This window comes from Streptomyces sp. NPDC058864 (assembly GCF_042742985.1).
GTDB lineage: Bacteria > Actinomycetota > Actinomycetes > Streptomycetales > Streptomycetaceae > Actinacidiphila.
Genome location: NZ_JBHYMQ010000050.1, coordinates 1 through 57,671, shown reverse-complemented (window position 1 = coordinate 57,671; position 57,671 = coordinate 1). Strand labels below are relative to the sequence as shown.

The window sequence follows — 57,671 nt, the reverse complement described above, 5'->3', positions numbered from 1 at the left end:
GCTCACTGCCCGCGCTGCCGGCGGCGCGCCGCCGAGATGGCCCGGTCCGCCTCGCGGCGGTCCTGCTGCTCGCGCAGGGTCTGCCGCTTGTCGTACTCCTTCTTGCCCCTGGCCAGCGCGATCTCGACCTTCGCCCGGCCGTCCTTGAAGTACAGGGCGAGCGGCACGATGGTGTGGCCGGTCTCCTGCGACTTCTGGAAGAGCTTCTCGATCTCCGCACGGTGCAGCAGCAGCTTGCGCTTGCGCCGCGCCGAGTGGTTCGTCCACGTCCCCTGGGTGTACTCGGGGATGTGCACGTTGTGCAGCCACGCCTCGCCACCGTCGAGCTGGCCGAAGCCGTCGACCAGGGACGCGCGTCCCTGGCGCAGCGACTTCACCTCGGTGCCGGTGAGCACCAGGCCCGCCTCGTAGGTGTCGAGGATGTGGTAGTCGTGCCGCGCCTTCTTGTTCTGCGCGATCAGCTTGCGACCCGTTTCCTTTGCCATAGCGCGGCCATTCTCGCACCTCGGCCGGGTCGGGGGTACCGGTTTGCGCGCCGGTCAGCGGGTTGGCGCGCCCAGGCCGTCCAGCACCTCGAGGGCCTGGGCCTCGGCGTCCGCGCCGCCGGTGACCGCCAGGTCGGGTCCGACCCCGCGGCCGTCCACCCGGCGGCCCGCGGGCAGCCGGTAGTGGCCGACGGTGAGTTCCGCGACCGAGCCGTCCGACAGCCGGCTGGGCATCTGCACCGAGCCCTTGCCGAAGGTGCGGGAGCCCACGACGACGGCGCGGCCGCGGTCCTGGAGGGCGCCGGCGAGCAGTTCGGCCGCACTCATCGTGCCGCCGTCGACGAGCACGACGAGCGGGGTGTCGGTGTCACCGGCGTCGGCGGCGTAGAGCGCCTGCTGCCTGCCGTGGACGTCGTACGTGGCGACCAGGCCGCCGTCCAGGAGCGCGGAGGCGACACCGACGGCCTCGGTGACCAGGCCGCCGGAGTTTCCGCGCAGGTCCAGGAGTATGCCCTCGCGCCCCGGGCGGTCGGCCAGGGCACGGCGGACCTGCCCGGCGACGCCCTTGGTGAAGGCGTCCACCTTGACGACGGTGATGCCGCCGGGGACGTACCGGACGCGGACGGACTCCGTCGGCAGCAGGGCACGCCGCGGGGAGACCTCCCAGGAGCGAGTGCCGCGCCTCAGGCCCAGCACGACGGCCGTGCCGGCGGCGTCGGAACCGCGCAGCCGGGCGACCACCGCGGTGACGGGACGCCCGGTGACCTCGGTGCCGTCGATGCTCGTCAGCCGGTCACCGGCGTGCACACCGGCCCGGGCGGCGGGGCTGCCGGACTGGACCCGGTCGATCCCGATCCGGCCGTCCTCGGTGCGCCGCACCCACAGGCCGACCCCCACGTACCTGCCGTCCAGGGACTGCTGGAAGCCCTCGTACTCCTGAGCCGTGTAGAAGGAGGACCAGCGGTCGCCGCTCCGGCTGACCAGGGCCTCCGCGGCCTGCGGTCCGACCTTGCCCGCCGCGATCGCCTCGGCGATCTCGTCGGTGTTCGCGACCGGGCCGGCCGGGATGCGGGAGTGAGCCGGTGTCCGCCGCTCGCCGCCGAGGTCCCCGAAGGAGCCCGCCGCGGCGCCGGTCGCCAGGACCGCGCCGAAGACCAGCGTCAGCGCCGCGGCGCGGCGCAGCCGGCGTGGTCTCCCGGGCGGACAGTGGCTCAGCACGTCGGGCAGTCTAGGCGAGAAGCGGGCGCTGTACGGAAAGTTGGCCGTACAGCGCCCTTGGCGCGCGTCAGACCTTGAGGTATTTGCGCAGCGCGATCAGGGCCGCCAGCGCGGGCATCAGCATGCCCACCACCAGCACCAGCGGCAGCACCTGGGCCACCTCGCCCCAGCCGAGGAAGTTGATCAGCGGCACCTTGGTCTGCAGCGACAGGCCGTGGTCGATCAGGAAGTAGCGGCCGACGAGGAGCATCAGACACGCCAGGCCACCGCCGACCAGACCGGCGAACGCGGCCTCCATGATGAACGGCATCTGGATGTAGAAGCTGGACGCGCCGACCAGCCGCATGATCCCGGTCTCACGGCGCCGGCTGAAGGCCGACACGCGCACCGTGTTGACGATCAGCATCATCGCCACCGCGAGCATGAACGCCAGCACCACCAGCGCCGCGAGCGTCATGCCGTTGAGCAGCCCGAACAGGTTGTCCAGCAGAGCCTTCTGGTCCTGCACCTCCTGGACGCCGGGACGGCCCTGGAAGGCGCTCGCGACCACCTGGAACTTCGTCGGGTCCTTGAGCTTGACCCGGAACGACTCCTGCATCTGGTCCGGGGTGAGCGAGTCGGCCAGCGGGGAGTCGGAGAACTGCTCCTTGTAGTGCTTGTAGGCGTCCTCCGCGCTCTCGTGGAAGTACTTGTCCACCAGCGGCAGCGCCTTGAGCTGCTTCTCGACGTCCTGCTTCTGCTCCTCGGTGACGGCGCCCTTGGTGCAGTTGGGGTCGGTCTTGGCGTCGTTCTTGTTGCAGAGGAAGATCGAAACCTGGACCTTGTCGTACCAGTAGCCCTTCATCGAGTCGACCTGCTCGCGGGCGAGCCACGAGCCGCCGGCGAGCGCGAGCGAGAGGGCCACGGAGACGATGACCGCGAAGGTCATGGTGAGGTTGCGCCGGAGGCCGACGCCGATCTCCGAGAGCACGAACTGGGCGCGCATGTTGTCCTTTCAGAAGGCTGCGGTGTGCAGGGCGGGGCCCAGGCTCAGTGCTGGTAGCCGTAGACGCCGCGGGACTGGTCGCGGACCAGTCGCCCCTTCTCGAGCTCGATGACGCGCTTGCGCATCTGGTCGACGATGTTCTGGTCGTGGGTGGCCATCACCACGGTGGTGCCGGTCCGGTTGATGCGGTCCAGCAGCCGCATGATGCCCACGGAGGTCTGCGGGTCGAGGTTTCCCGTGGGCTCGTCCGCGATCAGCAGCATCGGGCGGTTGACGAACGCCCGGGCGATCGCCACGCGCTGCTGCTCACCGCCGGACAGCTCGCCCGGCATGCGGTCCTCCTTGCCGCCGAGGCCGACGAGGTCAAGCACCTCGGGGACCGTCTTGCGGATGGTGCCGCGCGGCTTGCCGATCACCTCGAGGGCGAACGCCACGTTCTCCGCGACCGTCTTGTTGGGCAGCAGTCGGAAGTCCTGGAAGACGGTGCCCAGTTGGCGGCGCATCTGCGGCACCTTCCAGTTGGACAGCCGCGCCAGGTCCTTGCCGAGCACGTGCACCATGCCGGTGTCGGTCCGCTCCTCGCGCAGGATCAGCCGCAGGAAGGTCGACTTCCCGGAGCCGGAGGAGCCCACCAGGAAGACGAACTCACCCTTCTCGATTTCCAGCGACACGTCCCGAAGTGCAGGACGGTTCTGCCGGGGGTAGGTCTTGGTGACGTTGTCGAATCGGATCACGGTCGCACTCCGGATACAGGGGATCGGAGGCGACCTTACGCGAACGGCCGCGGCCCGCGCAGTCCGCGGTCCGGGATGACGGGTTTATTCACAGACCACCGGGGGACAAAGCAGGCATTGGCCACATGCGTCACTCTTCGGAGTCGCAGGAATCGCGCGGGACGCGCCGAGCGTCCCGGAAACTGGCACAGTGGTCGGGGGGGCTCGGGAACGTACCGTCCCTGTCGCGCGTTGTTCATGGTGCGGCCGCCAGGCCGCCTGGGAGGAGGCGACCGCATGACAGTCGACCGACTGGTGTGCGCCAACTGCGCCGGCCCCGTCAGCGAGGGCCGCTGTGCGGTCTGCCGCGCCCACCGTGCCCGCATGCAGCAGGAGAACCCCTTCGCGGCCATCTCCCCGGCGGCCCTGATCGCCCTGCTGGTCGCCCTGCTCGCGGTGGCATGGGTGGTGCACGAGGCCGCGGTGTAGCGCGGCGCACACATACGGCGAACACAGGGGCCCGCGGCGCTCGGCGCTACGGGCCCCTGTGGCGTTCCCGGGCCCTCCCGGGACGCACGGAGGCCCGCACCGCATGTGGCGCATGCGGTGCGGGCCCCTGCAGGTGTTCTCGTCCGGGCCCGGCCTCAGACGGCCGCGTTGCGGCCGCCGCCGACCAGGCGCGGCATCAGGCGGAAGCCGACACCGCCCGCGATCATCGTGGCGGCACCGATCAGCAGGAACAGGGTCTCGCCGGCACCGGTCTCGGCCAGCTCCTCCTTGGTGTCACCCTGGGTGACGACCTCGCTGCTGCCGGCGTTGTCGGTGTTGGTGTTGTCGGCGCAGGTCACGCTGTCCCCGTCGAGGGTGCAGGTGGTGCCGTCGCCGTCGGAACCGCCGGTCTCCGAACCGCCGTTCCCGTTGCCACCGCCGTTCCCGTTCCCGCCGCTGTTGCCATTGCCGCCGCTGTTGCCGTTGCCACCGCTGCTGGTGGTCTCACCGGACGTCGTGGTCTCACCGGAAGCCGTGGTCTCGCCCGAGGCCGTCGTCTCACCGGAAGCCGTGGTCTCACCCGAGGCCGTCGTCTCACCAGAGGCGGTGGTCTCACCGGAAGCCGTGGTCTCACCAGAGGCCGTCGTCTCACCGGAAGCCGTGGTCTCACCCGAGGCCGTGGTCTCACCAGAGGCGGTGGTCTCACCCGAGGCCGTCGTCTCACCGGAAGCCGTGGTCTCACCCGAGGCCGTCGTCTCACCAGAGGCGGTGGTCTCGCCCGAGGCCGTCGTCTCACCGGTCGTCTCGCCCGAGGCCGTCGTCTCGCCCGTGGCGCCCTCGCTGACACCCAGCGTGGCACCCTCGGTGTCCTCGTCGCCGAGGTTGACGCTGACGCCGACCTCGGTCTCGCCGGCGCTCAGGCCGATGTCCAGGCCGACGGCCTGCGCGGCGCCGGCGGCCGTCAGCGAGGCGCCGGCCGCGATCACCGCGGCAGCGGCTATGCGGGCCACCCGCACTCGCGTGTTCTTCTTGCTCATCTGGCAACTACCCCCAGTAGCTTCTCGTCAATGGAGCAGCGTCACAGGGGGAGCGTCCTGCGGGGCGGTTCACGTTCAAGGCCGGGGCCTGAGCCACCGGCCGCGCTCGCCCCCGTTCGCTCGCGCCCCAGTCATACGCATGCCGCGCATCACGATTCCCAGATTTCACAGCGTCGTCAAGGGCGTTCCAAGCTCAATGCCGGAATTGGCTGACTATGACACCCACTTGCTTATGGGGCTGTGACCCAGAACGCACAACTGCCGCCCATCGGACGGCAGTTGTGAGGGTTCTGCGGAGACGGCGACGCGTCAGACGCGGGCGCTCTGCTCCTGCTGCTTGCGCCAGCGGATGCCCGCCTCGAGGAATCCGTCGATGTCGCCGTCGAGCACGCCCTGGGGGTTGCCGACCTCGAACTCCGTCCGCAGGTCCTTGACCATCTGGTACGGGTGGAGCACGTAGGAACGCATCTGGTTGCCCCAGGAGTTGCCGCCGTCGCCCTTGAGGGCGTCCATCTTGGCCTGCTCCTCCTGGCGGCGCCGCTCCAGCAGCTTGGCCTGCAGGACGTTCATCGCGCTCGCCTTGTTCTGGATCTGGGAGCGCTCGTTCTGGCAGGAGACCACGATGCCGGTCGGGATGTGCGTGATCCGGACCGCGGAGTCGGTGGTGTTGACGCCCTGGCCGCCGGGGCCGGAGGCGCGGTACACGTCGATGCGCAGCTCGGTCTCGTCGATCTCGACGTGGTCGCTCTGCTCGACGACCGGCAGCACCTCGACGCCCGCGAAGGAGGTCTGGCGCCGGCCCTGGTTGTCGAAGGGCGAGATGCGCACCAGCCGGTGGGTGCCCTGCTCGACCGAGAGGGTGCCGTAGGCGTACGGCGCCTTCACCACGAAGGTCGTGGACTTGATGCCGGCCTCTTCCGCGAACGAGGTCTCGTAGATCTCCGTCGGGTAGCCGTGCCGCTCGGACCAGCGCAGGTACATGCGCTGCAGCTGCTCCGCGAAGTCGGCGGCGTCGACGCCGCCCGCCTCGGCGCGGATGTTGACCAGCGCCTCACGGGCGTCGTACTCGCCGGACAGGAGGGTGCGGACCTCCATCTCGTCCAGCGCCTTGCGCACCGACTCCAGCTCGCTCTCGGCCTCGGCGCGGGTGTCCGCGTCGTCCTCGGCCTCGGCGAGCTCGAAGAGCACTCCGAGGTCGTCGATGCGGCCGCGCAGCCCCTCGGCCTTGCGGACCTCGGCCTGCAGGTGCGACAGCTTGCTGGTGATCTTCTGCGCCGCCTCCGGGTCGTCCCACAGCGACGGCGCCGCCGCCTGCTCCTCGAGCACGGCGATGTCGGCCCTCAGCTTGTCGAGGTCCAGAACGGCCTCGATCGAGGCCATGGTCGACGAGAGGGACTTGAGCTCTTCGGATACATCCAGGACTGCCACGTCCCCCAGGGTACCGGCACGCCGCGGATTGCCGCTCCGGTGAGCCGGAGCGGGCCCGCCGGCGGCCGGCGGACCCCGTGCCGCTCAGGCCGGGACGGGGGCCGAGGTGTGGGCGAGCGTGCCGTCGGCGCGCCGGAGATAGAGGGTCAGGGTGTCGTCCGCCGTGGTCAGGCCGGGGTGGGAGGGAGTGCTGGCGGACAGCGGCACCGGAGCCCACGTGCCGCCGTCGGAGACGGCGGCGGACAGGGCCCCGTCGTCGGCGGGAGCGAGGACGAAGAGCCGGCCGCCGGAGACGGCGGGTTCGGGGCGGCCCGTGGCGTCGAGGCCGGTGACGATCTCGGAGGGGCGCCAGGCGCCGTTCACGTACGGCAGGCGGAGCACCGCGCCGTCGGCCTTGCGGACGGCGAAGGCGTCGAGGGTGCCGGGCGCCGCCGAGACCAGGCCGGGGGCGGCGGTGACCCGGCCCGCGGTGGGGACCAGCGCCCAGGCGTTCCAGCGGCCGTCGACCCAGGAGGAGGTGACGAGGTCGCCGCCGGAGCAGCCGACGAGGTCGATCCGGCCGGGCGCGGAGGACGCGGCGGCGGGGGTCGTGGTGAACCGGGCGGGCTGGTCGACCTGGTACCAGTCGCCCCACGCGCCCCCGCTCAGCGTGCGGCGGTAGACCCTGTGGTCGGTACCGAGGGCGAAGACGTCCAGCTGCCCGGCGCGCGAGGAGACGACCGAGGGGTCGTCGGCGACGCTTATCCCGGTGAGCCGGTGCCAGGTGCCGGAGACCAGGTACCAGACGTTCTTGTCGCTGCCCCGGGTGAAGACGTACGTCGTCCCGGAGACGGAGATCGCGCGGGGGCCGCCGGCCGGGTGGACGTCGCGGTCCGGGAAGCGGGGCAGCGCCGTGTAGCCCGACCAGCGCAGCGCGGCCTCCTCGGCGGTGCCCGCCGGGGTGCTCACCGCGCCCTGCGGGGAGGCGGCGGCGCCGGTGGGGGCGGTCGGGGTGGTCGAGGCCTGCCCGGACGGCTTGTCCTCGCGGCTGGTGGAGCCGCCGTCGTCGTCGGAGCCGGAGGCCGCGATCGCCCAGCCGCCGAGGCCGACGACCAGCGCGGCGGCCGCCGCGGCGCCGATCTTGACGCGGCGGCGCTGGAGGGCGTCGGGGACGGCGCGGTGGCGGTGCCGGGCGCGCGGGCCGGGCACCGCGGCGGGCCCGCCGCCGGCCAGTTCCTCCGCGGTGGGCAGCTTGATGCTGGTGTGCGTGTCGCGTGTCGAGTCGGGGGCGGAGCCGCGGACCAGGGGCACGGCACCGCGTTGCTGTCCGGCCGGCGGGTCGTACGGTTCGGCGAGGGAACCGGGGTCCCGGTCGTACGCCTCCTCGCCGTGGTGGTCGCCGGGCGCGTCCACCTCCAGCGGGGGAAGCCCGGCGAGGGCGGGCAGCAGCTCGCGCAACCGGGTGCCGACCTCGGCCGCCCGCAGCCGGGACGCGGGGGCCTTGGCGAGGCACTGGGAGAGCAGCTGCCACAGCTCGTCGGGCAGGTCGGGCAGCGGCGCGACCGATTCGGTGACGTGCCGGCGCAGCACCGCGCCCGGGTGGCCGCCGCCGAACGGGGTGAAGCCGGCGAGCAGTTCGTACAGGACGGTGGCGAGGGCGTAGATGTCGACGGAGGCGCGCGGGGGCAGGCCCTCGATGATCTCCGGGGCCAGGTAGTCGGGGGTGCCGATGATGCGGGTGGCCCGGGTGCGGCGCGGGGAGTCGACCAGCCGCGCGATGCCGAAGTCGGTGAGGAGCGCCGGGGGCGCACCGCCCGGTCCGGGCGGTGCGGCCGAGTCCAGCAGGACGTTCTCCGGCTTGACGTCGCGATGGACGACGCCCGCGGCGTGGGCGGCGGCCAGGCCGTCTGCGACGTCCGCGGTGATGGAGACGGCCGCCTCGGGGCTGAGCCTCCGTTCGCGCTCCAGCCGGGAGCGCAGGTCCGTGCCGCGGACCAGGTCCATGACGAGCGCGAGGTCGCTGCCGTCGACCACCAGGTCGCGGATGCCGACGATATGGGGGTGGTGCAGCGCCAGCAGGGCCGTGCGCTCCTGGACGAAGCGGCCGACGAGGTCCTGGTCGGAGGCGAGGTCCTCGCGCAGCAGCTTGATGGCGACCGGGCCGTCGGGGCCCTCGCCCAGCCACACCGTGCCCGCGGAACCCCGCCCCAGCACCTGGTGCGCGGTGTACCGGCTGCCGATCTTCCGTCCCAAGGCTGCTCCGACTCCTCCGACGTGCCGTCGTGTTGGCGACAAAGCTACGCGGATGCGAGCCGGTTGGGGGAACCTGTCGGGGGTGAGTGCGGCTTCTCCGGGAGAAATCACCCTCCAGAAGTCGACAAATCACCAACACCGGCCCCACGGGGAGGTGACGGTGGGCCAGTCGACGCCGGCGCAGCGGCCGGCACGGCGCGGGCGGTGCCCGGCGCCGTGCCCGACGGGATGCGTCGTGGTGCTACTGGGTACCGCCGGAGGCGCCCGAGCCGCCCGAGGAGCCGCCGAGCTCCGAGACCCAGTCCCAGAAGTTCGCGACGCCGTCGCTGACGGTCCCCCACAGGCTCTTGCCGGTGTCCAGCCACTCCGGGACCGGGGTGAGGTACCAGACCAGCACGACGATGACGATCAGCACGATGATCATCGTGAAGCAGCCCTTGAGGCACCCCAGGCCCGGGATCTTCATGGGGTTGGCGCTGCGCTGCCGCGGCTCGCGGTGCGGGGCCGGCTCGGGCGCGGACGGACGCTGGGGCTCGTACCGCTGGTGCTGCGGCTGCTCGTAGCGCGGCGCGGGCTGCTGCGGCCGCGGCGCGTACTGCTGGGGCTGCTGCTGCGGCTGCTGCGGCTGCTGGGCGTACTGCTGAGGATGCGGCTGCGGCGCGTAGGCGGGCTGCGCCGGCTGCCGGTACTGGGGCTGCTGGGGCTGCTGCCGGTACCCCTGCGGGGGCTGCTGGGGCTGCTGGGGCTGCTGCGGGCCGGACTGCCGGCGCGGCCTGCGGCGCAGCGGGTCCTGCTCAGGGTCCAGGTACTGGATCTCGGTCTGCTCGGCGCGCGCACGGGCGCGGTTGAGCTGCGACTCCCACGGGTGGGGACCCTGCGGGGCACCGGGCTCCTGCGCCCCGCCCGGCACGGGCGGCATCACGCGGGTGCCGTCGCCGGGCCCGGCCGGCGCCGAGCCGCCCGGGATCACCCGGGTCGCGTCGGCCGCGCCGCCCGCGGAGGCGGGCAGCACGCTGGTGGCGGCATTGGGGTCGTACGCGTCGTACGCGCCGACGGGCGACCGGGTCGGCAGCACCTGCGTGGGGTCGGCGGTGCCCGGCGGGACGAGCGGGGTGTCCGGGACGGTGGCCGGGGCCGGGTCCGGCGCGAGCAGCGCGGCGACGCCGAGCGCCGCCTCGGACTGCGCCGGGGAGGAGTGCACGCCCACGCCCGCCGCGACCACGCGCAGGGCGCGCGCCAGGTTCTCCGCGCTGGGGCGCTCGCCGGGTTCCTTGCGCAGGCAGCGCTCGATGACCGTCCACAGCGGCTCGGGCACGGTGGAGGGCCGGCGGGGCTCCTCGCTCAGGTGCTGGTGAAGCACCTCGAGCGCGCTCTCGCCCCGGAAGGGCGGGCGGCCGGTGACCAGTTCGTACAGCAGGATGCCGGCGCCGTAGATGTCCACCGCCGAGGTCTGCGGACGGCCCTGGGCCGACTCCGGCGCTATGTAGGCGGGGGTGCCGACGAACTCGTGGGTGCGGGTGACGCCGGGTGAGTCCGCCAGCCGCGCGATGCCGAAGTCGGTCAGCATCGGGTGCATCTGCTGGGTGCCGTCGGGGCCCGCGACGGTGGCGAGCAGGACGTTGGCGGGCTTCAGGTCACGGTGGACCACGCCGTCGGCGTGGCTGGCCGCCAGCGCGTCGGCCACGGCGGCGGTCAGCAGGGCGGCGCCGACCGGCGAGAACGGGCCGTTCTCGCGCAGGTGGCGGTAGAGGTCGGGGCCCTCGACCAGGTCCATCACCAGGGCGAGCAGCTCACCCTCCACGACCAGGTCACGGACCCGGACGATGTGCGGGTGGCGCAGCCGCAGCAGGACCGAGCGCTCCCGCAGGAAGCGCATGACGATGTCGGGGTCGCTCGCCAGCTCCTCCTTGAGCACCTTGATCGCGACGGTCTCGCCGGTGTCCCGCACCTGGGACCGCCACACGGTGCCCGTGGCGCCGCGCCCGAGCGGCTCCACCAGTTCGTATTTGCTGCCTACCGGCCGCACGTTCGCGCTCCCTGGATCTTGGCCTGGTCCGTGGCCTGTTTCGCCCACTGTAGTGCCGCCACGTGGCAGCGGGGCTGCGTTCCGGTACGGGGCGGGTGTGGGGTTAGGACGCGGAGAACGGTCGTTTGGTTGCTTTTTCCGCCCAATGCTGACCATTCAAGATCGCAAAGGTGGGCACCGGCGGCGAGCTGTCGGCGGCGAGTGGGAGGATGCCTGTCGCGGATCGCGCATCCCCGGGCAGGCTGGGCCAGCCGGGCACGGGGAGGCCACCGGTCCGCTTCTGTACGTGTCGACGTCCCGGGCGGGGCGGGGTGGGGCCGGGGGCCCGCGCCGCGGTGATCCGGGCAGAAGGGACCGTGGACGGAGATGCAGATCCGGCTGACCGTTCTCGGGCCGCGCGGCGGCCGCGCGGCGCGCTCCTGCGACGTGCTCGTCACCGCGCCCGCGGGCACACCTCTCAGCGCCGTGGCGGGCGCCCTCGCGTCCGGTTCGGGCGGCTCGGGCCAGCCCGCGCGGGCCGGCAAGTCCACGCCACCGCTCTACGCGGGCACCGAGCGGCTGGACCCGGCGACGGCCGTCCTCGGGGTGCCGCCGCTGCTCGACGGCGCCGTCCTGTCGCTGCACGCCCCCGCCGACGGGCACGAGGGCGGCCGCCCCACGGCCGCCGCCCGGCTGCACGTCGTCGGCGGGCCCGACGCGGGTGGCGTCCACCTGCTGCAGGGCGGCCGCGTCCGGGTCGGCCGGTCCGCGGACGCCGACGTGCCGCTGGACGACCCCGACGTCTCACGCCTGCACTGCGTCGTCACGGTGGACGGCGAGGGCCGGGTCACCGTCGCCGACCTCGGCTCCACCAACGGCACCTCCCTCGACGGCGCTCCCGTGGGCGAGCGCGCGGTCCCGTTCCCCGCGGGTGCGCTGCTGCGGATCGGCGAGTCGACCCTCCGGCTGGAGCCGGCGCCGCCGGGCTCGACCGTCCCTCCGCCGCCCGCCTCCGTCCCGGCCATCCCCGACGCCGAGGGGCACCTCCAGGTGACCCTCCCCCCGACCTCCTGGCCGGACACCGGCCGCGTGGCGACCTGGAGTCCCGCCCGGCCCGCCGACGGCACCGCGGAGCGCCCCGGCGCGCGTGGAACGGCACCCGCCGACGGCCCCACGACCACCGGCACCGGGTCCGGGAACGTCGGCGCGGACGCCCCCGCCCCGCCGGCACCCGGGGAGGGCCCGGCGGAGGCCGCCGCGGGCACCCCGGCCCGCCGGGACACCCCGCAGCGCGGGCTCTCCGAGCAGACCCGCACCGACGCGCTGCCCCAGGGCCGCCGCGGCAGCGGACGGGCCGCGGAGGCCGGCAGCCGGATGGCCGGTGCGATAGGGGACTGGGCCAGGCGCCTGACCACCGGACGCGGCGCCCCGGGCGCCGACGGCCCCGAGGGCGGCGGGAGGACGTACGACCGGGCCGACGCCGCCGCGCTGCGCGAGCGCTGGCCCGATCCCGCCGCCGTCCTGCTCACCGCGCTCGGGCCGGGACCGCGGCTGTGGGAGCGCGCCCTCGGCCATCCCGACCTGCTCACGGTCCGGCTCGGCACCGCCGACCTGACCGCCGAGGACGGCTTCAGGACGCTGCCCGCCGTGCCGTTCACCGTCGACCTGCGCGACCCGCACACCCATGTGCTGGGCCTCGCCGGACCGCGCCCCCGGCTGTCCGGGCTGGCCCGGGCGGTGATCGCCCAGCTGTGCGCCCTGCATCCGCCCGGCGTGCTGGAGGTCGCCCTGATCAGCGCCGACCGCTCCCGTCCCGCCGAGCAGCGGGCCGAGGAGTGGGGGTGGCTGTACTGGCTGCCGCATCTGCGCCCGGCACACGGCCAGGACTGCCGGCTGCTCACGGCCTCCGACCGCGAGCAGGCCGAGGCCCGCGTCGCCGAGGTGGTCCGGCGCATCGAGGAGGGGCCGCTCGGCGCGGGCTGGGCGACCGCCTCCCCGGAGGAGGTCGCCGAGGCCGCGGCACGCCGTGAGGGCCCGTACACCCTGCTGGTGATCGACGGCGACCCTGGCTCCGCCTATCTGCGCGAGGCCGCCGACCGCATCGCGGCCGCCGGGCCGTCGGTCGGGGTGCACCTGCTGTGCCTGGCCGAGAGCCCGGAGCGGCTGGCCACCCGCTGCGGCGCCGTCGCCGTACTGGAGGGCGACGTCGCGACGACGCTGCGGATGGAGCCGCACGGCCCGGAGCACATGACGATGGAGGCGGTATCGGCGGCCTGGGCCGAGCGTTTCGCACGGGCCCTCGCCCCGCTGCGCGAGGGCGACTGCCCGCCGCGCCGTACGCGTTCCGCGCTGCCGCCCACGGCCCGGCTCCTGGACGAGCTGGACCTGGCGCTCGCCACCCCGGCGAAGATCGCCACCCGCTGGGCCGAACCGGCGCCCTCCGGCGGTGCCGCAGCCGCCGTACTGGGCGCCGGGCCGGACGGCCGGGTCCTGGTCGACCTGGTCGCCGAGGGGCCGCACCTGCTGGTCGGCGGCGCGGCGGGCTCCGGCAAGACCGAGCTGCTGCGTTCGGTGGCGGCCGCCCTGTCCGCCGGGGAGCGGCCGGACCGGCTCGCCCTCGTCCTCGTCGACGGCGCCGGGGCGGAGCGCGGCGAGGGGCTGCGCGCCTGCACCGACCTGCCGCACGTCTCCACCTACCTGTCCGCCTCCGACCCGGTGCGGATGCGCGAGTTCGCGCAGGCGCTCGCGGCGGAGCTGAAGCGCCGTGACGAGCTGCTGGACGGGGCCGACTTCGCGCAGTGGCACGAGCGCCGCCGGCTGCCCGTGGTGCCCCGGCAGGCCGAGCCGGGCCACGCCCCGGCCGGAGCCGCGGACCCGCAGGTGCGCGGCGCGGTGCGGGTGCGGACCCGCACCACCGAACCGCTGCCCCGGCTGGTCGTCGTGGTCGACGACTTCGACGTCCTGGTCGCGCCCGCGCTCGGCAGTCCCGGCCGGCCCGCCGCGGGCTCGGTGGTGCGCGCCCTGGAGAGTGTGGCGCGCGACGGCGAGCGGCTCGGCGTCCACCTGGTCGCCGCGACCGGCCGTCCCGAGCGCACCGCGGGCACCGACGCCGACGACGCCGCACGGCTGCGGATCGCGCTGCGCACGCAGGAACCGGAGTCGGCCGCGCTGCTGGTCGCCGTCGAGGAGCCGGCGACCGTCGACGACGCCCTGCCGGGCCGCGGTTACCTGCGCCGGCCGGACGGAGCCGTCACCGCCTTCCAGGCCGGCCGGGTCAGTGGCCGGATCCCGCGGACAGCGACCCTGCGGCCCACGGTGGTCCCGCTGGAGTGGGACCGCATGGGCGACCCGCCGACCCGCCGCCCGGTCCGCGAACTCGGCAACGGCCCCACCGACCTCGCCCTGCTGGCCAGCGCCCTGCAGCGGGCCGCGGAGTCCGCGGCGGCGGATCCGGTGCCGCCGCTGCTCTGAGCCGCCGCGGTCCCGCACGCCGCTCCGAACGGCCGGTCACATGACGGTCACGATCCAACCCCCGTGCGCTGAGGCGCTATTGCGGCGGTTATCAGACAAGGCGTAGGACTGAACGCGGAACAGCGGATGACGCGGGGACGGGACGCCCGGCGCAGCTGCCACGGCCATGCGGCGGGCTGCCACCGCGGCGCGGGTCCGCGCTGAGGGGATGGGCAGGCAGATGCGGACATCCAGCAGGCGCACGCGACGTACACGCCGGACGGTGATCGCCGCCGTGGCGGCGGCCCTGGCACTGACGGCCGCCGGGTGCGGCGGTGGCGACGACGACAAGGGCACGCCCGACGGCGGCGGGAGCAGTTCCGGCGCGAGCGGGAGCGTCCCGCTGCCGGACCTCAAGGGCCAGAAGCTCGAGGTCGCGGCGGTGTGGACCGGGCCCGAGCAGAAGAACTTCCAGAAGGTGCTGGACGAGTTCACCAAGCGCACCGGGGCCGAGGTCGGTTTCGTGCCCACCGGCGACAACGTCTCCACCTTCCTCGGAACGAAGATCGAGGGCGGCCAACCGCCGGACGTGGCCTTCCTCCCGCAGGTCGGTGTCCTGCGGCAGTTCGCGCAGAAGGGCTGGCTGAAGCCGCTCTCCTCCGACGTCCAGGCACAGCTCGACAAGAACTTCACCACCGGCTGGAAGGACCTCGGCGCGTACGAGGGCAAGCAGTACGGCGTGTACGCCAAGGCCGCCAACAAGTCGCTGGTCTGGTACAACACCGCGGCCTTCGAGAACGCGGGGATCTCCGAACCGCCCGGGACCTGGGACGACTTCCTGCAGACCGCCGAGACCCTCTTCGAGTCGGGCACTCCCCCGGTATCGGTCGGCGGCGCGGACGGCTGGACCCTCACCGACTGGTTCGAGAACGTCTACCTCTCCCAGGCCGGTCCGGAGAAGTACGACCAGCTGGCCGAGCACAAGATCAAATGGACCGACCCCTCGGTGAAGGACGCGCTCACCACCCTCGCCCAGCTCTTCGGCAAGAAGGACCTGATCGCCGGCGGGCAGAACGGCGCCCTCAAGACGGACTTCCCCAAGTCCGTGACGCAGACCTTCACCGGCAACCCGCCGAAGGCCGCCATGGTCTACGAGGGCGACTTCGTCGGCGCGTTCATCGGCGACAACACCAAGGCGAAGGTGGGCGAGAACGCCAAGGTCTTCCCCTTCCCCGCGGTGGGCTCGGGCAAGGCGCCGGTGGTCAGCGGCGGTGACGTCGCCGTGGCACTGAAGGACGGCAAGGGCGCGCAGGCGCTGCTGACCTTCCTCGCCTCCACCGACGCGGCGCAGGTGTGGGCCTCCTCGGGCGGCTTCGTCTCGCCGAACAAGTCGCTGGACCTGTCGGCCTACCCGAACGAGGTGTCCCGCTCCATCGCCCAGGGCCTGGTCGCGGCGGGCGACGACTTCCGCTTTGACATGTCCGACCAGGCCCCGGCGGCCTTCGGCGGGACCGCGGGCAAGGGCGAGTGGAAGGGCCTGCAGGACTTCCTGCGCAACCCCTCCGACGTCGCCGGCGCGCAGGCCAGGCTGGAAGCGGACGCCGCCAAGGCGTACGCCGGCTAGGCGGCCGCGATGGCGACGGCGGCCACGGCGAAGGGGCCGGCCGCTCCCGGCGGCGCGCCCTCCGCCCGGGGCAGGAGCGTCATGGGCACCCGGCGCTGGGTGGCGGGACTGTTCCTGCTGCCCGCGCTGGTGTTGCTGGGCGCGCTGGTGGTGTACCCGATCGGGTACACCACCTGGCGCAGCCTCTTCGACAAGGCGGGCTCGGATTTCGTGGGCCTGCACAACTACGCCTCGGTCTTCAGCGACGACAGCACGCTGACGGCGCTGCGCAACACGGCGGTCTGGGTGGTCGTGGCGCCGGTGCTGGCCACGGCGCTCGGGCTGGTCTTCGCGGTGCTGACCGAGCGGGTGAGCTGGGGCACCGCCTTCAAGCTGGTCGTCTTCATGCCGATGGCGATCTCGATGCTGGCGGCCGGGATCATCTTCCGTCTGGTGTACGAGCAGGACCCGGCCCGCGGCGCGGCCAACGCCGTCGTGGTCGGGGTCCACGACACCTTCGCCGCGTCGTCGGCGTACCCGGGGGCCCGGCCGCGGCCCAACGGCTCGCTGGCGGCCTCCGGCGGCGGCTCGTACACCACCCGGGACGCCGCCGGGGAGGGGACGGCGGTCGGGCTGCCGCTGATCGGCGTCCCCGCGGCGAAGCTGCCCGCGGGCACCGCGGACGCCCGGCAGGCCGCCACGGGGCCCGGGGTGACCGGCACCGTGTGGCTGGACTTCAAGCCGGGCGGGGGCGGCAGGCCGGGGGAGATCGACGCCGGTGAGAAGGCGCTGGAGGGCGTGAAGGTCGAGGCCGTGCGGGACGGACGGGTGGTGGCCTCCGCCACCTCCGGCGCGGACGGCACCTTCTCGCTGCCCGCCTCGGCGGACGGGGCCCGGCTGCGCCTGCCGGCGTCCAACTTCGCGGAGCCGTACAGCGGTGTCGACTGGCTCGGCCCCACCCTGGTGACGCCCGCCATCATCGGGGCGTACCTGTGGATGTGGGCGGGCTTCGCCATGGTGCTCATCGCGGCGGGCCTGGCCGGGGTGCCGCGGGAGCTGATGGAGGCGGCGCGCATCGACGGCGCCAACGAGTGGCAGGTCTTCCGCAGGATCACCGTGCCGCTGCTGGCCCCGGTGCTGGTCGTGGTCGTCGTGACGCTGATGATCAACGTGATGAAGATCTTCGACCTGGTCTACATCGTCGCGCCCGACACCTCCAAGGACGAGGCGAACGTGCTGGCCCTGCAGCTGTACCTGTCCTCCTTCGGGGCCGGCAACGACCAGGGCGTGGGCAGCGCGATCGGTGTGATCCTGCTGCTGCTGGTCGTCCCGGTCATGGTCTTCAACATCCGCCGACTGCGCAGGGAGGCCCGACGATGACGACCGTCGCAGGCACAGCGGAACCTGCGGGCCCGGCCGAGGCACCGGCCGGCGCGGCCGCGGCCAGGCAGTCCTTCGCCTCGCGGGTCGCGGCCCGTACCGGCGGCGGGGTGCTGAGGGTGTTCCTCGTGCTGGTCGCCCTGTTCTGGCTGATGCCGACCATAGGGCTGCTGATCTCCTCCTTCCGGGGACCGGTGGAGATCGCCGGCTCCGGCTGGTGGAAGGTGTTCACCGCGCCCTCGCAGCTGACCGTCACCAACTACCGTGAGCTGCTGGGCAACGACACCGTCACCTCCTCGCTGGTCAACACCGCGCTGATCACCGTGCCGGCCACCGTGCTGGTGGTGGTGATCGGGGCGCTGGCCGGCTACGCCTTCGCGTGGATGGAGTTCCCGGGCCGCGACTGGCTGTTCCTCGTGGTGGTGGGGCTGCTGGTGGTGCCGGTGCAGATCGCGCTCATCCCGGTGGCGAAGCTGTTCGGGGAGATCGGGATCTTCGGCGACATCATCGGCGTGGTGCTCTTCCACGTCGGGTTCGGCCTGCCGTTCGCCGTCTTCCTGCTGCGCAACTTCTTCGCGGAGATCCCGCGGGAGCTGCTGGAGGCGGCGCGGCTGGACGGCGCGGGCGAGCTGCGGCTCTTCGTCCGCGTGATCATGCCCCTGGGCGGCCCGGCGATCGCCTCGCTGGGCATCTTCCAGTTCCTGTGGGTGTGGAACGACATGCTGGTGGCGCTGATCTTCTCCAACACCGGCTCGCAGCCGATCACGGTCGCGCTGCAGCAGCAGGTCCGGCAGTTCGGCAACAACATCGACGTCCTGGCGCCGGGGGCCTTCGTGTCGATGGTGGTCCCGCTCGTGGTCTTCTTCGCCTTCCAGCGCCAGTTCGTCTCCGGCGTCATGGCGGGCGCCGTGAAGTAGCCCCGCGCAGCACCGCAGGTCAGGGGGCAACACTCCGTCGCCGGACGGGTCGCCGTACGCGGCGCATGCCCGGGATATAACGGGCATACGCCGCGTAAGCCGACATTACGGATGTGCTGCCTTGCCCCGGTTCAGCGTCATCGTCCCCGCCCACAAGGTGCAGGCCTACCTGCACGAGTGCCTGGAGTCCGTGCTCGGCCAGAGCTTCTCGGACTTCGAGGTGATCGCCGTCGACGACCGCTCCCCCGACGCGAGCGGTGCCATCCTCGACGCCTTCGCGGCCCGCGACCGCCGGGTGACCGTCCTGCACCTGAAGGAGAACGTGGGCCTCGGCCCGGCCCGCAACGCCGGAACCGCCCGCGCCACCGGGGACTACCTGCTCTTCCTCGACAGCGACGACACCCTCGCCCCCGGCTCCCTGCAGGCCCTCGCCGACCGCCTGAAGGAGACCGCGGAGCCGGACGTGCTGGTCTACGACTACGCCCGCACCTACTGGGACGGCCGCGTCGTGCGCAACCAGCGCGCCGCGCTGCTCGCCCAGGACGGCCGCCCCGCCGGGCCCCTCGACGACCGCCCCGAACTGCTGCGGCTGCTGCCGGTCGCCTGGAACAAGGCGTACCGGCGGGAGTTCGTGCAGCGCCGCGACTTCGCCTTCCCGCCCGGCTGGTACGAGGACGTCCCCTGGACCTACCCCGTGCTGCTGGCCGCCCGCAGCATCGCGGTGCTCGACCGGGTCTGCGTGCACTACCGGCAGCGCCGCCGGGGCAGCATCCTGCGCACCACCAGCAGCCGCCACTTCGACGTCTTCGACCAGTACGACCGGGTCTTCGCCTTCCTCGACCGCAACCCCGGCCTCGACGGCTGGCGGCCCGCCCTCTTCGGCCGGATGACCGACCACCTGCTGGCGGTCTACAACACCCCCGGCCGGCTGCCCCGCTCGGCCCGGGGCGTCTACTTCCAGCGCTGCAGCGTCCACTTCCGCCGCTACCGCCCGCAGGAGCCCGGCCCCCGCCCGCACGGTGTCCCCGGCGGCGCGCGCCGGCTGCTCGTACGGCTTGGCGCGCGGCAGGTCTTCGACGCCGTACGCACCGCCAACGCGCTGCGCAGGAGGCTGCGGCGGCTGGCGAAGGACGCCGCCCGGGCGGCCCGGGAGGCGGGCCTGCGGCTGCACTACCGGGTCCAGCGGCACCGCCGCCTCGACCCGGACCTCGCGGTCTTCGCGGCCCGCCGCTACGACGGCTACGGCGGCGACCCCGCCGCCCTGGAGGCCGGCGTCCGCGACCTGGCCCCGCACATCCGCACCGCGTGGATCACCACCCCGGCCCACGCGCACACCCTGCCGCGCGGCGTACGCCGGCTGCAGCCGGGCTCGCCCGCCTACTGGACGGCGCTGGCGCGCGCCACCTACCTGGTCAACGACGTCAACTTCCCGCACGCCTACCGCAAGCGACGCGGCCAGGTGAACCTCCACACCCACCAGGGAACCCCGCTCGGCCGCACGGGCCTGGACGTCCAGGGCCACCCGGCCGCCTCGGCGGGCCGGGACTTCGCCCGGATGCTCGCCCACACCGACCGCTGGGACTTCTGCCTGTCCGCCAACCCGCACTCGACGGTGGTCTGGGAAAGGGCCTACCCCGCCGGCTACACCACCCTTGAGCACGGCCGGCCCGGCAACGACGTCCTGCTGCGCGCCGACGCCGACGACGTGCGGCGGATCCGCGCCGGCCTCGGCGTCCCGGCGGGGTCCACCGCGATCCTGTACGCCCCCGCGCACCGCGACTACCGGCGCGGCTTCCACCCGCCCGTCGACCTGGCCCGGCTGGCCCGCGAACTCGGCCCGGGCCACGTCGTCCTGTACCGCGCGCCGGACGGCGACGCGGGCACGGCCACGCTGCCCGAGGGGCTGCCGGACACCGTGCTGGACGTCTCCGCCCACCCCTCGGTCCAGGAGCTGTGCCTGGCCGCGGACGCCCTGGTGACCGACTACTCCTCCCTGATGTTCGACTACGCGGGCCTGGACCGCCCGATCGTCGTCCACGCCGGGGACTGGACGGCCTACCGGGCCGCCCGCGGCACCTACTTCGACATCACCGCCGAGGCCCCCGGGCCCGTCGCCCGCAGCGAGGACGAACTCCTGTCCATCCTCACCACCGACACCTGGCGCGGCCCGCGTTCGGCCCGGCTGCGCGCCGCGTTCCGGGCCCGCTTCTGCCCGTACGACGACGGCCACGCCGCCGAGCGGGTCGTGCGCCGCGTCTTCCTCGGGGAGGACGGCGGCCAGCCCTCCGCCCTCCCCCCGGAGCGCCGCACCCCCGCCCCGCCGGCCCGCCCGTAGCCCCGCCCGCGTCACTCCCGCGCCCCGGCCGCCGCGGGCTCACCCCGGCGGCGGGGCGGGGGTGCGCTCGTCCGGTTTGAGGACGGGCAGCAGTTCGCGTTCGCCCAGCAGTACGCGGCGTACGGCGCGTTCGGCGGCGCGGCCGTCGTCCCAGGGGCAGAAACGGGCCCGGAAGGCCGCCCGGAGTCCGGCGGCATCGGGCGAGGACCAGGCGCCGGAGCGGAAGGCGGTGGCGATGCCGGCCTCGTCGCGGGCGACGACGCCCGGGGTGTCGCCGGGGCGCCCCGAGACCAGGTCGAAGTAGACCCCGCGGGCGGCCCGGTAGACCTCCCAGTCGGCGGCGTGCACCACGATCGGGCGGTCCAGGCCCGCGTAGTCGAACATCAGGGAGGAGTAGTCGGTGAGCAGGGCGTCGGAGGCCAGGCACAGCTCCTCCAGCGGGGTGTGCGCGGAGACGTCCAGCGCCCCCTCCGGCAGCGCCGCCGGGCCGGCCCCCGGGTAGAAGTAGTGCGCGCGGACCAGCACCAGGTACTCGCGGCCCAGCGCCCGGCACAGCCGGGCGAGGTCCAGCTGCGGGACGAACTCCCGCTGGTAGTCGCGGTGCGTGGGGGCGTACAGGATCGCCCTGACCCCGTCCGGGATGCCCAGCCGGGCCCGGATCCGGCGCACGTCCTCGGCGCCGGCCGTGAAGTAGGCGTCGTTGCGGGGGTAGCCGGTGGGCAGCGTCAGGTAGCCGCCGGGGTAGACCCGTTCCCAGACCTCGCTGGAGTGGGGGTTGGCGGACAGCGAGTAGTCCCACTGGTCGGCGTGGTCCAGCAGGCGGCGGAAGCTCATGCCCTTGGCCACCGCCGGGTGGGCGCGCAGGTCCATGCCCATGTGCTTGAGCGGGGTGCCGTGGTGGGTCTGCAGGTAGACCTGGCCGGGGCGCTTGACGACCTCGCCGGTGAAGTTGGCGTTGTTCACCAGGAAGCGGGCGCGGGCCAGCAGTTCCCAGTAGCGGCGCGAGTTCACCTCCACCCGGTCGACGCCCTCGGGGACCGTCTCCCGCTCCCCGCGCCGGACCACCCACACCCCGTGCAGGTGCGGGGCGAGCTCACGGGCCTTGTGGTAGATCGCGGCGGGGCTGCACAGCACCCCCCGGTTCCAGTACGCCGCGTACACCACCAGGTCGTCGTCGAGCGGGCGGCGGCGTTCCAGGGCGTACCAGCGGCGGTACACCTCGCGGGCGGCCGCGTTGCGGCGGGCGCGCAGCCGCCGGGCCGCGTCGGCGTGCAGCTCCGCCGCGCGGTGGGCGGCGAAGCTGCCGGGCAGCCCGGCGCGGCGGAAGAACGCGGCGCGGTCTCCCGGGCGCAGCCGCCCGGGATCGTCCAGGACGGCCAGCAGCCGCCGGTCCCGCTCGGCGCGCAGCACCGGCAGGTCGTGCCGGGCCAGCAGGGCGTCGTACCGGTCGGCGACGGCGAGGTGCTGTGGGCCCGGCGTGCTGGAGAAGCTGCCGTGGCGGCGCTTGCGCCAGGTGACGCAGACCCGGTCCAGGCAGGCGATGCGCGGGGCGGCGAGCAGCATCTCGTACGCCACCGGGACGTCCTCGTACGGGCCCGTGCCGAACCCGAAACCGGCCCAGTAGTCGCGGCGCACCACCCGGTTCCAGGCGGCGGGCAGGACGGTCAGGCACCCGGGGCGCTCGGTGGCCCGGAAGACGGCGTGCCCGGCGAGGGCGGCGTCGTGCAGGAAAGGGCCGTCGCCGCTCTCCGAGCGGTGCTCCCACACATCGAGCCGGTCGTGGTCGAAGAGCAGCACCTCCGGGTCGCCGGTGGCCCGCAGCCGTGCGTCGAGGGCGGCCAGGGCGCCCGGCGCGAGGAGGTCGTCGGCGTCGAGGAAGAGCAGGTAGTCGCCGCCGGCACGGGCCGCCCCGGCGTCCCGTGCGGGGCCCGCACCGCCGTTGCGGGGCTGCCGCAGCAGGAGCACCCTGGGGTCGTTGGCGGCGACCTCCTCGACGACGGCGGCCGACCCGTCGGGCGAGCAGTCGTCGACCGTGATGACCTCCAGGTCCGCGTACCGCTGCCCGAGCACCGACTCCAGGCACGCACGGACGTAGCCCTGGGCCTTCCACACCGGGACGATCACACTGAACCGAGGCATAGCGCCGAGCGTAAGCAGCGGCGGCCCCCGGCGCCCGGTGGATCACCCGAAAGGCGCAGGCGAGGTGACCGAGGAGGCGGTCGCGAGTTGAACCCCTCGCCCCCCTGTCGCCCTCGTCCGGAAAGGGCCACGTCACCATGGTGTCGCGCACGCCCCGCCTCACGGTCGTCGTTCCGGTCCACAACGTCGAGAGCTGGCTGGAGGAGTGCCTGCGATCGGTCGCCGCGCAGACCTTCGACGCGCTCGACGTGGTCATGGTCGACGACGGCTCCACCGACTCCGGTCCGGAGATCGCCCAGGGCTTCGCCGAGCGCGACCCGCGCTTCCGGCTGGTCCGGCAGGACAACGGCGGGCTGGGCCACGCCCGCAACACCGGCACCCGCCACGCCGACCCGCGCACCGAGTACCTGTGCTTCCTGGACAGCGACGACATCCTGCCGCCGCGCGCCTACGAGAACCTGGTGGGGCTGCTGGACGGTTCGGGCTCGGACTTCGCGACCGGCAACGTGTGGCGGCTGACCGCCGACGGCCGCAGCCAGGCCTGGCAGCACCGGGACATGACCCGCACCGTCATCGGCACCCACGTCACGCGGGACCTGAGCCTGCTGTCGGACCGGGTCGCCTGGAACAAGGTCTTCCGCCGCTCCTTCTGGGAGCGCCACCGCCTCGCCTTCCCCGAGGGGGTGCTCTACGAGGACACCCCGCTCACCATCCCCGCGCACTTCCTCGCCGACGCCGTCGACGTGGCCCACGAGCACGTCTACTACTGGCGGATCCGCGAGGGTTCGATCACCCGGCGCCGCACCGACGTCAAGGGCGTGCGCGACCGGATCGCCGCCGTCGACCACGTCAGCCGATTCCTCGGAGACCCGGCCCGCACCCGCTGGACCTCCTACAAGCGCGCCTACGACCGCTCGGTCCTCACGGACGACCTGCTGTACTTCATCGACGCCCTGCCGATGGCCGGCCCCGAGTACCGGCGGGTCTTCATGGACCGCTGCCGCGACTGGCTCACCCGGGTCGACCCCACCCTCTTCCCTGAGCTGCCCGCCGGGCTGCGCATCAAGTGGCACCTGATCCTCAAGGACCGCCTCGACGACCTGCTGGCGGTGCTCGACCACGAGCAGCGCAACTCCGCCGGCTTCGGCGTCGCGGGCCCGCCGCTGCGCAAGCGGGCGGTGCTGCGCGGCGCGGACGGCGGCCGGATCGCGCTGCCGGCCGCCGCGGCCCGGCTGCGGCGCTCGGACTTCCCCGTCCGGGCGCGGGTGCGCGAGGTCGTACGGGAGAACGGCCGGCTCGTCCTGCGCGGCTACGCCTACCTGCGCAACATCGACGCGGACCGCAAGGGCGCCGCGCACATCACCGCCGTCGCCGTCCACGGCCACGGCCGCCGGGCCAAGGTGGTGCTGCTGCCGGTCAGGATCCGGCAGGAGCCCGCCGCGACCCTCAACTCGCGCCAGGAGGAACACTGCTACGACTGGTCGGGCTTCGAGATCACCATCGACCCGGCACGGCTGGCCACCGGCCTCCGGCAGGGCGAACCGCGGGCCGGCCGCTGGCGGCTCGGGGTGGTCGTCGCGGCGAAGGGGGTCATCCGCAGGGCGGCCCTGCGGGCCGCGGAAGCGGGCTCGGGGGCGTCCCCGCCGTCGTACGCGGCCGGCGGCGGCATGCGGCTCGTGCCGTACTACCGGCAGGGGCGGCTGCACCTGTCGATGGAGCCGGAGGTGCGGCGGCTGACCGGGCACCGGGCGACCGCCGACGGCGCCGCGCTGGAACTGGACTTCACGGGCGCGCCGGAGGCGACGGCGGTACGGCTGACGCACTCCGCGACGCCGGCCGTGCTGGAGTACCCGCTGGAGCCGGCGGCCTCCGGGGAGGCGGACGACGGCGTCCGCCGGGTCCGCGTGCCCCTCGCCGTCCTGGCGGCCGCCCGGCCCGCGCTCGACGCCGGCCCCAAGGAGATCCGCCCCGAGGACACCGACAGCTGGGACGTCGCGCTGCTGCGCCCCGGGCACGCCGACCCCGTCCACCTCGACGGCGCGCTGCCCGCCGGGCACTACGACCTGGGCAGCGACCCCCGTCTCGGCGGGACGCCGAGGCGGCTGCTGGTCGAGGCGAAGGCGTCGGGGAAGCTGGTGCTGCGCGACCGCACCCCGCAGCCGGTGGCCGACGCCATCGGCTGGACCGCGGAGGGCGCCCTGATCGTGGCGGGACGTCTCGCCCCCGGCTCCGCGCCCGGCCCGGCCGAGCTGGTGCTGCGGCACGGCACGCACCGCGTGGAGCACTCCGTTCCGGTGCAGTCCGACGGCCTGCCGGGACGCCGGCCCGGCTTCCCCTCGCCGTCCAGCGCCATCCCGCCGCTGCCGGCCGTGCCGGAGGACGCCGCGGGGCCGGGCCCGCACGAGGGGCGCCGTTTCACCGCCACGCTGCGTCCCGGCACGCTGGAGTCCCTCGCCGGCACCGTCCCGCTGCCCGCCGGCCGCTGGTACCTGCACCTGCGCGACAGCGCGGGCACGGAAGCGGCGGTGCGGGTGGCGCCCGGGGTCTTCGAGGCGCTGCCGATGGCCGCGGAGGCGGGCGGCAAGTCCTTCTCCGTCGACCGGCGCTTCCACGACCGGCTGTTCCTCGACGCCCGGCCCACGGTGCCGGAGCCGCAGCGCGGCCCGTACCGGCAGCGCGTGCTCCGCGAGACCCACCACCCCCGCACCCGCGGCCTGCCGCGCCGCGAGGCGGTGCTCTACAGCGCCTTCGACGGGCGGGCGTACGGGGACTCGCCGCGCGCCGTCCACGAGGAGCTGCTGCGCCGCCGCGCCGCGGACGGCCTGGAGCACCTGTGGGTGGTCAGGGACGGCCAGGCTCCCCCGCCCGCGACCGCCCGGCCGGTCGTGCTGCACAGCGCCGCCTGGTACGAGGCGCTCGCCCGCAGCCGTTACGTCGTCACCAACACGCACCTGCCGGAGTGGTTCGTGCGCCGCCCGGACCAGACCGTGCTGCAGACCTGGCACGGCACCCCCCTCAAGCGCACCGGCCGGGACCTCGACGGCACCCTGTGCGCGGACCTGGTGCACCTGCCCCGCCCGCCGCGCGACCCCGGCGCCCAGTGGAGCCTGCTGCTGTCGCCGAACGCCCACAGCACCCCGCTGCTGCGCGCCGCGCTCGGCTACGACGGCCCGGTCGCCGAGACGGGACTGCCCCGCACGGACGTGCTCTTCGCCGACGACCGCGACAAGGTCGCCGCTGCGCTGCGCGACCGGCTGCGGATCCCCGGGGACCGCACGGTCGTGCTGTACGCGCCGACCCGCCGGGACGACCTGGCGTACGACGCCGAGCACTACCGCATGTCGCCGCACCTGGACCTGGCGGCGGCCGAACGCGCCCTGGGCGCCGACCACGTGCTGCTCTTCCGCTCCCACCCCCTGGTCGCCGACCGCGTCCGCACCCCGCGCTCCGGATTCGTGCGCGACGTCTCCTCCCACCCGGACGTGGCGGAGCTGCTGCTGCTCGCCGACGTCCTGGTCACCGACTACGCGTCACCGGCGGCCGACTTCGCCAACACCGGCCGGCCGATGCTCTTCCTCGTCCCCGACCTGGAGCACTTCCGCGACACCCTGCGCGGCTTCTACCCCGACTTCGAGGCCCAGGCCCCCGGCCCGCTGCTGCAGTCCACCGCCGAACTGGCGGGCGCGCTGCGCGACCTGGGCACCGTGGCGCGGCACAGCGCCGACGCGTACGCCCACTTCCGCGCGACGTTCTGCCACCTCGACGACGGCGGTGCGGCGGCCCGCGCCGTCGACCGGCTGCTCGAACCCGACCGTCACCGACCCTGAGGGAACCCAGGATCCACATGCCCCGCTTCTCCGTCATCGTCCCGGTCCACCAGGTGCAGGGCTACCTGCGCGCCTGCCTCGACTCGGTGCTGTCGCAGTCACTGCCCGACCTCGAGGTGATCGCGGTCGACGACCGCTCGCCGGACCACTGCGGCCGCATCCTCGACGAGTACGCGGCCCGCGACTCCCGGGTGATCGCGCTGCACCACCAGGAGAACCGTGGCGTGGGGCGGGCCCGCAACACCGGTGCCGAGCGGGCCACCGGCGACTACCTGCTCTTCCTCGACGGCGACGACACCCTCGCGCCCGGTTCCCTGGAGGCGGTCGCCGAGCGGCTGAAGCAGGACGGCGACCCGGACATCCTCTACTTCGACCACGTGCGCACCTACTGGTGGGAGGCGTCCGAGAAGAGCGTCTTCGGGGACCTGCTCGCCTCGGCCGGCACCGACGTCTTCCGGATCACCGAACGCCCCGAGTTCCTTCGGCTGTTCGCGATGACCTCCAACCGGGTCTACCGCCGCGCCTTCTACCGGGAGCACGGCTTCGCCTTCAGCGACGGCATCTACGAGGACGCCCTCGTCTCCTACCAGACGATGCTGAGCGCCGAGCGGATCTCCTGCCTGGCCCGGGCGGTGCTGGAGTACCGGCAGCGGCGCAGCGGGGCCAGCACCCGCAGCCCGGGCCGCAACCACTTCGTCATCCTCGACCAGTACACCCGGCTCTTCGACTTCCTCGACGGGCCCGGCCGCGAGCACCTCGCGCCGCTGCGGCCGATGCTGTTCGAACGGGCCGTCAGCCACTTCCTGTTCTGCCTCGGCAACCCCGACCGGATCCCGCCGCGGCTGCGCGGCGAGTTCTTCCGGCTCGCGGCCCGCTGGTACGCCCGCCACCTCCCGGAGGGGTTCGTGCCGCCCGCGGACAAGGCCCTCGGCTACCGGCGGCTGGCCCGCGGCAGCTGGCTGCTGGCCCGGCTTGGCGACGTGCCGCGCGGCGTCCGCAAGGAACTGACCCGGCGCAGGCGGCGGCTGCGCCGGCAGGCCGCGCACCGGGCCAAGGCCGCCCTGTACGCCTACCACCTGCGGCGGCCGCTCGACCCCAACCTCGCGGTGTACTCGGCGTACTGGGACCGCGGGGTGTTCTGCAACCCGGCCGCGATCTACCACAAGGCGCGCGAGATCGCCCCGGGCGTCCACGGCGTGTGGCTGGTCCGCAAGTCCGACGTCCCGCGGGTCCCCAAGGGCGTGGACTACGTCGTACCGCGCACCCGGCGCTACTGGCGGCTGATGGCCCGGGCCACGTACCTGATCAGCAACGTCAACTTCCCCAACGACGTGCGCAAGCGGCCCGGCAGCGTCCACCTGCAGACCCACCACGGCACGCCGCTGAAGAAGATGGGCATCGACCAGCAGCGCTACCCCGCCTCCGCCAAGGGCATGAGCTTCCGCCGCCTGCTGGAGCGGGTGGACCGCTGGGACTACAGCCTGTCCTCCAACCCGCACTCCAGCGAGGTCTGGGAGCGCGTCTACCCCTCCTCCTGGCAGCACCTGGAGACCGGCTACCCGCGCAACGACGTCTTCCTGACCGCCGGCGCCGCCGAGGTCGCCCACGCCCGCGCCGCCCTGGGCATCGCCCCCGGCCGCACCGCCGTCCTGTACGCGCCGACGACCCGCGACTACCAGCGCAACTTCGTGCCGCGGCTGGACGTGGAGCGGGTGTGCCGGGCGCTCGGCGAGGACTTCGTCCTGCTGACCCGCATCCACTACTTCCACGGCGAGGACTCCCGGCTGAGGGCGCTGCACGAGGAGGGCCTGCTGGTCGACGTGTCCCGGCACCCCTCGGTCGAGCAGCTGTGCCTGGCCGCCGACGCCCTCGTCACCGACTACTCGTCGATCATGTTCGACTACGCGCTCCTCGACCGCCCCATCGTCGTCCACGCCGACGACTGGCCGGTCTACCGGGAAAGCCGCGGCGTCTACTTCGACCTGCTGTCGGGCGCCCCGGGCGAGACCCCCGGCGCGGTCTCCACCAGCGACGACGAACTGATCGCCGCCTTCCGCGACGGCGCGTGGAACAGTCCCGAGGCGGCCGGGCTGCGGGCCGCGTTCCGCCGCCGCTTCTGCGCCTTCGACGACGGCAGGGCCGCCGAGCGGGTCGTACGGCGGGTCTTCCTCGGCGAGTCCGAGCCGCTGCCCGTCGTGCCTCTGGAGGCCCGCACCCCCGCCCCCGCCCCCGCGCTCCTGGCAGGCACCCCGCTGGACGAGCCGCGCTCCGGGCCGCAGGAGGCCGCCGCACGGCCGTAGCGACGCCCCGTACGGGCCCCGCCGGGATGCAGCGGCGCCCGTCACGATCAAGCATCGAGGGGACGAGGTGACGAGCGGACGACGGCCGGGAGGGCTGCGGTGACCGGCGTGCTGACCCAGCGGGACTGGCGGATCCGGGCGTACGAGCTGCGGGACGTGCGCAGGCCCTCGCCGTACCTGATCCTCGGCACCCTCTTCTGGGCGGTGGTGGCCTACCGCGCCTGGCAGTCGCCGGTCGCCTCCGACTTCGGGCAGCACGCCGCCGCGATCGAGCGGATCGCCGCGGACTGGCGGCACCCGGCCAACCCGCTGCTCGACGTGCCGGGCACCGGCAGCCCGTACTTCACCCCGTACACCGTGGCGCTGGGACTGCTGTCGAAGCTGACCGGCGTACCCGGCTGGCAGCTGCTCAGGGGGTGCGGCCCGGTCAACCTGGCGCTCGTCGTCACCGGCGTCGGCGCCTTCACCAGGGTGCTCAGCCGCCGGCGCTGGGCGCCGGTGCTGGCGCTCGCCGCGTTCGTCCTGCTGTGGGGGCCGCAGCACAAGGAGTGGAGCGGCTTCCTCGGCCTGCAGTCGATGATCCGCGGGCTGACCTACCCCAGTGCCTTCGCCGTCGGTGTGACGTTCTGGGTGTGGGCGCTCACCGCGCGGGCGGCCCGGCGCGGCGTCGCGGGGACGTGGCTGCACGCCTGGCTCGGGCTGCTCATCGGGATCGTGCTGCTGGTGCACCCCTTCACCGCGATGGGCACCGTCATCGGCGTGCTCGCCATCGTCATCGGCATGCAGCGCATGCCCGTGGCCGCCGGGGTCCTCGGCCGGTGGGCGCTGACCGGCGCGGTCGCCTTCGCGGTCGCCGCCTGGTGGCCGTACTTCAGCCTCTCCTCGCTGCTCGGCGACCCCACCGTCGACGACGTCCACCGGCGGCTGTACGCGGACCTGTGGCAGTGGTACGGCCTGGCCCTGGCCGGGCTGCCAGCGCTGCTGTGCCGGCTGCGGGTGAACCGCTTCGACCCGCTGGTGCTGATGTTCGCCGCCGACTGCGCCGTCGCCGCCTACGGCTGGCTCAGCGGCTCCTACTCCTTCGGGCGGATCTTCGGGCTGCTGCTGGTGCCGCTGCAGTTCGCGCTGGCCGTGGAGCTCGCCGAGGCCCCGCCGTGGACAGCGCTGCGCACCGTGCTGGCGCCACTGGCGGCGGTGGCGGCCTGCGCGGGCCTGCTGGCGCAGGCGGGCGCGGTCGTGCCGGCACGCTACGTGCCGCCCGCGCTGCACCTGCAGCGGCTGAGCACCTGGCCCGGCTACCTGTGGGCGCAGGCGCACATCGCCGCCGGAGACGTCCTCCTGACCGACGGCTACAACCCCAAGCACGTCATGCCCGCCTACGGCGCGTTCCTGGTGTCACCGGCCTGGCCGGACCCGTCGACCACGGCGGCCGACCGCGAGCGCCGCGAGGAGGACGTGCGCGCCTACCTGTCCCCCGCGACGCCCGTGGACCAGCGCCTGGACATCGCCCGCCGCTACCACGTGAAGTGGGTGATGACCGGGCCCGGCGACCCGGCCCCGCCGGGCGGCACCCAGGTCGCCCGGGGCCCGCGCACCGGCGAACGGCTGTACCGGGTCGGCTGAGCCCTTCCACGCGGCAGGGGCCGGGGAGCACGCTCCCCGGCCCCTGCCGTCGCGGTGTCGCCGTCAGGCGTCAGGCCTCAGGCCTCAGGCCTCAGGCCTCAGCGGCGGGCGCGCAGCAGCGAGCGGATCGTCCGCATCGCCACCGACAGGTTCGCCAGGTCGAAGCTCTCCGAGCCCTGGATCTCGTCCAGGGTCGTCCTGGCGCGCCCGATCAGCGCACTGTTGGACTCCTCCCACGCCTGGTAGCGCTGCTCCGGGGTGGAGGAGCCGTTGCCGACGGACAGCACGTCCTGGGTGAGCGCCGCGTGCGCCGCGAACAGGTCCTCGCGGATCGACGCCCGGGCCATGGAGTGCCAGCGGTCGGCGCGCGGCAGCTCGATGATCCGGTCGAGCAGCTGCGTGATCTGCAGCCGGTCGGCGAGGTCGTAGTAGACCTCGGCGACCGACAGCGGGTCCTTGCCGGTCCGGTCGGCGACGTCGACGATGTCGAGCGTCGGGAAGGCCGAGGAGAGTCCGGCGACCCGCGTCGCCAGCTCCTCCGGCACACCCGAGCCGGTCAGCTCGTCGTGGATCGACTGGTACCACTCCAGGTCCGCGCCGCGCAGCAGCTTCGGCAGCACCGCCCACACCGTGGCGACGCCCTCGCGGAAGAAGTCGATCGTCTCGGCGATCGCCAGCGGCTGCGGCCGGTTGTTCAGCAGCCAGCGGGTGCCGCGCTCGACCAGCCGCCGCGAGTGCAGCCGGATCCGGGTCTGGACGTCGGCCGGGACGACCGTGTCCAGCGCCTCCACCTCGTCCCAGATGCCGCCCAGGCCGAAGATGGCGCGCGCCGCGGTGTGCGCCCGCACGATCTCCTCGGTGGTGGCCCCGGTCTCCTCCTTGAAGCGGTGCAGGAAGGTCGTGCCGCCGGTGTTGACGGTGTCGTTGACCAGCACCGTCGTGACGATCTCGCGCCGCAGCGCGTGCCCGTCGATCTGCCCCCGGAACCGCTCGTGCAGCGCCTTGGGGAAGTACGCGTCGAGCAGCTGCCGCAGGTACGCGTCGTCGGGCAGGCCGGTGCCGAGCAGCTCCTCCGCCACGGTGATCTTCGTGTAGGCGAGGAGGACGGCCATCTCCGGCTGGGTCAGGCCGTGTCCGGCGCCCAGCCGCTCACGGATCTGCCGGTCGGAGGGCAGGAACTCCAGCGCCCGGTCCAGCTTGCCGTCGCGGACCAGCTTGCGCAGGTAGCGCTGGTGGGCGTGGAGCAGACTGGCGGACTGGGCCATGCCGTTGGCCAGCGCCACGTTCTGCGCGTAGTTGTTGCGCAGCACCAGGGAGCCGACCTCGTCGGTCATCTCGGCCAGCAGCGAGTTGCGCTGCTTGACCGTCAGGTCGCCCTCGGCGACGACCGCGTTGACCAGGATCTTGATGTTGACCTCGTGGTCGGAGGCGTCCACACCGGCGCTGTTGTCGATGGCGTCGGTGTTGACCCGGCCACCGGTCTGGGCGAACTCGATCCGGCCCAGCTGGGTCAGGCCCAGGTTGCCGCCCTCACCGACGACCTTGACGCGCAGCTCGCCGCCGTCCACGCGGATCGCGTCGTTGGCCTTGTCCCCCACGTCCAGGTGGGTCTCGGTGGCAGCCTTCACGTAGGTGCCGATGCCGCCGTTCCACAGCAGGTCCACCGGGGCCTTGAGGATCGCCTTCATCAGGTCGGCCGGGGTCATCTTCGCCACCGGCTGCTCGATGCCGAGCGCCCTGCGGATCTGCGGGGTGAGCGTGATCGCCTTGGCACTGCGCGGGTAGATCCCGCCGCCGTGCGAGATCAGCTTGGTGTCGTAGTCCGCCCACGAGGAGCGCGGCAGCTCGAACATCCGCCGGCGCTCGGCATACGAGCTCGCCGCGTCCGGGTCGGGGTCGATGAAGATGTGCCGGTGGTCGAAGGCGGCGACCAGCCGGATGTGCTCGCTGAGCAGCATGCCGTTGCCGAAGACGTCACCGGACATGTCGCCGACGCCGACGACGGTGAAGTCCTCGCTCTGCGTGTCGTGGCCCGTCTCGCGGAAGTGCCGCTTGACCGACTCCCAGGCACCGCGGGCGGTGATGCCCATCTTCTTGTGGTCGTAGCCGACCGAGCCGCCGGAGGCGAAGGCGTCGCCGAGCCAGAAGCCGTAGGAGGTGGCGACCTCGTTGGCGATGTCCGAGAAGGAGGCGGTGCCCTTGTCGGCGGCGACCACCAGGTAGGTGTCGTCGCCGTCGTGGCGGACCACGTCGGCCGGCGGCACGACCTGCCCGGCGACCAGGTTGTCGGTGACGTCGAGCAGACCGGAGATGAAGGTCTTGTAGGAGGCGATGCCCTCGGCCAGCCACGCCTCGCGGTCGGCGGCCGGGTCCGGCAGCTGCTTGGCGACGAAGCCGCCCTTGGCGCCGACCGGCACGATGACGGTGTTCTTCACCATCTGCGCCTTGACCAGGCCGAGGATCTCGGTGCGGAAGTCCTCGCGCCGGTCGGACCAGCGCAGGCCGCCGCGGGCGACCTTGCCGAAGCGCAGGTGCACGCCCTCCACACGCGGCGAGTACACCCAGATCTCGAACGCCGGGCGCGGCGCGGGCAGGTCCGGGATCGCCTGCGGGTCGAACTTCATCGACACGTAGGCGTGCGGCTTGCCGCTGTCGGCGCGCTGGAAGTAGTTGGTGCGCAGCGTCGCCTTGATGAGGGTCAGGAAGGAACGCAGGATGCGGTCCTCGTCCAGGCTGGCGACCTGCTCCAGGGCGGCGTCCACCTCCTCCAGCAGCGCGTCGGTCAGCTCGCTGCCAGCCCGCTGGTGGTCCGGGGAGAGCCGGGCCTGGAAGAGGTTGACCAGCAGCCGCGTGGTGTGGACGTTGTTGCGGAGGGTGTCCTCCATGTAGTCCTGCGAGAAGGCCGTGCCGGCCTGCCGCAGGTACTTGGCGTACGCCCGCAGCACCATCGCCTGGCGCCAGGTCAGCCCGGCGCGCAGCACCAGGGAGTTGAAGCCGTCGTTCTCGGCCTGCCCGGTCCAGGTCGCGGTGAAGGCGTCCTGGAAGCGCTCACGGGCGTCGTCGCCGAGGTCGCCCAGCGAGGGGTCGATGCGCAGCCCGAAGTCGTAGATCCAGGCGCGGGTGCCGTCGGCGCGGCGCATCTCGTACGGGCGCTCGTCGATGACCTCGACGCCCAGGCGCTGCAGCACGGGCAGCACCGCGGACAGCGAGACGGGGGCACCGGTGCGGTAGATCTTGAAGCGGCGCTCGTCGGGGGCGGCGCCGACCGGCTCGTACAGGCTGAGGCAGAAGTCCTCGCCGTTGAGCCGCTCCAGGTGCTGCAGGTCGGCGACGGCCGCGCGGGGAGTGAAATCGGCGCGGTAGCCGTCGGGGAAGGCGTGCGCGTAGCGGCGGGTCAGCTCGGCCGCGCGCTCCTCGCCGCACTCGGAGGTCAGCGCCTCGGCGAAGCCGTCCGCCCAGGAACGGGCGGCGTCGGCGAGCCGGTTCTCGATCCGCTCGATGTCGCGGTCGGTCAGGTGCGGCAGCGCGGTGCCGGAAGCGACACGGACAACGAAGTGCAGCCGGGAGAGCACCGACTCGGTGTTCCAGGCGGTGAAGTCCGCGGTGACGCCGTTCAGCTCCTCCTTGAGGATGTCGGTCAGCCGCAGCCGCACGCCCGTGGTGTAGCGGTCGCGGGGCAGGTAGACCAGTGCCGAGAAGTAGCGGCCGTACTCGTCCTGGCGCAGGAACAGCCGCAGCCGGCGGCGCTCCTGCAGGTAGAGCACGCTGGTGACGATCTCGCGCAGCTCGTCCGGACCGGTCTGGAACAGCTCGTCGCGCGGGTAGGTCTCCAGGATCTGCAGCAGGTCGCGGCCGTCGTGGCTGTCCGGGGAGAAGCCCGCGCCGTCCAGCACCTCCTGCACCTTGCGGCGGATCACCGGCACGCGGCGCACGGACTCGGTGTAGGCGGCCGAGGAGAACAGGCCGAGGAAGCGGCGCTCGCCGACCACGTTGCCGTCGGCGTCGAACTTCTTCACCCCGATGTAGTCGAGGTAGGACGGGCGGTGCACGGTGGCGCGGCTGTTGGCCTTGGTGAGGATCAGCAGCTTGCTCTCGCGGGCCTTCTTGCGGGCGTCCGCGGGCAGCCGGTTGAAGGACGGCGACACCGCGTGGCCGCTCTCGGACTCCTCCACGCGGTGCTGCGGGTCGGAGCGCAGGATGCCGAGCCCGGTGCCGGGGACGGCGGTGAGCACGTCCTCCTCGCCCTCGGGGGTGGTCTCCGTGGTCAGCGCGTACTCGCGGTAGCCGAGGAAGGTGAAGTGGTCCTCGGAGAGCCAGCGCAGCAGCTCCCAGGCCTCGCCGACCTCCTGCTCGGGCAGCGCGGGCGGCGTCGCGGCCAGCTCGTCGGCGATGCGCAGCGCGGCGTCGCGCATCTTCTGCCAGTCCTCGACTGTCTCGCGGACGTCGGACAGGACCCGGCGCAGGTCGGTGCTGATCTGCTTCAGGTCCTCGCGGTCGGTCTCGCGGTCGATCTCCACGTGGATCCAGGACTCGGTCAGCACGTCGTGCGGCACACCGGCGGTGTCCCCGGGCGCGGCGTCCAGCACCTCCAGCAGCTTCCCGGTCACGTCACGGCGCACCAGCATCTGCGGGTGGACGACGACGTGGATCGCGCGGTCCTGCCGGGACAGCTCGTTGGTGACGGAGTCGACCAGGAACGGCATGTCGTCGGTGACGACCTCGACGACCGTGTGGCTGCACGTCCAGCCGTTCTCCTCGACCGAGGGGGTGTGCACGCGGACGTTGGCCGTTCCCTGCGGGCGCACCTCGGCGAGACGGTGGTGGGACACAGCGGCGCCGAAGACGTCCACCGGGTCGCGGTCGAGCAGGTCCTCCGGGGCGCTGTGCAGGTAGTAGCGCTGGAGGAAGGCCCCCAGCGCCTCCTTCTCGAGGCCCTGGCCAGGTTGTCCCCCCGCCGGGCTGTTCTCAGCTACCCGGGCCGCCCGTGCGAGCAGCTCGGCCTTTGCTTCGTCCAGCTTGGTCTGCATGTCCTCATGCTCCTGTCGCGCGCCATTGCGTGACGTAGGTAGTGGTGATCGGTGGATCAGCGCTGATCACGCTGTAAGGCTATCGCTACGGCCGGGGGGGCTGTCAGGGGCTCTTTGTGTACAAAACCACGAACCAATCTTTGACGAACTGGACAGTCCGGCCGGGCGGGTGCAGGTTGAGGAGGGGAACGTCGCGGGGATGTTCCAGGACGTTCACACGACCGATGCGCGGGACGGCAGCACGAGGCGCGGGACGGCAGCACGAGGCGCGGGACGGCAGGGCAGCAGCACCCAGCGGACGGACAGCAGACGGCGAGAGGCGGGACACCCAGCCATGGCCACCAAGATCCTCATCGTGACCGGCGACGCGGCGGAATCGCTGGAAGTCATGTACCCGTACCAACGGCTCCTCGAAGAGGGGTACGAGGTGCACATCGCGGCCCCCAGCCGCAAGAAGCTCAGGTTCGTCGTCCACGACTTCGAGGAGGGCTTCGACACCTACACCGAGAAGCCCGGCTACACCTGGCCGGCCGACCTGTCCTTCGCGGACGTCGAGCCCGGCGAGTACGCGGCCGTGGTCATCCCCGGCGGGCGCGCCCCGGAGTACCTGCGCAACGACCCGGAGCTGCGCAAGGTCCTCAAGGCGTTCTTCGACGCCGACAAGCCCGTCGCGCAGATCTGCCACGGACCCCTGCTGACGGCGGCCGTGGGCGCGCTCAGCGGGCGCCGCGTCACCGCCTACCCGGCGCTGGAGATGGACATGGAGGCGGCCGGTGCGAGCTTCCAGGACTCCGAGGCCGTCGTCGACGGCGTGGTGGTCTCCTCGCGGGCCTGGCCGGACCACCCTGCGTGGATGCGCGAGTTCCTCACGGTGCTGCGCTCCAAGGCGCCGGTGACCTGACGGCCGCCGCCCGGGTCCCCGGTGGGGGCCCGGGCGGTGGGGGCGTACGGCCGGCAGCGGGGGCGCCGGGCTCAGGCGGCGACGAGGGCCTCGGCGGTCTCCACGGCCTCCTCCAGGGTGTCGACCACGGGCACCCCCGCGGTCTCCAGGCTGGCCCGGCTGTGCGAGCCGCCGGTGTAGAGCACCGCCAGGGCCCCGACGTGCCGGGCGGCCACCGCGTCGTCGACGGCGTCGCCGATCACCACGATGCGGTCCGCCGCTATGCCCTCCATCGCGGCGACGTGCCGCGCCATCTGCTCGGACTTGCCGCTGTGGCTGCCCTCGGTGCGGCCGTCCACCCGCACGAAGTGGTGCTCGATGCCGTGCGTGCGCAGGATCGGTATCAGTTGATCGTGGGGCGCCAGGGAGCACAGCGACTGCGTCAGCCCCTCGTAGCGGCGCCGCGCCAGGATCTCCGCCGCGCCCTCGGCGAGGCCGCACGTACCGGCGAGGGTCCAGTAGTGGCGATGGAAGATGTCGTCCATCACCTCCCACTCCTCCTCGGTGGGCAGGCGGCCCATGAGCCGCTCGTAGAACAGCGGGACCGGCACGCAGTACAGCTCGCGGTAACGCTCCAGCGTGATCCGCGGCAGCCCGATCTCGGCGAAGGAGGCGTTGGTCGCCTCGATCACCGCGTCGATGTCATGGAGCAGCGTGCCGTTCCAGTCCCACACGAGATGCGCGTTCACACCCGAAACCGTACCCAGACCCCATGTCCTCAAGGCAAGTGCCCAGGTCAAATCCGATCGCGGCGTGTTCGCGCGGTCACCTCACGCGATCAGCGAGGGGATCTCCTGGGTGGCGTACCAGAGCAGCTCGTGGTCCTCGGCACCGTCGACGGTGAAGCGGGCGTCGTCGTCACCCGCGTCGGCCGCACCGAGGGCGTCGGCGGCCGCCGTGACGTCCTGCTCGGCGTCGTCGGCGTCGGCGTGGACGGCGGCCGCCCTGGCCATCGGCACCGGTGCGGCCAGCCGCACCGCGCCCAGCGCCGAGGGGTCCAGGCCGCGGTCGGGGTCGAAGGCCACGGCGCCGTCGGCGACGTCCACCGCGACCACCACGCGCCGCCTGGGCGCGTCCGGGGTGGCGGCCAGCTGCCGCAGGGAGGCCTGGGCGGCGCGGGTCAGCGCGGCGTACTCCAGTTCCTCGATGTCGTCGGAGACGTACCACTCGCGCAGGCTCGGGGTGACGGCGAAGGCGTCCAGCGGTGCGGGGCCCAGCTCACCCGCCTTGTGCGCCTCGGCCAGGCCTGGGAGGGTCGTGGGGATGTAGACGCGCATGGCGTCAGCATACGGGCGCACCACCCCTGATAGGTGAATCCCGCCCCGCCTCCCGGACATCACGGGCCCGGCTTCCCGCAACCGCGCCCGTCCCCGTAGAACCCGGTTACCAGCCGGTAGACCACGGGGGTCCACACCATGCCTGTCCTTTCGCCCACGCCCACGTCCGCATCCACGTCCACGTCCACGTCCACGTCCACGTCCGCATCCGCATCCGCGCCTTCGGCCGCGCGGCACGTCACCGCCCTGCCACCGCACGTCTGGTTCGCCGGGCGGCTGCTGGAGGTCCTCACCGGACGGCGGCCCATCACCAGCCTCGCCGGACGAATGCGGCCCGAGGCGTACGACCGGCTCTGGGACCTGGTGGGTGCCCGCGCCGACTGGCGCTACGTCTCCCGCGGCCACCTGCCGCGGCTGCTGGGGCCGCCGCGCGTCTGCCCCGTCCCGGACGGCACGGCCGTCGAGGTCAGCGCCGTCGTCCGGCTCACCCCGCACGTCGTACGGGCCCTCGCCTTCCGGCTGGAGCGCGCCGGCCGCGAAACCCCGGCGTCCGCCCCGGTCCCCGGGCGTGAGGGCCCCGGGCGCGGCGGCAGCGGCGCCGGCTGGCGCTGCGCCGCCGTCGAGGCACACTGACCGCGCCGGGACGCGAACCGGGACACACGCCGGGGCCGGACCCCGTCAGGAGTCCGGCCCCGGTACGCGCGATCGCTACTTCTTGCGGCGCCGGCCGCCCTTGGCCGCACGGCGGCGCTCCGCCCGCGTCAGGCCGTCCGACTCCGCGCCCGCGTCGCTCTCGAAGTCGCCCTCGACGACGCCGCCCTCGCCGTCCACCGTGGGAGCGGAGAAGTGCAGCCGGTCGGCCCGCTTCGGGGCCTCCAGGCCCTTGGCCCGGATCTCCGGACGGGCGTCCTGCTTGACCAGCGTCGGAGCGGCGTCCTGCGGGCCACCGGCGTCCACCGGCACCTCCTCGACCTGCTGCTCGACCTGGACCTCCAGGTTGAACAGGTAGCCGACGGACTCCTCCTTGATGCCGTCCATCATGGCCTTGAACATGTCGTAGCCCTCGCGCTGGTACTCCACCAGCGGGTCGCGCTGCGCCATCGCCCGCAGGCCGATGCCCTCCTGCAGGTAGTCCATCTCGTACAGGTGCTCACGCCACTTGCGGTCCAGCACCGACAGCACCACGCGCCGCTCCAGCTCGCGCATGATCTCCGAGCCGAGCTGCTGCTCACGCCCGTCGTACTGCTCGTGGATGTCGTCCTTGGCCATCTCCGCGATGAAGTCCGCGGTGATGCCCGCCCGGTCGCCCGCGGCGTCCTCCAGGTCCTCCACGGTCACCGTGACCGGGTAGAGCTGCTTGAAGGCACCCCACAGCCGGTCCAGGTCCCAGTCCTCGGCGAAGCCCTCGGCCGTCTCGATCGCGATGTAGTCGTCGATCGTGTCGTCCATGAAGTGCTGCACCTGCTCGTGCAGGTCCTCGCCCTCCAGAACGCGGCGCCGCTCGCCGTAGATGACCTCGCGCTGCCGGTTGAGCACCTCGTCGTACTTCAGGACGTTCTTGCGGATCTCGAAGTTCTGCTGCTCGACCTGCGACTGGGCGGAGGCGATGGCGCGGGTCACCATCTTGTTCTCGATCGGCACGTCGTCGGGCACGTTGGCCATCGCCATCACGCGCTCCACCATCTGCGCCTTGAACAGACGCATCAGGTCGTCACCGAGGGAGAGGTAGAAGCGGGACTCACCCGGGTCGCCCTGACGGCCGCTGCGGCCGCGCAGCTGGTTGTCGATGCGCCGCGACTCGTGGCGCTCGGTTCCCAGCACGTAGAGGCCGCCGAGCTCCTTGACCTCCTCGAACTCGGCCTTGACCGCCGCCTCGGCGCGCTCCAGCGCCGCCGGCAGGGCCGCCGCCCACTCCTCGACGTGCTCCACCGGGTCCAGACCGCGCTGCCGCAGCTCCGCCTCGGCCAGGTCGTCCGGGTTGCCGCCCAGCTTGATGTCCGTACCGCGGCCGGCCATGTTGGTGGCCACCGTCACTGCGCCCTTGCGGCCCGCCTGCGCGACGATCTGCGCCTCACGCTCGTGCTGCTTGGCGTTCAGCACCTCGTGCGGGACGCCGCGCTTGTTCAGCTGCTGCGACAGGTACTCGGACTTCTCGACCGAGGTGGTGCCGACCAGGACCGGCTGGCCCTTCTCGTGCTTCTCGACGATGTCCTCGACGACCGCCGCGAACTTCGCCTCCTCGGTGCGGTAGATCAGGTCCGCCCGGTCCTTGCGCTGCACGCTGCGGTTGGTCGGGATCGGGACCACGCCGAGCTTGTAGATCTGGTGGAACTCCGCGGCCTCGGTCATCGCCGTACCCGTCATGCCCGAGAGCTTGGAGTACAGGCGGAAGAAGTTCTGGAGGGTGATCGTGGCGAGCGTCTGGTTCTCGTCCTTGATGTCCACCCCCTCCTTCGCCTCGATCGCCTGGTGCATGCCCTCGTTGTAGCGGCGGCCGGCCAGGATACGGCCGGTGTGCTCATCGACGATCATGACTTCGCCGTCCATGACGACGTAGTCCTTGTCCTTCTTGTAGAGCTCCTTGGCCTTGATGGCGTTGTTCAGGTAGCCCACCAGCGGGGTGTTCACCGACTCGTAGAGGTTGTCGATGCCCAGCCAGTCCTCGACCTTGGACACGCCGGCCTCGTGGATGGCGACAGTGCGCTTCTTCTCGTCGAAGTCGTAGTCACCGGTCTCCGCCTTGCCCATGGCGCCGGCCTCACCCGGCTTCAGGCGGGTCACCAGCCGGGCGAAGTCCGAGTACCACTTCGTGGCCTGGTCCGCCGGACCGGAGATGATCAGCGGCGTACGGGCCTCGTCGATCAGGATCGAGTCCACCTCGTCCACAACCGCGAAGTTGTGACCGCGCTGCACCAGTTCGTCCTTCGACCACGCCATGTTGTCGCGCAGGTAGTCGAAGCCGAACTCGTTGTTGGTGCCGTAGGTGATGTCACAGGCGTACTGCTCGCGGCGCTGCGCCGGGGTCATGTTCGCCAGGATGCAGCCCACCTGCAGGCCCAGGAAGCGGTGCACCCGGCCCATCCACTCCGAGTCGCGCTCGGCGAGGTAGTCGTTGGTGGTGATCAGGTGCACACCCTTGCCGGACAGCGCGTTCAGATAGGTCGGCAGCGTGCCGACCAGGGTCTTGCCCTCGCCGGTGCGCATCTCGGCGACATAACCGAGGTGCAGCGCCGCACCACCCATGATCTGGACGTCGTAGTGCCGCTGACCCAGGACGCGCTTGGCGGCCTCGCGGACGGTGGCGAACGCCTCGGGGAGCAGGTCGTCCAGACTCTCGCCGTCGGCGTAGCGCTCCTTGTACTCGTCCGTGAGCGCCCGCAGCTCGGCGTCCGTCAGATTGACGAAGTCCTCTTCAATGGAATTGACCTGGTCCGCGATGCGGTGCAGCTTGCGCAGGATCTTGCCTTCGCCTGCACGCAGGATCTTGTTGAGGACGGACACGTAGGCTGGCTCCTTGCCGGTCGGGCCTGGCACGGTTTCGCGCGCTGGCACAGCAGGTCACACCCCGCTGCAACGGCCATCGTAAGCGAGGACACCAGCGGGCCGGGAGGTCCGTCGCCAAGCCGGGCGGTTCTCCCCGCCGATCCCTGCCACGATCCGGTCTTTTCCGGTCGAGACCGTACCCCCCGCTCAGGAATACTCCGGTCCATGGAGCCGATAACCCTCACCACCGACCGCCTCGTGCTGCGCCCCTTCGGGCCGGACGACGCCGAGGCCGTCCGCGTCGCCTGCCAGGACCCGGAGATCCCCCGCTGGACCCCCGTGCCCTCCCCGTACACCCACGAGCACGCGCAGGAGTTTGTCACCAGGACCTGCCCCGACGGCTGGCGCCACGACACCGTCTACAACTTCGCCGTCACCACGCGCGACGGGGGCCGCCTGGTGGGCGCCATGGGGCTGGTGCGGCTGGCCCAGCTCAACACCGCCGAACGGCAGGCCGAACTCGGCTACTGGACCGCCAAGGAACAGCGCGGCCGCGGCCTCACCGCCGAGGCCGCCCGCGCCGTCGCCCGCTGGGCCTTCGAGGAGCTCGGCGTGGAACGCCTGGAGTGGTACGCCGAGGCCGGCAACGCCGGCTCCCGCGCCGTCGCCCTCAAGACGGGCTTCCAAATGGAGGGCACCATGCGCGGCAAGATCATCCACCAGGGCACCCGCCGGGACGCCTGGATCGGCTCCCTGCTCCCCTCCGACCTCGGTCTGAGCGGCGGGGCGGCCTACCTCCCCTACCAGGGCGGATGACCGGGCGGGCGCGGCGACGGCCGCGCCGCGGACCCCCGGGCGGTCCGCGGCGCAGGGCCCGGCGACCCGGCACGGACCGGATTGTCGGTGGCGCCTTCTAGGGTGGGCCCATGACGACGCCCGTGGCCCTCTCCGCCGACGACGCCCGCCGGACCGCCCTGCGCGCCCAGGGCTTCCTCGGCGCCCCGGACCGCCGCGGCGGAGTCCGCGGCGTCCTGCGGCGGCTGGGCGCGGTGCAGCTCGACACCATCTCCGTGCTCGCCCGCTCCCACGAGCTCATCCCCTACGCACGCCTCGGCGCCGTCGGCCGTGAAGCGGTCGAGACCGCGTACTGGACGGAGAACCACGCCTTCGAGTACTGGTCGCACGCCGCCTGCATCCTGCCCATCGAGGAATGGCCGCACTTCGCCTTCCGGCGCCGCGCCCGGCGGGCCCGCGGCCACCGCTGGCACGTGATGCAGGACGCCGACCGCTCCACCGCCGCCGTCCTGGACCGCCTCAAGACCGACGGCCCGCTGACCTCGACCGAACTCGGCGGCGCAAAGAACGGCGGCCCCTGGTGGGACTGGTCCGAGACGAAGATCGCGGTGGAGTGGCTGCTCGACACCGGTGACGTCGTCTGCAGCCGGCGGCGCGGCTGGAAGCGCGTCTACGACCTCGCCGAGCGGGCCGTCCCCGACGCCCTCTTCCACGACGACATCGACGACACCGAATGCCTGCGCCGCCTGGTCGCCCAGGCCGGCGCCGCACTGGGCGTCGCCACCCGGGCCGACCTCGCCGACTACCACCGGGTCAAGGGCGAGCAGGTCGACTCGGTGATCGCCGACACCGGGCTCGTCCCCGTCCAGGTCGAAGGCTGGGGCGGCAAGCCCGCCTGGGCCGACCCCACCGCACTGGCCGACGCCTCCCGCGGCGGCCGGCACCGCACGACCCTGCTCTCCCCCTTCGACTCCCTGATCTGGGACCGGCCCCGCACCGAGCGCATCTTCGGCTTCACCCACCGCCTGGAGGCGTACGTCCCCAAGCCCAAGCGCATACACGGCTACTTCGCGATGCCCCTGCTGGCCGGCGGCCGGCTGGTCGGCCGCGCCGATCCGGCCCGCGAGGCAAACACCCTGATCGCCCGTCAGGTCTCACTGGACTCCGCACGCGCCGTCGAACCCATGGCACAGGCGCTGCGCGAGGCCGCCGCGTGGGTCGGCTGCGAGGAGGTCCGCGTCGAACGGCTCGACGACCGCAAGCTCGCCGCCGCCCTGACCGAAGCCCTCGCAGCCTCCTGACCGGACGGCCCCGGCTCAGCGGATCTCGAGGATCTTCTCCCGCATCGCGTACACCACGGCTTCCATCCGCGAGTGCAACTGCAGCTTCTCCAGGATGTTCCGCACGTGGTTCTTCACCGTGTTCTCGCTGATGAAGAGCTCCTTGGCGATGTCCCGGTTGTTCATACCGGTGGCGACCAGCTTCAGCACCTCCAGCTCACGGTCCGTCAGCCGGGGGGCGGGCACCAGCCGGCGCTCGTCCGTGCGCTGGATCATCGACTTGAACTCGGTGAGCAGCTTCGACGCCATCGACGGGCTGATCTGCGACTGGCCGTCCGCCACCGCGCGGATCGCCGTGGCCACCTCGTCCGTGGAGATCTCCTTGAGGAGGTAGCCGGTCGCCCCGGCCTTGATGGCCTCGTAGAGGTCGGCCTCCTCGTCGCTCATCGTCAGCATGATGATCTTCGCACTGGGAGCCACCTCCTTGATGGAGGTGCACGCCTCGATACCGCCCCGCTTCGGCATCCGCACGTCCATCAGCACGATGTCCGGCAGCAGGTCCGCGGCCTTCTCCGTCGCCTCCGCGCCGTCCCCCGCCTCGCCGACGACCTGGATGTCCTCCTCCTGCGCGAGCACGATCTCCAGACCCCGGCGGAACAACGCGTGGTCGTCCACCACGAGCACCCTGATCGGCTCCTTGCGCGGCGCACCGCCGACGCCCGTGTCCCCCGCGGCGCCCGTACCGGGCTCCGCGCCACCGGCCGGCGCGGGCTCGAAGCTGTCCGCCATCGGTTCCTCCCCCTCGGGCCGGCGCCCGTGGTCGTCACACTGTCCGTGCCAGTCCAACCGGGCGGTGCGGCCCGCGCATTGACTGCCCGGCCATGATTCCATGCCCGGGCACGGCGACGCTCCCAGGCGATGGTCGTTTCCCCGCCCGGGAGCGCCGCCCCTGACCCCTGGACCCTGTCGTCACAGTCCCTCCTGCCCCGCCTTCCGGGCGGTCGGAGCTACTGTGGCGACGGGGCCCGGTTCACCGGCGGAGCGCTCCGCCCGCGCCGGCCGGCGCATCCTCGACGGAAGGGTCCGCCTTGAGGTGGATGACGCCGTAGTCGTAGCCGTGCCGCCGGTAGACGACACTCGGTTGTTCCGTGTCGGAGTCGATGAACAGGTAGAAGTCGTGCCCGATCAGTTCCATCTCGTAGAGGGCCTGGTCGAGCGTCATCGGTGCTGCCGCGTGCGTCTTCTCGCGAACCACCAGGGGTCCTTCACCCTGGACCTCGAGACAACCGCCGATCTTCGTGGTGGGCACGCCTGTGGACGTCTCCCCGCCGGTCGGGGTGCCGTTGAACTCGGTCGTGGCCAGTACGGCCGTCGCCTCCGCCACGCTCATGGGCGCACGGCTGCCGCCGCGATGCACCCGGCGCTTGTCGGCCGCCTTGCGCAGCCGCGCCTCGAGCTTGTTCGCCGCGACGTCGAGCGCCGCGTAGGGGTCGGTGGCGGCGGCCTCGGCCCGGATCACCGGGCCGCGGGTGCGCAGCGTGATCTCCACCCGGTCGGAACGGTCTGCCTGCCGGGGGTTCGGTTCCTTGGACACCTCGACCTCGAGGCTCATCACCTTGCCGTCGAGCTTCTGGATCTTCTCCAGCTTCTCGTTCACGTGCTTCCGGAACCGCTCGGGCACCTCGGTCTTGCGGCCCTTGACGACGATGTCCACGCAGAACTCCGTTCCCGGATCGCCGCGGTCTCACGGGGCGATCCCTTGCGCTGAGGCCGGCGGGCACCAGGTCCCGCCCGGCGTCGACGTTCGTTGCCGCTCCGCGCGCTCGGAGGCTTCCGGGCGGCGAAGCCGCGACTCCTCACCTCCTCCTCCCCCGCGAGACAGATCTTCACCCACTGAACCTCGGGTGAACCACGTCTCGCGGTCCGTGGAACGGCGGACCACAATGGGCGCCGCCGCCCCTCACCACCGAACATAGACCCGCGGACCCGGGGTCGGCACCCCCAGAAGCGCTATACCTCCCTTCGGGTGAAATGCCCGTTGCGCCACCTGGGAGAACGGCTCTGACCTCTGGATTTCCGCTTCCTTTTCGGCCACCTGTTCGGCCGTCCGGCGGGCCGCTCTCCTGCTCGTCGTGCGGCTCGTCCGGCTCGTGCGGTTCGTCCCGCTCGTCCGGCCCGGGTCGGCACCTCGTCCCCCGTCCGGCCGTGGCGGGGTCACCACCCGAGGTGCCTAGCGTGACCGGCGGCGAGGAACCCCACGGCCGGCCGTGGGGCGGCGCAGCGGCGCAGGACCGCCGACGACCGCCGCGGCCAGGACCCGGCCCCCGGCGTCCTCGACGGCGCGGGCCGCGGTGGCGAGCGAGGCGCCCGTGGTCATCAGGTCGTCCACCAGCACCACCGGGGCGGTCTCCAGGAGGCGGCCGGCGCCGCGCACGGCGGTCAGGGCACCGGAGAGGTTCGCGGGCCTGTCGCGGGCGCCGAGGCCCGACTGGTCGGCCACCGCGCGGCGCTGGCGCAGCACCGCGGCCACCCGGACGGCAAGCCCGTCGCGCCTCAGGTCCGCGGCGGCGGCGAGGGCGAGGCGGCGGGTCGCGTCGTGGCCGCGGGCGGCGACTGCCCGGCGGGAGGAGGGAACGGGGACGAGGAGGAACGGGGGGAGGGTGAGGGCCGGGGGGAGGGTGAGGCCGTCTTCCCGGCGCCGCGTCTCGGGGGCCCCACCCCCACCCCCTCCCCGCACCGCGGCGTAGACCGCGCCCGCCAGGGCTTCGCCCAGCGGTCGGGCCAGGCCCAGCGCGCCGCGCTCCTTGTGCGCCAGCAGCACCGCGCGCGGCTGGTCGGTGTAGACGGTGGCCGCCCACACGGCGGGCAGTCCGGCGGGCGGCGCGTCCGGCCAGACCTCCCGCGCTCCCGGCTCGTGCAGCGCCGCGCCGCACTCCTCGCACAGCGCCGTTCGCGGCGCCCCGCATCCCGCGCACTCGGCCGGCAGCAGCAGTCCCGCCATCTCCCGCCACCATGACCGCACCACGCGGCCGCCTCGCAGGCCCCGCCGTCCCCGTGCTCCCCGCATGACTCAACGATGCCGGGAGGGGGCGATGACCACCAGCCCCGTCCCCAGCCTGTGGAAAACTTCCGCCGCGCCCCACAAGACGGCCCCACACCCCGCACTGCCCACTGCGCACGGGCGCCCCGCGGAGAAGCCCGAAAAGGAGCAGTCGGTCAGCCCGGGTAGACCGGCGAGCCGGCCTTGGGCGCGACTTCCTTCCAGTTGGAGTCGGGCGCCAGCCGGAAGACGCCGCCGTCCAGCTCCGCGAGCAACGGTGCGTCCTGGCGCTCCGAAGCCGCCACCGACACCACGCCGCTGATGCCCGGCAGGCTCGACGAGGACGTGCCCGAGCCGTCCGCGTCCACGTACTGGATCTGCGGCACTCCCCCGGCCTCGCGTCCCACGACGACCAGCCTGCTGAACCCGGCCCAGGACGCCGCGATGACGTCCTCGAGCTGCGGCGCGACGCTGCGCAGCTCCGCCACCGTGATCTTCTGGCCTGCGGCGGTGGCCGTGCGCTCGATCCGCCCGAGCTGCAGCGTGTTGTGGTCGCCGTCGCGGACGAGCAGGGCGATGCGCACGCCGTCGGCCGCGACCCGCAGCGACTCGATGCGTCCGTCGCCGAGGTCCGGCACGTCCACGGGCACGGGTTGGCCGGCGCCGTCGGGCAGCATCAGCAGCTGCGGCTTGGCGGGGTCGCGGTCGGCGATCCAGAGGTCGCCGTAGCCGTCCCAGCTGGGGGTCGTGAGCCTCTTCTTCGGGTCGGCGGCCCGGCTGCGCAGGACGCTGGGGCCGAGTTGCGCGTCGCCGTCCAGCTCGGTCACGTAGAGGTTCGCCGCGTCCTCGCTGAGGGCGGCGGCGTACTGCTCGTCGCGCCGTACGGCCGCGGATCCCACCTTGAACGTCCCGGTGCCGAGGGGGCCCGCGACCGCCACGGGCTGGGTGCCGTCCGCGGTGAGGCTGACGAGGTGGTGCTCCGCGTCGATGAAGTACTGGTCGTCGCTGTCCCCGACGAGCTTGTCCGGCGCGTAGTCGCGGGCGTCGTCGCGCCGCAGCGTGCACAGGATGCGGCCGGAGGGGCCTTGGAGTTCGACGGAGGGCACGGGCGTGGACGACATGCCCTGGATGGTCTGGATGAGCTGGGCGGCCATCCGTTCGCAGTCCGCGTCGGCGCGCGCGGGCAGCCCCTTGAGCTTCACCGTCACGCGCTGCGAATCGTCGAGCTCGACCGCCTCGGCCTTGATGCCCGGGGGGAACTCCGACCTGACGACGGGCTTCAGCCAGTCGGTGGGCCCGGCGAGCAGGGCGTTGACGGCGTTGCTCAGCGCGTTGATGCGCTTGCGCAGGTAGATCGGGTCGGCGACGAGGGCGTCGCGGCCGGCGGCCGCGTCCTTGGGGCTCCCCGGCGCGGCGAAGTAGAAGGTGTCGACGGAGCGGTAGAAGCGCTGGAAGTCGGCCTCGCTCAGCACCAGTCCGTCGGCGACACCGGCGATGCGCCATTCGCCGTCCTCCTTGGTGAGGCGTATGCCGCTGCTGAAGGTGCCGTCCTCGGCGCGGTAGGCGTGCCGGTCGTCGACCCTGGCCACCTTGGCGCCGGTGACGGTGATCTGGGTGCTGTCGCCGTCCTTGCCGTCGGCCGCCGCGACCGGTTCCGGGCTCAGACTGGGTCCGCCGGCGAGGACGGTGATCCCGGATTCGGGTTTCCAGCGCCTGCCCTGGTCCTTGGTCATGTAGAGCTTGGCGGTGGCGTAGTCGGCCTCGTCGCTGGTGGTGGCCTCGAGGAAGCCGAAGACGATGTCGCGGGGGGTCTCGCCGCCCTGCGGTTTGACGCCGAAGACCCGGACCTGCGGGTCGGTGTCGGCGTGCTTCTCACCGCCGACCTTGTGCACTTCGCCGCTGCTGGGCATGGAGGCGCAGCCGGTGAGCAGCACGAGTCCGCTCAGGAGCACGCCCGCAACGGCCGGCCTGGGCAGGCCGCCCCCCTTCGCGCGCATCAGTCGTCGTCCTCCCGCGCTTCGTCCGCTGTCGCGGGATGGGTGACCGTGCCGCTGCCCGCGCTGTGCCCGACGACCCGTGCGCCGCTGCCGGGCAGGGCCGCGGGGTCGGCGGCGGGGGGCCGCGGTGGGGTGAACTGCATGGAGGGGATGGCGGGCGCGGCGAAGCGCGGCGCCGGGAATCCGTGGTGCGCGGGGGCGTGGGGCGGGGCGGCGTCGAGTGCGGTGGCGCCCGCGGGCATGCCGCGGTGGGAGAGCGCGGTGGCGAGGTCGCGGTTGCGGCGGGAGTCCTCGGGTTCGAGGGCGATGGGTGATCCGCGCAGGCTGTCGGCGCCGGTACGGGGCAGGGTCAGCCGGAACTGGGAGCCGCCGCCGGGTTCGCCCCAGGCCTGGAGCCAGCCGCCGTGGAGGCGGGCGTCCTCCAGGGCGATGGACAGTCCGAGGCCGGTGCCGCCGGTGGTGCGGGCGCGGGCGGGGTCGGCGCGCCAGAAGCGGTTGAAGACGCGGGTGGCCTCGCCGGGCTTGAGGCCGACGCCGTAGTCGCGTACGGCGACGGCGACGGCGCCTCCGGCGGAGGCCATGCGGACGTGGACGTCGTGGCCCTCGCCGTGTTCGACGGCGTTGACGACGAGGTTGCGCAGGACGCGTTCGACGCGGCGGGCGTCGGCCTCGACGGTGACGGGCTGCTCGTCGCCGTGGACGACGATGCGGCTGCCCTTGCGTTCGGCGATCGGCTCGGCGCCGTCGACGACGCGCCGTACGACGTCGCGCAGGTCGACGGGCTCGGCTTCCAGGGCGGCGGCGCCCGCGTCGAACCGGCTGATCTCCAGGAGGTCGGAGAGCATCGACTCGAAGCGGTCGAGCTGGTTCTGCAGCAGTTCGGCGGAGCGGGACGTGGCGGGGTCGAAGTCCTCACGGGCCTCGTGGATGACGTCGGCGGCCATGCGGACGGTGGTCAGCGGGGTGCGCAGCTCGTGGGAGACGTCCGAGACGAAGCGGCGCTGCATCCGCGACAGGTCCTCCAGCTGCTGGATCTTGACCTGGAGGGTGTGGGCCATCTTGTTGAAGGATTCGCCGAGCCGTGCGATGTCGTCCTCGCCGGTGACCTTCATGCGTTCCTGGAGGTGTCCGGCGGCGAGCCGCTCGGAGATCCGGGCGGCCATGCGGACGGGTGTGACGACCTGCCGCACGACGAGCCAGGCGATGGCGCCCAGCAGGACGACGACGAAGATCCCGGCGGTGGCCAGGGTTCCCTTGACCAGGCCGAGGGTCTTCTCCTCCTGGTCGAACGGGAAGAGGTAGTACAGCTGGAAGGGCTTGCCGTTGGGGTCGGTCAGGCGCTGGCCGACGATGAGGGCGGGCTCGCCGTCGGGGACGCTGTCGCTCTTCATCGAGGTGTAGCGCTCGAAGACGTCGGATTCCTCGTCGAGCGCCTTGCGCAGGTCGGTGGGCACGCTCTCCTCGGGCCGGACGCCGCCGGAGCCGCGGGGTGCGTGGGTGCCGGGGCTGTCGACCCCGTAGCTGTAGGGCTGCTCCTGCACGTCGGAGCTGAGGGCGACGACGGAGTAGACGCCCTGGCCGCTGCTGGCGAGCCCTTCGACGAGGTTGTTGAGCCAGGTGGCGGTGTCGTTCTGGCTGTGCCCGTCGGTACCGGCGCCGGAGTCGCTGTTGCCGGTGACGTTGCGGGCGTTCTCCTTGGCGACGGCGAAGCCGCCGACGGCCTGGCTCTGGGCGGTCTGCCGCTTGGCGTCGAGCAGTCCGTTCTTGACCTGCCCGATGACGACGACGCCGAGGAGCAGGACGACGCCGAGGGACATCAGCAGGGTGGTGGCGACCACGCGCAGCTGGATGTTGCGGCGCCAGAGCCGTACGGCGGGCTGCACCGGCCGCCGGGCCCAGCGCACGAAGGAGCGGAGCACCGGCAGCAGACCCGTCAGGGGGTCCGCGTGCCGGCTCTCCATCCGCTCACGCTCGTACGCGGTGGCCACGTCAGCCTGGCCCGGCCTTGTAGCCGACGCCGCGGACGGTCACCACGATCTCGGGGCGCTCGGGGTCCCGCTCGACCTTGGAGCGCAGGCGCTGGACGTGCACGTTGACCAGGCGGGTGTCGGCGGCGTGCCGGTAGCCCCAGACCTGCTCGAGGAGCACCTCGCGGGTGAAGACCTGCCAGGGCTTGCGGGCGAGCGCGACCAGCAGGTCGAACTCGAGGGGGGTCAGCGCGATGGGCTGGCCGTCCCGCTTGACGGAGTGGCCGGCCACGTCGATGACGAGGTCGCCGATGGTCAGCTGCTCGGGGGTGGGCTCCTCGGCCCTGCGCAGCCGGGCCCGCACGCGGGCGACGAGCTCCTTGGGCTTGAACGGCTTGATGACGTAGTCGTCGGCGCCGGACTCGAGGCCCACGACGACGTCGACGGTGTCGCTCTTCGCGGTGAGCATGACGATGGGTACCCCGGACTCGGCCCGGATCTGGCGGCATACGTCGATGCCGTCCCGTCCGGGGAGCATGAGGTCGAGGAGGACCAGATCGGGCTTGGTCTCTCGGAAAGCGGCGAGGGCCTTGTCACCGTCGGCCACGAACGACGGCTCAAAACCTTCTCCGCGCAGCACGATGCCGAGCATCTCTGCCAGTGCGGTGTCGTCGTCGACGACCAGGACGCGTCCCTTCATAGCGACCATCATCCCATTACCTGATCGTGACCTGGAGCACGAGACGGGCACAAAGCTGCGAGGGCATCGGGTGTGACCGGCGAAACCACGCCGTTTTCGGTGACTATTGCCGTTATCAGAGCCGCGGGTGTGATGTCGAACGCAGGGTTGTACGCCTGGGTGCCGAGCGGTGCCACAGGGTTTCCGGCCGATTCGGTCACTTCGTGCCCGGGGCGCTGTTCGATCTCGATGGACGAGCCGTCGGCGGTGCCCTGGTCGACGGTGGTGGTGGGGGCGACGACGATGAAGGGCACGTTGTGGTACCGGGCGAGCACGGCGAGTGGGTAGCTGCCGACCTTGTTGGCGACGGAGCCGTCCGCGGCGATGCGGTCGGCGCCGATGAGGACGGCGTGGACGCTGCCGGCGGCGAAGAGTGAGCCTGCGGCGTTGTCGGTGAGCAGGGTGTACGCCATGCCGGAGCGGGCGGCCTCGTAGGCGGTGAGGCGGGCGCCCTGGAGCAGGGGGCGGGTCTCGTCGACCCACAGGCGGCGCAGCTGGCCCTGGCGGTGGGCGGCGAGGGCGACGGCGAACGCGGTGCCTTCGCCGCCGGAGACGAGGGCGCCGGTGTTGCAGTGGGTGAGGATCTGGTAGCCGCCGCCGGGGAGGAGTTCGGCGAGCAGCTGGAGGCCGTGGCGGGCCATGGCGGCGCTTGCCTCCTTGTCCTCGGCGTGGAGGCTGCGGGCCTCGGCCAGTGCCGCCGCGGCGGCGCGCTCGGGGTCGCCTCCGGCGCTGCCGGTGAGGGCGGCCCGGTAGGCGGCGAGGGCCCGCCGTACGCCGTAGGCGAGGTTGACGGCGGTGGGCCGGGCGTGGGCGAGGGATTGGGCGGCGTCGTCCACGTCGTAGCCGCGGACGGCGGCGAGTGCGACGCCGTAGGCGCCCGCTATGCCGAGCAGGGGGGCACCGCGCACGGCGAGGCCGCGGATGGCCTCGACCAGGGCGGGGACGTCTGTGCAGACCAGCTCCACTTCCTCGGCGGGCAGCCGGGTCTGGTCGAGGAGGACGAGGACGGGGCCCTCCGGCGGCTCCTCCCAGCGCAGTGCCGGCAGGGGCTCGTCGGGATTGCCCTTGGAATCGTTGGCCAGAGTTACCACGTGCTGATCACCCATCTGCTCAGTCTGCCGTGTACGGCAGCACGTTTTGAACGGTTGCGGCACTCCGCATCCGCAGGTACACGCCCGCTGCACCCATGGCACGATGGCCACCGTCCCGCCGTTGGACGGGTAGGTAGCGCAGTAACGAAGGAGCGACGATGAACGACTCTCCGGGCTGGGCCTCGCCCGGATCCTCACCCTCCGGCGAACCGGGCCGCACCGACGGCCCCGGCGCGCCGCAGGACGCTGCGCCGCAGAACTGGTCCCCGCAGCAGCCGCCCGCCGGCCAGTGGCAGGCCACCGGCGGCTGGGGTGCCCCGCCACCGCCGACCGGCCCGGCCTGGGGCAGCCCGGCGCCCTCGGGCTGGCAGCAGCCGCACTGGGGTGCCCCGGCGTCGCCCAAGCCCGGTGTCATTCCGCTGCGGCCGCTGGGCATCGGCGAGATCCTCGACGGCGCGGTCTCCACGATGCGCGCGCACTGGCGCACCGTGCTCACCATCTCCTTCGCGGTCTCGCTGCTGACCCAGGGCGCGATGCTGCTGCTCCAGGGGTTCATGCTCGACGACAGCGAGACGATCAACTCCCTGGAGGGGCGTACCAACCTCTCGTTCAACGAGGTCATGAGCGCCGTCGGCGGCACGCTCGCCGCCGGGGGGCTCGCCGTGGTCGTCACCCTGGTGGGGGTGGGGATCGCCACGGCGATGCTCACCATGGTCATCAGCCGGGCCGTGCTCGGCCACCGGGTGACGCTGGGCGAGGCCTGGTCCGACGCCCGTCCCCAGCTGCTGCGTCTGTTCGGGCTGACGCTGCTGCTCGGTCTGATCGGCGGCGGGATCTTCGCCGTCGGCATCACCCCCGGCATCCTCGTCGCGGTCGGTGGTGCCACCGCGGCCGGTGTCGGCCTGGCGTTCATCGGCGGGGCGGTCGCCCTCGGTGTGGTCGTCTGGCTGATGATCCGCTTCAGTCTCTCCTCTCCCGCTCTCATGCTGGAGAAGCAGGGTGTCCTGAAGTCCATGGCCCGGTCGGCCAAGCTGGTCCGGGGCTCGTGGTGGCGCATTCTGGGCATCCAGTTGCTCACCATGATCCTCGTCTACATCGTCTCGTCGATCATCCAGGTTCCCTTCGTGGTGATGGGGATGTTCGCCGGCAGCGACGGCCTGTCGGCCTTCGCCTCGGGCGACCAGGCGGGTCTCGGCTGGACGTATCTGATCGTCATCGGGATCGGCGCCGTTATCGGATCCACCATCACCTTCCCCATCCAGGCCGGCGTTACCGCCCTGCTGTACATGGATCAGCGGATCCGCCGCGAGGCCCTGGACATCGAGCTCGCCCGGGCCGCGGGCATCCCCGGCTACACCGACGCCCTGGGTGGGGGCGCCGCACCCGGCAACAGCTCAGCCACCGGGGGCTGATTCCGGTGTCGGGGGAGGACGTACCGGTCACCATTCCCCGCGGCCCCGCCCGCGAGGCCGCCGAGAACGAACTGTCCAAGGGGATCTACCACCGCGACGACCCGAGTCTGATCGAACGTGCCCTGAACTGGCTCTGGGAGAAGATCGACCACCTGATGGACGCCGCCTCCGGGATCACCCCCGGAGGCGGCGCCGGCCTGGTGACGATCGTCGTCGTGATCGTGCTGCTGGTCGTCGCCCTGCGGCTGCGGCTCGGCAAGATGCGCGCCCAACCGAAATCAGGCATGGGGCTGTTCGCCGACGTCCCGCGGACGGCCACCGAGCACCGGGCCGCCGCCGAGGAACACGCGCGCCACGGCCGGTGGAGCGAAGCCGTACAGGAGCGGATGCGCGCGATCGTGCGCTCCCTGGAGGAACGGGCCCTGCTCGACCCCCGCCCCGGCCGGACCGCGGACGAGGCCGCCGCCGAGGCGGGCCGTTCCCTCCCCGAACTCGCCACCCGGCTCGCGGACGCCGCCCGTACCTTCGACGACGTCACCTACGGGGACCGCCCCGGCACATCGGACGCCTACGCCGCCCTGCGTGAACTCGACGCCGAAGTGCAGCGCACAAAGCCCCGGTTGGTCGAGAGCGGCGCGGCCGCCGCCGGAGGTTCCCGCCCGTGACCGACACCCTGTCCCCGGCGCAGGCGCCCGCGCCGGACACAACTTCGGTCTCCCCGACCGCAGGCCAGCTGTGGACCCGCTCGCGCACCCTGATCGCGGCGTTCCTCATCTTGATCATCTTCGGCCTCCTCTACGCAGCCGCGCGTTCCGGTGAGAACCATGACGCACTCGACCCCCGTTCTCCCGACCCGTCCGGCAGCCGGGCCGTCGCTCAACTCCTCCACGACCAAGGCGTGACCACCACGGTCGTCACCACGACCGGCGATGCCGTCGCCGCCGCCGGGCCCGGCACCACCGTCCTCGTCACCGTGCCCGACTTGTTGACGAAACGTCAGCAGGACGCGGTGCACGACGCGATGGAACGCTCCGGCGGCCGCGTCGTCCTCCTCGCCCCCGGCGAACCCTCCATCGGACGGCTAGCCCCGGGCGTCCACTACACGGGCCCGGCCCCCGTCCGCGTCCTCGAACCCGAGTGCCGCCTGTCCGCCGCCCGCTCCGCCGGCTCGGCCGAGACGGGAGGCGGCAGCTACACGACGTCCGCACCGGACGCCGACCGCTGCTACCCCGACGCCCCGGGGCGGTTCACCCTGCTGCGCCTCCCCGCGGCCGACGGCGGCGACACCGTCGTCGTGGGCACCCACACGCTCCTGCAGAACGAGAACCTCGCCCAGCAGGGCAACGCCTCTCTCGCCCTGCAGATCCTCGGCGCCCACCCGAAGCTCGTCTGGTACCTCCCCTCACTCGGCGACGCCTCCGCCTTCGACGGCGGCCAGGAAAGCTTCCTCGACCTCATCCCCGACGGCTGGAACTGGGCCGTCCTTCAGCTGTTCATCGCCGCCGCCCTCGCTGCTCTCTGGCGAGCCCGCCGGCTCGGCCCCGTCGTAGCCGAGCGGCTGCCCGCCACGGTCCGTGCCGCGGAGGCGACCGAGGGACGTGCCCGTCTCTACCGCCACGGCCGGGCCCGCGGCCGCGCCGCGGAGGTGCTGCGCACCGCCGCACGCGACCGGCTGGCCCCGCTGGTCGGCGTCCCCCCGTCCCAGGCCCACGACCCGGACGTCCTGCCCACCGCACTGGCCGCCCGGCTCGACGACCCCGCCACCGACCCGCGCGGCCTCCTGCACGGTCCGCCTCCCCCCGACGACGCGGCCCTGCTGCGTCTGGCCGACGACCTCGACGCACTGGAACGCCGCGTCCTTCTCAACGAGAGGAAAGCAACCCCGTGAGCGCCGCCCCGACCGCCGACAGCGCCCGTGCCTCCCTGGAGGCCCTGCGCACCGAAATCGCCAAGGCCGTCGTCGGCCAGGACCCGGCCGTCACCGGCCTGGTGGTGGCCCTGCTCTGCCGGGGCCACGTCCTCCTAGAAGGCGTCCCCGGAGTCGCCAAGACCCTTCTCGTGCGCGCACTGGCCGCCTCCCTCCAGCTGGAGACCAAGCGCGTCCAGTTCACCCCCGACCTGATGCCCGGCGACATCACCGGCTCCCTCGTCTACGACGCCCGCACCGCCGAGTTCTCCTTCCAGGCGGGACCCGTCTTCACCAACCTGCTGCTCGCCGACGAGATCAACCGCACCCCGCCCAAGACCCAGGCATCCCTCCTGGAGGCCATGGAAGAACGCCAGGTGTCCGTCGACGGCATCCCGCGACCGCTGCCCGAGCCCTTCCTCGTCGCGGCGACCCAGAACCCCGTCGAGTACGAGGGCACCTATCCGCTCCCCGAGGCCCAGCTGGACCGCTTCCTCCTGAAGCTGATCCTGCCGCTGCCCTCGCGCGAAACCGAGATCGACGTCCTCACCCGCCACGCCGACGGCTTCAACCCCCGGGACCTGAACTCCGCCGGTCTGCGACCGGTCGCCGGACCCGCCGACCTCGACGCCGCCCGGGCCGCCGTCGCCAAGACGCAGGTCTCCGCCGACATCACCGCCTACATCGTCGATATCTGCCGAGCCACCCGTGAATCCCCCTCTCTGACCCTCGGCGTCTCCCCCCGGGGAGCCACCGCCCTGCTCGCCACCGCCCGCGCATGGGCCTGGCTCACCGGCCGTGACTACGTCATCCCCGACGACGTCAAGGCCCTCGCCCTCCCCACGCTCCGGCACCGCATCCAGCTGCGCCCCGAAGCCGAGATGGAAGGCACCACACCCGACTCGGTCATCACCTCGGTCCTCGCCCGCGTCCCCGTACCGCGCTGAGACGGGCGACGACCGACCATGGCACTCACCGGACGTACCGCCCTGCTGGCCGCCCTCGGCGCCCTCGCCGTTGGTCTGCTGCTCCCCGGCTGGAACGGCATCCTGCTCGTCGAAGGCATCCTCCTGTTCGGAATTCTGTGCGACCTCGCACTCGCCGCGCCAGTACGAAAGCTCCATTTCACTCGATCCGGTGAGACATCCGTTCGACTCGGGGACACGGCGGAGGTAGTCCTCACCGTGACGAATCCGAGCCGGCGCCCGCTGCGTGCCCACCTACGCGACGCCTGGCCGCCCAGCAGCTGGTACCCGGGGACCGAGGTCGCCGCATCGCGTCACCGGCTGGCCGTCCCGCCCGCCGAGCGCCGCCGCGTCACCACGACCCTGCACCCCACCCGCCGCGGTGACCGGCACGCCGAACGCGTCACCGTCCGCTCCTACGGCCCCCTCGGCCTGGCCGCGCGGCAGGGCTCCCACCACCTCCCCTGGACGGTCCGGGTCCTGCCGCCCTTCAACAGCCGCAAGCACCTGCCGTCGCGTCTGGCCCGCCTCCGCGAGCTCGACGGACGCACATCCGTGCTCATCCGGGGCCAGGGCACCGAATTCGACTCGCTCCGCGAGTACATCCCGGGAGACGACACCCGCTCCATCGACTGGCGGGCCACCGCGCGCCGGGCCACCGTCGCCGTCCGCACCTGGCGCCCCGAACGCGACCGCCACATCCTCATCGTCCTCGACACCGGGCGCACGGCCGCCGGCCGCGTCGGAGACGCCCCACGCCTCGACGCCGCCATGGATGCCGCCCTGCTGCTGGCCGTCCTCGCGGGCCGTGCCGGCGACCGCGTCGACCTCCTGGCCCACGACCGCCGGGTACGCGCCTCCGTCCAGGGCCGGGCCGCCCGCGACATGCTCCCCGCCCTGGTGAACGCCATGGCCCCGCTCGAGGCCGAACTCGTCGAATCCGACGCCCGCGGTCTGGTCGCAACGGTCCTCCAACGCGCCACACAGCGCTCGCTCGTCGTCCTCCTCACCGGGCTCGACGCCGCACCGATGGAAGAAGGCCTGCTGCCCGTCCTCCCCCAGCTCACCCACCGCCACGAGGTCCTCATCGCCGCCGTGGCGGACCCCCGCATCGAAGAAATGGCCCAGGGTCGCAACAGCGTCGACGCCGTGTACGCGGCCGCGGCAGCCGAGCAGGCACGCGCTGAACGCCGCCGTGTCGCCCAGCGCCTCTCCCGGCACAACATCACCGTCGTCGACGCCCCGCCCGCCGACATCGCTCCCGCACTCGCGGACGCCTACCTCGCCCTCAAGGCCGCCGGCCGGCTGTAGAGGACGGCGGCAGAGGGCCCTGAAGGCAGGGCGGGCAGGGCGGCGGAGGACAACCCGCCGGCACTGCCCTGCGCTGCCCTCAAGCGCGGGGCAGTGCAGGGCAGTGCGGGACAATGTTCTGGTGGACAACGCAAAAATGCCTCAGTCCCCGAGTCGAAACTCGGGGACTGAGGCTAAAAATTGTTCGGCGGCGTCCTACTCTCCCACAGGGTCCCCCCTGCAGTACCATCGGCGCTGAAAGGCTTAGCTTCCGGGTTCGGAATGTAACCGGGCGT

38 protein-coding genes, 1 rRNA gene and 1 pseudogene are annotated in these 57,671 nt (G+C 72.9%); 18 read left to right on the top strand and 22 right to left on the bottom strand.

Translation table 11 applies throughout. The features are described from left to right. Positions 1-2: 2 nt before the first annotated feature. The 4 genes from smpB to ftsE all read right to left on the bottom strand — a co-directional run bounded on the left by smpB (position 3) and on the right by ftsE (position 3,422). The gene (gene smpB / locus ACFW3D_RS29770) at positions 3-485 is read right to left on the bottom strand and encodes an SsrA-binding protein SmpB (RefSeq protein WP_500509141.1); all 483 of its coding nucleotides are present in this window, start codon (positions 483-485) and stop codon (positions 3-5) included. A 54-nt stretch (positions 486-539) separates the two neighbouring features. After that, positions 540-1,703, bottom strand: a complete 1,164-nt coding sequence (locus ACFW3D_RS29765; protein ID WP_500509138.1) for a S41 family peptidase — start codon at positions 1,701-1,703, stop codon at positions 540-542. A gap of 67 nt (positions 1,704-1,770) precedes the next feature. Beyond that, complete coding sequence (ftsX, locus tag ACFW3D_RS29760) at positions 1,771-2,688, bottom strand: permease-like cell division protein FtsX (protein WP_018564090.1); 918 nt, start codon at positions 2,686-2,688, stop codon at positions 1,771-1,773. 44 nt (positions 2,689-2,732) lie between these two features. Next, the gene (gene ftsE, locus ACFW3D_RS29755; protein ID WP_018564091.1) at positions 2,733-3,422 is read right to left on the bottom strand and encodes a cell division ATP-binding protein FtsE; all 690 of its coding nucleotides are present in this window, start codon (positions 3,420-3,422) and stop codon (positions 2,733-2,735) included. Between the two features lie 276 nt (positions 3,423-3,698). On the opposite strand from ftsE, the gene ACFW3D_RS29750 reads away from it, so the two are divergent. After that, entirely contained in the window at positions 3,699-3,890 is a 192-nt protein-coding gene (locus ACFW3D_RS29750) for a hypothetical protein (RefSeq protein ID WP_326575680.1), read from the top strand. A gap of 155 nt (positions 3,891-4,045) precedes the next feature. Here ACFW3D_RS29750 and ACFW3D_RS29745 read toward each other — a convergent pair whose 3' ends face one another. From ACFW3D_RS29745 to ACFW3D_RS29725, 5 genes and pseudogenes are all read right to left on the bottom strand, one after another. Beyond that, a complete protein-coding gene (locus ACFW3D_RS29745; protein WP_500509136.1) occupies positions 4,046-4,927 on the bottom strand; it encodes a hypothetical protein in 882 nt (293 codons plus the stop codon). Between the two features lie 309 nt (positions 4,928-5,236). Then, entirely contained in the window at positions 5,237-6,355 is a 1,119-nt protein-coding gene (gene prfB, locus ACFW3D_RS29740) for a peptide chain release factor 2 (protein WP_500509133.1), read from the bottom strand. 84 nt (positions 6,356-6,439) lie between these two features. Beyond that, entirely contained in the window at positions 6,440-7,303 is an 864-nt protein-coding gene (locus tag ACFW3D_RS29735) for a DUF8189 domain-containing protein (RefSeq protein WP_500509152.1), read from the bottom strand. Positions 7,304-7,360: 57 nt separating this feature from the next. Continuing rightward, positions 7,361-8,587, bottom strand: a pseudogene (locus ACFW3D_RS29730) (serine/threonine-protein kinase); the annotation flags it as partial. Positions 8,588-8,828: 241 nt separating this feature from the next. After that, positions 8,829-10,613: a serine/threonine-protein kinase gene (locus ACFW3D_RS29725; RefSeq protein ID WP_500509130.1), complete on the bottom strand. Its 1,785-nt coding sequence runs from the start codon at positions 10,611-10,613 to the stop codon at positions 8,829-8,831. Between the two features lie 366 nt (positions 10,614-10,979). On the opposite strand from ACFW3D_RS29725, the gene ACFW3D_RS29720 reads away from it, so the two are divergent. The 5 genes from ACFW3D_RS29720 to ACFW3D_RS29700 all read left to right on the top strand — a co-directional run bounded on the left by ACFW3D_RS29720 (position 10,980) and on the right by ACFW3D_RS29700 (position 20,277). Beyond that, positions 10,980-14,063, top strand: a complete 3,084-nt coding sequence (locus ACFW3D_RS29720; RefSeq protein ID WP_500509128.1) for an FtsK/SpoIIIE domain-containing protein — start codon at positions 10,980-10,982, stop codon at positions 14,061-14,063. 220 nt (positions 14,064-14,283) lie between these two features. Next, a complete protein-coding gene (locus ACFW3D_RS29715) occupies positions 14,284-15,666 on the top strand; it encodes an ABC transporter substrate-binding protein (RefSeq protein WP_500509126.1) in 1,383 nt (460 codons plus the stop codon). Between the two features lie 81 nt (positions 15,667-15,747). Continuing rightward, positions 15,748-17,025: a carbohydrate ABC transporter permease gene (locus ACFW3D_RS29710; RefSeq protein WP_500509124.1), complete on the top strand. Its 1,278-nt coding sequence runs from the start codon at positions 15,748-15,750 to the stop codon at positions 17,023-17,025. After that, positions 17,022-17,942 carry a carbohydrate ABC transporter permease gene (locus ACFW3D_RS29705; protein WP_500509122.1) on the top strand — a complete coding sequence of 307 codons (921 nt, stop codon included), beginning with the start codon at positions 17,022-17,024 and terminating at the stop codon, positions 17,940-17,942. Before ACFW3D_RS29710 ends, ACFW3D_RS29705 begins: the two co-directional genes overlap by 4 nt. Before the next feature lie 121 nt (positions 17,943-18,063). Then, on the top strand, positions 18,064-20,277 hold the full coding sequence (locus ACFW3D_RS29700) for a bifunctional glycosyltransferase/CDP-glycerol:glycerophosphate glycerophosphotransferase (protein ID WP_500509120.1): 2,214 nt from the start codon (positions 18,064-18,066) through the stop codon (positions 20,275-20,277). Positions 20,278-20,316: 39 nt separating this feature from the next. Here the strand turns inward: ACFW3D_RS29700 and ACFW3D_RS29695 are convergent, their stop codons facing one another. Next, positions 20,317-22,416, bottom strand: a complete 2,100-nt coding sequence (locus ACFW3D_RS29695; RefSeq protein WP_500509118.1) for a bifunctional glycosyltransferase/CDP-glycerol:glycerophosphate glycerophosphotransferase — start codon at positions 22,414-22,416, stop codon at positions 20,317-20,319. Between the two features lie 137 nt (positions 22,417-22,553). Between ACFW3D_RS29695 and ACFW3D_RS29690 the strand changes: the two genes are divergently transcribed. The 3 genes from ACFW3D_RS29690 to ACFW3D_RS29680 all read left to right on the top strand — a co-directional run bounded on the left by ACFW3D_RS29690 (position 22,554) and on the right by ACFW3D_RS29680 (position 30,166). After that, positions 22,554-26,243 carry a bifunctional glycosyltransferase/CDP-glycerol:glycerophosphate glycerophosphotransferase gene (locus tag ACFW3D_RS29690; RefSeq protein WP_500509116.1) on the top strand — a complete coding sequence of 1,230 codons (3,690 nt, stop codon included), beginning with the start codon at positions 22,554-22,556 and terminating at the stop codon, positions 26,241-26,243. 17 nt (positions 26,244-26,260) lie between these two features. Further along, on the top strand, positions 26,261-28,543 hold the full coding sequence (locus ACFW3D_RS29685; protein WP_500509114.1) for a bifunctional glycosyltransferase/CDP-glycerol:glycerophosphate glycerophosphotransferase: 2,283 nt from the start codon (positions 26,261-26,263) through the stop codon (positions 28,541-28,543). Between the two features lie 99 nt (positions 28,544-28,642). After that, on the top strand, positions 28,643-30,166 hold the full coding sequence (locus ACFW3D_RS29680; protein ID WP_500509112.1) for a hypothetical protein: 1,524 nt from the start codon (positions 28,643-28,645) through the stop codon (positions 30,164-30,166). Between the two features lie 98 nt (positions 30,167-30,264). Here ACFW3D_RS29680 and ACFW3D_RS29675 read toward each other — a convergent pair whose 3' ends face one another. Beyond that, a complete protein-coding gene (locus ACFW3D_RS29675; protein WP_500509110.1) occupies positions 30,265-35,193 on the bottom strand; it encodes an NAD-glutamate dehydrogenase in 4,929 nt (1,642 codons plus the stop codon). A gap of 334 nt (positions 35,194-35,527) precedes the next feature. Between ACFW3D_RS29675 and ACFW3D_RS29670 the strand changes: the two genes are divergently transcribed. Further along, on the top strand, positions 35,528-36,094 hold the full coding sequence (locus ACFW3D_RS29670) for a DJ-1/PfpI family protein (RefSeq protein ID WP_326575653.1): 567 nt from the start codon (positions 35,528-35,530) through the stop codon (positions 36,092-36,094). Positions 36,095-36,165: 71 nt separating this feature from the next. Here the strand turns inward: ACFW3D_RS29670 and ACFW3D_RS29665 are convergent, their stop codons facing one another. Beyond that, positions 36,166-36,822, bottom strand: coding sequence for an HAD family hydrolase (locus ACFW3D_RS29665; protein ID WP_500509107.1), 657 nt, complete (start codon positions 36,820-36,822; stop codon positions 36,166-36,168). A gap of 81 nt (positions 36,823-36,903) precedes the next feature. Continuing rightward, positions 36,904-37,410 (bottom strand): DUF6912 family protein, encoded by a 507-nt coding sequence (locus tag ACFW3D_RS29660; RefSeq protein ID WP_500509105.1) that lies wholly within the window; start codon positions 37,408-37,410, stop codon positions 36,904-36,906. Positions 37,411-37,548: 138 nt separating this feature from the next. On the opposite strand from ACFW3D_RS29660, the gene ACFW3D_RS29655 reads away from it, so the two are divergent. Continuing rightward, positions 37,549-38,043, top strand: a complete 495-nt coding sequence (locus ACFW3D_RS29655) for an Rv3235 family protein (RefSeq protein WP_500509103.1) — start codon at positions 37,549-37,551, stop codon at positions 38,041-38,043. A 75-nt stretch (positions 38,044-38,118) separates the two neighbouring features. On the opposite strand, the gene secA is transcribed toward ACFW3D_RS29655, so the two are convergent. After that, positions 38,119-40,911 carry a preprotein translocase subunit SecA gene (gene secA / locus ACFW3D_RS29650; RefSeq protein WP_500509101.1) on the bottom strand — a complete coding sequence of 931 codons (2,793 nt, stop codon included), beginning with the start codon at positions 40,909-40,911 and terminating at the stop codon, positions 38,119-38,121. A gap of 207 nt (positions 40,912-41,118) precedes the next feature. Between secA and ACFW3D_RS29645 the strand changes: the two genes are divergently transcribed. Together ACFW3D_RS29645 and ACFW3D_RS29640 are read left to right on the top strand one after the other, a co-directional pair. Continuing rightward, positions 41,119-41,709 (top strand): GNAT family N-acetyltransferase, encoded by a 591-nt coding sequence (locus ACFW3D_RS29645; protein ID WP_500509099.1) that lies wholly within the window; start codon positions 41,119-41,121, stop codon positions 41,707-41,709. A 110-nt stretch (positions 41,710-41,819) separates the two neighbouring features. Next, positions 41,820-42,989: a winged helix-turn-helix domain-containing protein gene (locus ACFW3D_RS29640; protein WP_500509097.1), complete on the top strand. Its 1,170-nt coding sequence runs from the start codon at positions 41,820-41,822 to the stop codon at positions 42,987-42,989. Between the two features lie 15 nt (positions 42,990-43,004). On the opposite strand, the gene ACFW3D_RS29635 is transcribed toward ACFW3D_RS29640, so the two are convergent. The 7 genes from ACFW3D_RS29635 to mtnA all read right to left on the bottom strand — a co-directional run bounded on the left by ACFW3D_RS29635 (position 43,005) and on the right by mtnA (position 51,817). Next, positions 43,005-43,757 (bottom strand): response regulator, encoded by a 753-nt coding sequence (locus ACFW3D_RS29635; protein ID WP_500509095.1) that lies wholly within the window; start codon positions 43,755-43,757, stop codon positions 43,005-43,007. A 241-nt stretch (positions 43,758-43,998) separates the two neighbouring features. Then, a complete protein-coding gene (gene hpf / locus ACFW3D_RS29630) occupies positions 43,999-44,682 on the bottom strand; it encodes a ribosome hibernation-promoting factor, HPF/YfiA family (RefSeq protein ID WP_500509092.1) in 684 nt (227 codons plus the stop codon). A 516-nt stretch (positions 44,683-45,198) separates the two neighbouring features. Further along, positions 45,199-45,969 (bottom strand): ComF family protein, encoded by a 771-nt coding sequence (locus ACFW3D_RS29625; RefSeq protein WP_500509090.1) that lies wholly within the window; start codon positions 45,967-45,969, stop codon positions 45,199-45,201. 215 nt (positions 45,970-46,184) lie between these two features. Beyond that, entirely contained in the window at positions 46,185-48,005 is a 1,821-nt protein-coding gene (locus ACFW3D_RS29620; RefSeq protein ID WP_500509088.1) for an LpqB family beta-propeller domain-containing protein, read from the bottom strand. Further along, positions 48,005-49,966, bottom strand: coding sequence for an MtrAB system histidine kinase MtrB (gene mtrB, locus ACFW3D_RS29615; protein ID WP_500509086.1), 1,962 nt, complete (start codon positions 49,964-49,966; stop codon positions 48,005-48,007). The genes ACFW3D_RS29620 and mtrB overlap by 1 nt, the downstream gene beginning before the upstream one ends. A gap of 28 nt (positions 49,967-49,994) precedes the next feature. Next, positions 49,995-50,684: a two-component system response regulator MtrA gene (gene mtrA, locus ACFW3D_RS29610; protein WP_078620260.1), complete on the bottom strand. Its 690-nt coding sequence runs from the start codon at positions 50,682-50,684 to the stop codon at positions 49,995-49,997. Beyond that, complete coding sequence (gene mtnA / locus ACFW3D_RS29605) at positions 50,681-51,817, bottom strand: S-methyl-5-thioribose-1-phosphate isomerase (protein WP_500509084.1); 1,137 nt, start codon at positions 51,815-51,817, stop codon at positions 50,681-50,683. Before mtnA ends, mtrA begins: the two co-directional genes overlap by 4 nt. 143 nt (positions 51,818-51,960) lie before the next feature. On the opposite strand from mtnA, the gene ACFW3D_RS29600 reads away from it, so the two are divergent. The 5 genes from ACFW3D_RS29600 to ACFW3D_RS29580 are packed head-to-tail and all read left to right on the top strand — an operon-like array spanning position 51,961 to position 57,396. Beyond that, positions 51,961-53,214 (top strand): proline-rich domain-containing protein, encoded by a 1,254-nt coding sequence (locus ACFW3D_RS29600; RefSeq protein WP_500509082.1) that lies wholly within the window; start codon positions 51,961-51,963, stop codon positions 53,212-53,214. A 5-nt stretch (positions 53,215-53,219) separates the two neighbouring features. Beyond that, positions 53,220-53,879: a DUF4129 domain-containing protein gene (locus tag ACFW3D_RS29595; protein ID WP_500509079.1), complete on the top strand. Its 660-nt coding sequence runs from the start codon at positions 53,220-53,222 to the stop codon at positions 53,877-53,879. After that, complete coding sequence (locus ACFW3D_RS29590) at positions 53,876-55,102, top strand: DUF4350 domain-containing protein (RefSeq protein ID WP_500509076.1); 1,227 nt, start codon at positions 53,876-53,878, stop codon at positions 55,100-55,102. The genes ACFW3D_RS29595 and ACFW3D_RS29590 overlap by 4 nt, the downstream gene beginning before the upstream one ends. Next, on the top strand, positions 55,099-56,067 hold the full coding sequence (locus tag ACFW3D_RS29585; RefSeq protein ID WP_500509073.1) for an AAA family ATPase: 969 nt from the start codon (positions 55,099-55,101) through the stop codon (positions 56,065-56,067). The genes ACFW3D_RS29590 and ACFW3D_RS29585 overlap by 4 nt, the downstream gene beginning before the upstream one ends. An 18-nt stretch (positions 56,068-56,085) precedes the next feature. Further along, positions 56,086-57,396 (top strand): DUF58 domain-containing protein, encoded by a 1,311-nt coding sequence (locus ACFW3D_RS29580; protein WP_500509070.1) that lies wholly within the window; start codon positions 56,086-56,088, stop codon positions 57,394-57,396. 182 nt (positions 57,397-57,578) lie between these two features. Here the strand turns inward: ACFW3D_RS29580 and rrf are convergent. Next, positions 57,579-57,671, bottom strand: a 5S ribosomal RNA gene (gene rrf, locus ACFW3D_RS29575); the annotation flags it as partial.

Excerpts from the sequence above, each read along its gene's own strand:
- smpB (WP_500509141.1), bottom strand. The coding sequence starts at position 485 with ATGGCAAAGGAAACGGGTCGCAAGCTGATCGCGCAGAACAAGAAGGCG.
- ftsX (WP_018564090.1), bottom strand. The coding sequence starts at position 2,688 with ATGCGCGCCCAGTTCGTGCTCTCGGAGATCGGCGTCGGCCTCCGGCGC.
- ACFW3D_RS29750 (WP_326575680.1), top strand. The coding sequence starts at position 3,699 with ATGACAGTCGACCGACTGGTGTGCGCCAACTGCGCCGGCCCCGTCAGC.
- ACFW3D_RS29745 (WP_500509136.1), bottom strand. The coding sequence starts at position 4,927 with ATGAGCAAGAAGAACACGCGAGTGCGGGTGGCCCGCATAGCCGCTGCC.
- ACFW3D_RS29720 (WP_500509128.1), top strand. The coding sequence starts at position 10,980 with ATGCAGATCCGGCTGACCGTTCTCGGGCCGCGCGGCGGCCGCGCGGCG.
- ACFW3D_RS29715 (WP_500509126.1), top strand. The coding sequence starts at position 14,284 with ATGCGGACATCCAGCAGGCGCACGCGACGTACACGCCGGACGGTGATC.
- ACFW3D_RS29710 (WP_500509124.1), top strand. The coding sequence starts at position 15,748 with ATGGGCACCCGGCGCTGGGTGGCGGGACTGTTCCTGCTGCCCGCGCTG.
- ACFW3D_RS29705 (WP_500509122.1), top strand. The coding sequence starts at position 17,022 with ATGACGACCGTCGCAGGCACAGCGGAACCTGCGGGCCCGGCCGAGGCA.
- ACFW3D_RS29695 (WP_500509118.1), bottom strand. The coding sequence starts at position 22,416 with ATGCCTCGGTTCAGTGTGATCGTCCCGGTGTGGAAGGCCCAGGGCTAC.
- ACFW3D_RS29690 (WP_500509116.1), top strand. The coding sequence starts at position 22,554 with ATGGTGTCGCGCACGCCCCGCCTCACGGTCGTCGTTCCGGTCCACAAC.
- ACFW3D_RS29685 (WP_500509114.1), top strand. The coding sequence starts at position 26,261 with ATGCCCCGCTTCTCCGTCATCGTCCCGGTCCACCAGGTGCAGGGCTAC.
- ACFW3D_RS29675 (WP_500509110.1), bottom strand. The coding sequence starts at position 35,193 with ATGCAGACCAAGCTGGACGAAGCAAAGGCCGAGCTGCTCGCACGGGCG.
- ACFW3D_RS29670 (WP_326575653.1), top strand. The coding sequence starts at position 35,528 with ATGGCCACCAAGATCCTCATCGTGACCGGCGACGCGGCGGAATCGCTG.
- ACFW3D_RS29660 (WP_500509105.1), bottom strand. The coding sequence starts at position 37,410 with ATGCGCGTCTACATCCCCACGACCCTCCCAGGCCTGGCCGAGGCGCAC.
- ACFW3D_RS29655 (WP_500509103.1), top strand. The coding sequence starts at position 37,549 with ATGCCTGTCCTTTCGCCCACGCCCACGTCCGCATCCACGTCCACGTCC.
- ACFW3D_RS29645 (WP_500509099.1), top strand. The coding sequence starts at position 41,119 with ATGGAGCCGATAACCCTCACCACCGACCGCCTCGTGCTGCGCCCCTTC.
- ACFW3D_RS29640 (WP_500509097.1), top strand. The coding sequence starts at position 41,820 with ATGACGACGCCCGTGGCCCTCTCCGCCGACGACGCCCGCCGGACCGCC.
- ACFW3D_RS29635 (WP_500509095.1), bottom strand. The coding sequence starts at position 43,757 with ATGGCGGACAGCTTCGAGCCCGCGCCGGCCGGTGGCGCGGAGCCCGGT.
- ACFW3D_RS29625 (WP_500509090.1), bottom strand. The coding sequence starts at position 45,969 with ATGGCGGGACTGCTGCTGCCGGCCGAGTGCGCGGGATGCGGGGCGCCG.
- ACFW3D_RS29620 (WP_500509088.1), bottom strand. The coding sequence starts at position 48,005 with ATGCGCGCGAAGGGGGGCGGCCTGCCCAGGCCGGCCGTTGCGGGCGTG.
- mtrB (WP_500509086.1), bottom strand. The coding sequence starts at position 49,966 with ATGGAGAGCCGGCACGCGGACCCCCTGACGGGTCTGCTGCCGGTGCTC.
- mtrA (WP_078620260.1), bottom strand. The coding sequence starts at position 50,684 with ATGATGGTCGCTATGAAGGGACGCGTCCTGGTCGTCGACGACGACACC.
- mtnA (WP_500509084.1), bottom strand. The coding sequence starts at position 51,817 with ATGGGTGATCAGCACGTGGTAACTCTGGCCAACGATTCCAAGGGCAAT.
- ACFW3D_RS29600 (WP_500509082.1), top strand. The coding sequence starts at position 51,961 with ATGAACGACTCTCCGGGCTGGGCCTCGCCCGGATCCTCACCCTCCGGC.
- ACFW3D_RS29580 (WP_500509070.1), top strand. The coding sequence starts at position 56,086 with ATGGCACTCACCGGACGTACCGCCCTGCTGGCCGCCCTCGGCGCCCTC.